General features: G+C 59.4%; 51 protein-coding genes, 1 pseudogene and 1 riboswitch (1 of these 53 running past the window's edge). Of the genes and pseudogenes, 26 read left to right on the top strand and 26 right to left on the bottom strand.

Annotated elements, in window-relative coordinates:
* Positions 1-527, top strand: the 3' portion of a protein-coding gene (locus AB5Y82_RS14475) for a transglycosylase domain-containing protein (protein ID WP_159144426.1). The gene continues 2557 nt to the left of window position 1, outside the view; 527 of the gene's 3084 nt are visible here — the last part of the coding sequence; the start codon falls outside the window, past its left edge; its stop codon occupies positions 525-527.
* 109 nt (positions 528-636) lie between these two features.
* On the opposite strand, the gene yidA is transcribed toward AB5Y82_RS14475, so the two are convergent.
* The 4 genes from yidA to AB5Y82_RS14455 form a co-directional block, all read right to left on the bottom strand.
* On the bottom strand, positions 637-1446 hold the full coding sequence (yidA, locus tag AB5Y82_RS14470) for a sugar-phosphatase (protein ID WP_159144425.1): 810 nt from the start codon (positions 1444-1446) through the stop codon (positions 637-639).
* 114 nt (positions 1447-1560) lie between these two features.
* Positions 1561-3228: a DUF342 domain-containing protein gene (locus AB5Y82_RS14465; protein WP_174218996.1), complete on the bottom strand. Its 1668-nt coding sequence runs from the start codon at positions 3226-3228 to the stop codon at positions 1561-1563.
* A 252-nt stretch (positions 3229-3480) separates the two neighbouring features.
* Positions 3481-4629 (bottom strand): competence/damage-inducible protein A, encoded by a 1149-nt coding sequence (locus AB5Y82_RS14460; RefSeq protein WP_368174155.1) that lies wholly within the window; start codon positions 4627-4629, stop codon positions 3481-3483.
* 53 nt (positions 4630-4682) lie between these two features.
* Entirely contained in the window at positions 4683-5921 is a 1239-nt protein-coding gene (locus AB5Y82_RS14455) for a DUF3391 domain-containing protein (protein ID WP_005336014.1), read from the bottom strand.
* A 144-nt stretch (positions 5922-6065) separates the two neighbouring features.
* Here AB5Y82_RS14455 and metA point away from each other — a divergent pair, with 144 nt between their 5' ends.
* Entirely contained in the window at positions 6066-7013 is a 948-nt protein-coding gene (gene metA / locus AB5Y82_RS14450; protein WP_005363203.1) for a homoserine O-succinyltransferase, read from the top strand.
* On the opposite strand, the gene AB5Y82_RS14445 is transcribed toward metA, so the two are convergent.
* Positions 7014-7532 (bottom strand): cyclin-dependent kinase inhibitor 3 family protein, encoded by a 519-nt coding sequence (locus AB5Y82_RS14445; RefSeq protein WP_323915086.1) that lies wholly within the window; start codon positions 7530-7532, stop codon positions 7014-7016.
* Positions 7533-7675: 143 nt separating this feature from the next.
* Here AB5Y82_RS14445 and AB5Y82_RS14440 point away from each other — a divergent pair, with 143 nt between their 5' ends.
* Positions 7676-8146: an Lrp/AsnC family transcriptional regulator gene (locus AB5Y82_RS14440; RefSeq protein WP_005336001.1), complete on the top strand. Its 471-nt coding sequence runs from the start codon at positions 7676-7678 to the stop codon at positions 8144-8146.
* Positions 8147-8236: 90 nt separating this feature from the next.
* Here AB5Y82_RS14440 and AB5Y82_RS14435 read toward each other — a convergent pair whose 3' ends face one another.
* Positions 8237-10201 carry an LTA synthase family protein gene (locus AB5Y82_RS14435; RefSeq protein WP_368174154.1) on the bottom strand — a complete coding sequence of 655 codons (1965 nt, stop codon included), beginning with the start codon at positions 10199-10201 and terminating at the stop codon, positions 8237-8239.
* 259 nt (positions 10202-10460) lie between these two features.
* Between AB5Y82_RS14435 and AB5Y82_RS14430 the strand changes: the two genes are divergently transcribed.
* A complete protein-coding gene (locus AB5Y82_RS14430; protein ID WP_005335997.1) occupies positions 10461-10718 on the top strand; it encodes a DUF2442 domain-containing protein in 258 nt (85 codons plus the stop codon).
* Here the strand turns inward: AB5Y82_RS14430 and AB5Y82_RS14425 are convergent.
* A complete protein-coding gene (locus AB5Y82_RS14425; protein WP_368174153.1) occupies positions 10715-10975 on the bottom strand; it encodes a hypothetical protein in 261 nt (86 codons plus the stop codon). The genes AB5Y82_RS14430 and AB5Y82_RS14425 overlap by 4 nt on opposite strands.
* Between AB5Y82_RS14425 and AB5Y82_RS14420 the strand changes: the two genes are divergently transcribed.
* Complete coding sequence (locus tag AB5Y82_RS14420) at positions 10964-12931, top strand: TonB-dependent copper receptor (RefSeq protein ID WP_368174152.1); 1968 nt, start codon at positions 10964-10966, stop codon at positions 12929-12931. The genes AB5Y82_RS14425 and AB5Y82_RS14420 overlap by 12 nt on opposite strands.
* Positions 12932-13040: 109 nt before the next feature.
* Positions 13041-14669 carry an alpha-amylase family protein gene (locus AB5Y82_RS14415; protein WP_159144417.1) on the top strand — a complete coding sequence of 543 codons (1629 nt, stop codon included), beginning with the start codon at positions 13041-13043 and terminating at the stop codon, positions 14667-14669.
* A gap of 84 nt (positions 14670-14753) precedes the next feature.
* On the opposite strand, the gene AB5Y82_RS14410 is transcribed toward AB5Y82_RS14415, so the two are convergent.
* Positions 14754-16193, bottom strand: a complete 1440-nt coding sequence (locus AB5Y82_RS14410) for a RimK family protein (RefSeq protein ID WP_159144416.1) — start codon at positions 16191-16193, stop codon at positions 14754-14756.
* Between the two features lie 186 nt (positions 16194-16379).
* On the opposite strand from AB5Y82_RS14410, the gene AB5Y82_RS14405 reads away from it, so the two are divergent.
* Genes AB5Y82_RS14405 through AB5Y82_RS14395 form a run of 3 tightly spaced genes read left to right on the top strand, consistent with a single transcriptional unit; the run spans position 16380 to position 17982 of the window.
* Positions 16380-16901, top strand: coding sequence for a GNAT family N-acetyltransferase (locus AB5Y82_RS14405; protein ID WP_159144415.1), 522 nt, complete (start codon positions 16380-16382; stop codon positions 16899-16901).
* 31 nt (positions 16902-16932) lie between these two features.
* Positions 16933-17178 carry a DUF3624 family protein gene (locus AB5Y82_RS14400; protein ID WP_040067114.1) on the top strand — a complete coding sequence of 82 codons (246 nt, stop codon included), beginning with the start codon at positions 16933-16935 and terminating at the stop codon, positions 17176-17178.
* A 57-nt stretch (positions 17179-17235) separates the two neighbouring features.
* A complete protein-coding gene (locus AB5Y82_RS14395; RefSeq protein WP_159144414.1) occupies positions 17236-17982 on the top strand; it encodes an SDR family oxidoreductase in 747 nt (248 codons plus the stop codon).
* Between the two features lie 60 nt (positions 17983-18042).
* On the opposite strand, the gene AB5Y82_RS14390 is transcribed toward AB5Y82_RS14395, so the two are convergent.
* Entirely contained in the window at positions 18043-19515 is a 1473-nt protein-coding gene (locus tag AB5Y82_RS14390; RefSeq protein WP_368174151.1) for a C69 family dipeptidase, read from the bottom strand.
* Positions 19516-19988: 473 nt separating this feature from the next.
* On the opposite strand from AB5Y82_RS14390, the gene AB5Y82_RS14385 reads away from it, so the two are divergent.
* Both AB5Y82_RS14385 and AB5Y82_RS14380 read left to right on the top strand, forming a co-directional pair.
* On the top strand, positions 19989-20444 hold the full coding sequence (locus AB5Y82_RS14385; protein WP_064341599.1) for a hypothetical protein: 456 nt from the start codon (positions 19989-19991) through the stop codon (positions 20442-20444).
* Positions 20445-20587: 143 nt separating this feature from the next.
* Positions 20588-21739, top strand: a complete 1152-nt coding sequence (locus AB5Y82_RS14380) for an iron-containing alcohol dehydrogenase (RefSeq protein WP_368174150.1) — start codon at positions 20588-20590, stop codon at positions 21737-21739.
* Between the two features lie 89 nt (positions 21740-21828).
* Here the strand turns inward: AB5Y82_RS14380 and AB5Y82_RS14375 are convergent, their stop codons facing one another.
* From AB5Y82_RS14375 to AB5Y82_RS14365, 3 genes are all read right to left on the bottom strand, one after another.
* Complete coding sequence (locus tag AB5Y82_RS14375; RefSeq protein ID WP_033115561.1) at positions 21829-22287, bottom strand: methylglyoxal synthase; 459 nt, start codon at positions 22285-22287, stop codon at positions 21829-21831.
* Between the two features lie 171 nt (positions 22288-22458).
* Positions 22459-22935, bottom strand: coding sequence for a bacterioferritin (gene bfr, locus AB5Y82_RS14370; protein ID WP_005354959.1), 477 nt, complete (start codon positions 22933-22935; stop codon positions 22459-22461).
* A gap of 144 nt (positions 22936-23079) precedes the next feature.
* The gene (locus tag AB5Y82_RS14365; RefSeq protein WP_111901511.1) at positions 23080-23286 is read right to left on the bottom strand and encodes a bacterioferritin-associated ferredoxin; all 207 of its coding nucleotides are present in this window, start codon (positions 23284-23286) and stop codon (positions 23080-23082) included.
* A gap of 136 nt (positions 23287-23422) precedes the next feature.
* On the opposite strand from AB5Y82_RS14365, the gene AB5Y82_RS14360 reads away from it, so the two are divergent.
* Both AB5Y82_RS14360 and AB5Y82_RS14355 read left to right on the top strand, forming a co-directional pair.
* Positions 23423-23734, top strand: a complete 312-nt coding sequence (locus AB5Y82_RS14360) for an HlyU family transcriptional regulator (RefSeq protein WP_005354958.1) — start codon at positions 23423-23425, stop codon at positions 23732-23734.
* Entirely contained in the window at positions 23731-25797 is a 2067-nt protein-coding gene (locus tag AB5Y82_RS14355) for a tRNA(Met) cytidine acetyltransferase TmcA (protein WP_368174149.1), read from the top strand. The genes AB5Y82_RS14360 and AB5Y82_RS14355 overlap by 4 nt, the downstream gene beginning before the upstream one ends.
* Here AB5Y82_RS14355 and AB5Y82_RS14350 read toward each other — a convergent pair.
* Positions 25784-26503, bottom strand: coding sequence for an SDR family NAD(P)-dependent oxidoreductase (locus tag AB5Y82_RS14350; protein WP_368174148.1), 720 nt, complete (start codon positions 26501-26503; stop codon positions 25784-25786). The genes AB5Y82_RS14355 and AB5Y82_RS14350 overlap by 14 nt on opposite strands.
* A gap of 203 nt (positions 26504-26706) precedes the next feature.
* Here AB5Y82_RS14350 and AB5Y82_RS14345 point away from each other — a divergent pair, with 203 nt between their 5' ends.
* The 3 genes from AB5Y82_RS14345 (at position 26707) to AB5Y82_RS14335 (ending at position 29009) form a co-directional block, all read left to right on the top strand.
* Entirely contained in the window at positions 26707-27723 is a 1017-nt protein-coding gene (locus tag AB5Y82_RS14345; protein ID WP_076493308.1) for a chemotaxis protein, read from the top strand.
* A 174-nt stretch (positions 27724-27897) separates the two neighbouring features.
* Positions 27898-28377, top strand: coding sequence for a tetratricopeptide repeat protein (locus tag AB5Y82_RS14340; RefSeq protein WP_227341878.1), 480 nt, complete (start codon positions 27898-27900; stop codon positions 28375-28377).
* A gap of 17 nt (positions 28378-28394) precedes the next feature.
* Positions 28395-29009, top strand: a complete 615-nt coding sequence (locus tag AB5Y82_RS14335; RefSeq protein WP_058059387.1) for a superoxide dismutase — start codon at positions 28395-28397, stop codon at positions 29007-29009.
* Between the two features lie 84 nt (positions 29010-29093).
* Here AB5Y82_RS14335 and AB5Y82_RS14330 read toward each other — a convergent pair whose 3' ends face one another.
* The 3 genes from AB5Y82_RS14330 to AB5Y82_RS14320 all read right to left on the bottom strand — a co-directional run bounded on the left by AB5Y82_RS14330 (position 29094) and on the right by AB5Y82_RS14320 (position 33774).
* The gene (locus tag AB5Y82_RS14330) at positions 29094-30038 is read right to left on the bottom strand and encodes a vancomycin high temperature exclusion protein (protein WP_368174147.1); all 945 of its coding nucleotides are present in this window, start codon (positions 30036-30038) and stop codon (positions 29094-29096) included.
* Between the two features lie 187 nt (positions 30039-30225).
* Positions 30226-32985, bottom strand: a complete 2760-nt coding sequence (locus AB5Y82_RS14325; RefSeq protein ID WP_368174146.1) for a collagenase — start codon at positions 32983-32985, stop codon at positions 30226-30228.
* Between the two features lie 471 nt (positions 32986-33456).
* On the bottom strand, positions 33457-33774 hold the full coding sequence (locus AB5Y82_RS14320) for a fimbrial protein (RefSeq protein WP_265773926.1): 318 nt from the start codon (positions 33772-33774) through the stop codon (positions 33457-33459).
* 91 nt (positions 33775-33865) lie between these two features.
* A riboswitch (cyclic di-GMP riboswitch) is annotated at positions 33866-33952 on the bottom strand.
* Between the two features lie 810 nt (positions 33953-34762).
* On the opposite strand from AB5Y82_RS14320, the gene AB5Y82_RS14315 reads away from it, so the two are divergent.
* From AB5Y82_RS14315 to AB5Y82_RS14290, 6 genes are all read left to right on the top strand, one after another.
* Entirely contained in the window at positions 34763-35305 is a 543-nt protein-coding gene (locus AB5Y82_RS14315; protein WP_026034942.1) for a fimbrial protein, read from the top strand.
* A gap of 99 nt (positions 35306-35404) precedes the next feature.
* Positions 35405-35794 (top strand): hypothetical protein, encoded by a 390-nt coding sequence (locus AB5Y82_RS14310; RefSeq protein ID WP_019445468.1) that lies wholly within the window; start codon positions 35405-35407, stop codon positions 35792-35794.
* 67 nt (positions 35795-35861) lie between these two features.
* Positions 35862-38396 (top strand): fimbria/pilus outer membrane usher protein, encoded by a 2535-nt coding sequence (locus AB5Y82_RS14305; protein WP_368174145.1) that lies wholly within the window; start codon positions 35862-35864, stop codon positions 38394-38396.
* 10 nt (positions 38397-38406) lie between these two features.
* A complete protein-coding gene (locus tag AB5Y82_RS14300; protein ID WP_368174144.1) occupies positions 38407-39138 on the top strand; it encodes a molecular chaperone in 732 nt (243 codons plus the stop codon).
* A gap of 5 nt (positions 39139-39143) precedes the next feature.
* Positions 39144-40172: a fimbrial protein gene (locus tag AB5Y82_RS14295; protein ID WP_159144405.1), complete on the top strand. Its 1029-nt coding sequence runs from the start codon at positions 39144-39146 to the stop codon at positions 40170-40172.
* An 11-nt stretch (positions 40173-40183) separates the two neighbouring features.
* A complete protein-coding gene (locus AB5Y82_RS14290) occupies positions 40184-40735 on the top strand; it encodes a fimbrial protein (RefSeq protein ID WP_108611975.1) in 552 nt (183 codons plus the stop codon).
* 2 nt (positions 40736-40737) lie between these two features.
* On the opposite strand, the gene AB5Y82_RS14285 is transcribed toward AB5Y82_RS14290, so the two are convergent.
* The 7 genes from AB5Y82_RS14285 to AB5Y82_RS14255 all read right to left on the bottom strand — a co-directional run bounded on the left by AB5Y82_RS14285 (position 40738) and on the right by AB5Y82_RS14255 (position 49439).
* Positions 40738-41973: a winged helix-turn-helix domain-containing protein gene (locus tag AB5Y82_RS14285; RefSeq protein ID WP_111901435.1), complete on the bottom strand. Its 1236-nt coding sequence runs from the start codon at positions 41971-41973 to the stop codon at positions 40738-40740.
* Positions 41974-42273: 300 nt separating this feature from the next.
* The gene (gene menE / locus AB5Y82_RS14280) at positions 42274-43677 is read right to left on the bottom strand and encodes an o-succinylbenzoate--CoA ligase (RefSeq protein ID WP_159144404.1); all 1404 of its coding nucleotides are present in this window, start codon (positions 43675-43677) and stop codon (positions 42274-42276) included.
* Positions 43670-44599, bottom strand: a complete 930-nt coding sequence (gene menC / locus AB5Y82_RS14275; RefSeq protein WP_106844043.1) for an o-succinylbenzoate synthase — start codon at positions 44597-44599, stop codon at positions 43670-43672. The genes menE and menC overlap by 8 nt, the downstream gene beginning before the upstream one ends.
* A complete protein-coding gene (gene menB / locus AB5Y82_RS14270) occupies positions 44599-45447 on the bottom strand; it encodes a 1,4-dihydroxy-2-naphthoyl-CoA synthase (RefSeq protein ID WP_197971580.1) in 849 nt (282 codons plus the stop codon). Before menB ends, menC begins: the two co-directional genes overlap by 1 nt.
* Positions 45448-45569: 122 nt before the next feature.
* A complete protein-coding gene (gene menH, locus AB5Y82_RS14265; protein ID WP_159144403.1) occupies positions 45570-46367 on the bottom strand; it encodes a 2-succinyl-6-hydroxy-2,4-cyclohexadiene-1-carboxylate synthase in 798 nt (265 codons plus the stop codon).
* Entirely contained in the window at positions 46327-48084 is a 1758-nt protein-coding gene (gene menD / locus AB5Y82_RS14260) for a 2-succinyl-5-enolpyruvyl-6-hydroxy-3-cyclohexene-1-carboxylic-acid synthase (protein ID WP_159144402.1), read from the bottom strand. Before menD ends, menH begins: the two co-directional genes overlap by 41 nt.
* Positions 48085-48116: 32 nt before the next feature.
* The gene (locus tag AB5Y82_RS14255) at positions 48117-49439 is read right to left on the bottom strand and encodes an isochorismate synthase MenF (RefSeq protein WP_159144401.1); all 1323 of its coding nucleotides are present in this window, start codon (positions 49437-49439) and stop codon (positions 48117-48119) included.
* 208 nt (positions 49440-49647) lie between these two features.
* On the opposite strand from AB5Y82_RS14255, the gene AB5Y82_RS14250 reads away from it, so the two are divergent.
* Entirely contained in the window at positions 49648-50553 is a 906-nt protein-coding gene (locus AB5Y82_RS14250) for a 1,4-dihydroxy-2-naphthoate polyprenyltransferase (protein ID WP_005363134.1), read from the top strand.
* A gap of 75 nt (positions 50554-50628) precedes the next feature.
* Here the strand turns inward: AB5Y82_RS14250 and AB5Y82_RS14245 are convergent, their stop codons facing one another.
* Entirely contained in the window at positions 50629-52023 is a 1395-nt protein-coding gene (locus tag AB5Y82_RS14245; RefSeq protein ID WP_368174143.1) for a PepSY-associated TM helix domain-containing protein, read from the bottom strand.
* A gap of 268 nt (positions 52024-52291) precedes the next feature.
* On the opposite strand from AB5Y82_RS14245, the gene AB5Y82_RS14240 reads away from it, so the two are divergent.
* Positions 52292-52699: a hypothetical protein gene (locus AB5Y82_RS14240; protein WP_204419693.1), complete on the top strand. Its 408-nt coding sequence runs from the start codon at positions 52292-52294 to the stop codon at positions 52697-52699.
* Between the two features lie 27 nt (positions 52700-52726).
* Here the strand turns inward: AB5Y82_RS14240 and AB5Y82_RS14235 are convergent, their stop codons facing one another.
* Together AB5Y82_RS14235 and dbpA are read right to left on the bottom strand one after the other, a co-directional pair.
* Positions 52727-53017 carry a YkgJ family cysteine cluster protein gene (locus tag AB5Y82_RS14235; protein WP_005335921.1) on the bottom strand — a complete coding sequence of 97 codons (291 nt, stop codon included), beginning with the start codon at positions 53015-53017 and terminating at the stop codon, positions 52727-52729.
* 89 nt (positions 53018-53106) lie between these two features.
* Entirely contained in the window at positions 53107-54486 is a 1380-nt protein-coding gene (gene dbpA, locus AB5Y82_RS14230) for an ATP-dependent RNA helicase DbpA (RefSeq protein ID WP_005335919.1), read from the bottom strand.
* A 544-nt stretch (positions 54487-55030) separates the two neighbouring features.
* On the opposite strand from dbpA, the gene AB5Y82_RS14225 reads away from it, so the two are divergent.
* A complete protein-coding gene (locus AB5Y82_RS14225; RefSeq protein ID WP_005363118.1) occupies positions 55031-56236 on the top strand; it encodes a NupC/NupG family nucleoside CNT transporter in 1206 nt (401 codons plus the stop codon).
* Positions 56237-56352: 116 nt separating this feature from the next.
* Positions 56353-56750, top strand: a pseudogene (locus AB5Y82_RS14220) (IS3 family transposase); the annotation flags it as partial.

Genomic DNA, 56750 nt, shown 5'->3' with positions numbered 1-56750 from the left:
CACTGGCCGAGCTGATGGGGATTATCCAGAATGGCGGTGTCCGCTCGCCAACTTTGCGTATCGAGCATCTCTCGTTCGCCAAGGGGACGCCCTTCGAGACCGAGTTTGAGCCGCAGCACACCGAGGGCACCCGGGTGATGCCGGCAGAGGTGGCGGCCGCCCTGCGCAGTGCGCTCTCCAAAGTCGTTGAAGGGGGCACGGCAAGACGTATCGCCGGTGCCTTTACCTTGCCGGACGGCACTGTGCTGCAGATGGGGGGCAAGACCGGGACCGGGGATAACCGGATTGAAACCGTGGGTCGTTATGGCAACGTGACCAGCTCGCTTGCGCGCAACCGCACCGCAACCTTCGTCTTCTATCTGGGTGAAGATCACTTCGGTACCCTGACCGCCTATGTACCGGGTAGCCAGTCTGACAAGTTCAGGTTCACCTCGGCGCTGCCGGTGCAGGTGCTCAAGGGGATGGCTCCTCTGCTGACGCCTTACCTGCAACCGGGCTCCCATACTCAGTGTCTGGCGAACCAGTGATGCGAGCGAATTACCGCTCATCACGCAGATAACTGACCAGAAAAAACGGGGAGGCTGACAGCCTCCCCGTTTTTATTTCCTCATCGGACGCAGCAGCGCTCGATTGCGATCAGGCATTCAGTACGAACTGCTCGATCACCTGAGCCACGCCATCTTCATCGTTGCGGGCAGTGGTGTGCTGGGCGAGCGCCTTGATCTCGTCGGTGGCATTGCCCATCGCCACACCGAGGCCAGCGTACTCGATCATGTGGCGATCGTTGCCCGCATCCCCGACGCAGATCACCTGAGCGGCGGTCAGGCCAAGGTGATCGGCCAGTGCGGCCACGCCGGTTCCCTTGTTGCTCTGCTTGTTCATGAACTCGAGGAAGAAGGGGGCACTTTGTACCACGGTATAGCGCTCATAGAGCTCTGCAGGCAGTCGCTCGATGGCGCGGGAGAGCTGGGGCGGCTCGTCGATCATCATCACCTTCATGATCTGCTCGTCGGCAGGCAGGGTGGCGAAGTCGATCAGATTGATCGGCATGCCGATCAGGCGAGATTCGTGCTCGGTGTAGGTGCTGACACGGGGACTGATGAGGCCCTGGGTCACCGAGAAACCGTGGACGTTCACCTCCAGCTCGTCAGCCAGTTTGGCGACGGCGCTGGCGTCACTGCCAGTCAGCAGCTGGCTGCGGATGATGCGCTGATCGGCCACCTGTTGCACCAGAGCACCGTTGTAGCAGATGACGTAGTCATGCTCTGTGGTGAGGCCGAGCTCTTCCAGATAGCGGCTCATCCCTTCCAGCGGGCGGCCGGAGGCCAGCACAACGGTTACCCCTTTGGCGCGCGCGGCGCTGATGGCGGCGTGGGTGCGGGGAGTAATCTGGCCCTGCGGGTTGAGCAGGGTGCCATCCATATCCAATGCGATCAGCTTGTACATCTCTCACTACCTGAGTCTGGGTGGCCCGCCCGGTGGGGCCAAGGAAGTGGCGAGTGTAGCGAAAATCGGCGGCGGGATCACGGTCGGCACAGAGAGCGGTCCGTGTAGGTTGAGCTATTTGTGCCCCTCGTAAGGGGTCATCTCCAGGGTTTCATCATGGATAGTCAGGCGGGTAGGGCCTCGGGTGATGGTAACCTTGCGTTTGAAGCTGGCCATCTCGACCTCGATGCCGGAGTAGAGGTGCTGGGTGGCAATGACCTCCATCTGAGCCATCAAGTTTCGCAGCTCCTCCTGGTTGGCGGTGAGCTGCTCATCGAGCTGGGCCAGTTCGGCCAGCTGATGGTCCCGGATCGGTTTGAGCTTGCGCAGGGTATCCGGATTGCGCTTGTCGCCGGGCAGTTGCAGCAACTTCATGACCAGCTCCTTGATTTTCTCCAGCTGGGCCTGACACGCCTGCTGGCGCAGCTTGAGCTGGTGTTCCTGCTCCTTGTGGGTGAAGTAGCCGCCAAGGATCTGCAGCCGGGTATGGTTGGCGGCCTCGGCCCCCAGGCTGGGGGCCATGATCAGGCGATTGGCAATGCTGGTGCCCCCCAGCAGAGTGCCTTTGCGCATGTTGCTATCGCCTACCTTGATATCTTGTCCGCTGCGGGAGTAGCAGTGGCTGAGCTGGCTCTGGATCTGGATATCCCCCCCCGCTTCCAGCTGGGCATACTGGGCGTAGCTGGCGTGGATTTCCCCTTGTGCATTGAGCTGGCAAAGGTACTCTCCCTGCTCGTTGCGGCGGCCAATGATGCCGTGGCGTACCGTGATGCTGCCCCCCGCCTCGATCCAGCCCCCTTCGATAAAGCCGCCAATCACGATGTCACCGCTGACCCGGATCTTCATGCCCGGGTTGACGTCGCCGCTGACGATTAAGCCCCCTTCAAAATCAATGTGACCGTGGCGGGCATCCACCTGTTTGACGCTGAGCACCTCGTCCACCTTCATGCCCGCTTTCTCCTGACAGGGCAGGCCAGCCCGACCGGCAATCAGCAGGTCGGGATCGTCGGGGGAGATAAAGGTGCCCTCGCCAGCACTCATCGGACTGTCTTTGCCATCCTTGGCTGGTAGGTCCTGACCGGTCACGGTAAAACCGGGTACCCCGACGGTGGCCGGATGACGGCGCATCAGCGGAGCGCCGGCCTTGACGGTGACGATGGAGCCGAGATCCCGCAGGTCGACCTTGCCATGCCCCAGCTCCTGCGGTTTGAGGATCCGTTCGGCCGGGGTCTCCACCAGCCGCTCATAGCGAGTGTCCTGACCATTGACGGCAGGCTGGCCGTTGGCAATCACCAGCTTGAGCTGACTGCCGGGGGCGGCCTCCTTAGCTGACTGGATGGCAGCGGTGAGCAGTTGCTCACTCACCCCCTGTTTGATTTCGCTGATGGCGATCGCCTCTTGCAGCTGTTCCAGCGTCACATACTTGCCACCCCAGTCGGCAGTGATCTGGGCGATGGCGCTCATGCGATCCTTCTCCACTATTACGGCGAGTCGGGCATCCTGACGCTTGCCGACAGGGATGGGGTTGGCGGGGACGGGGGCGGCAGGGTTGGTGAGCAGGGTATTAAGCAGGCTGATAGCCTGTTTGATCCCCTCGGGCAGCGGCTGATAGCGGCGACAGTTGGAAGCGAGCAGCAGAGCCTGCACATCCTGTTCCGTGACAGGTTTGGTGAGACCGGCGGCAATCCGCAGGCAGACCAGTTCCATATCGCTTGATAGCAGCAACCACTCTTTGCTTAACACCGCATCTCCTTGCTGGATGAGAACGGAACGATCGGCTCGCTCCTCTACTGTCATTTAATCTCTCAATGATTAATAAAGCGAGTCGCCAACCCTGAGAGTGGGCAGTATTCAGATATTTCCTCTGAATGGTCAATGAATTGAAGTCAAATCGGTGATGGCGGCCGGATAAATATGGGGGCTGTTTGGCAATGGCGTGAAAAGGTTGAGCACAGCGCCAGCGACATAAGGCCGCTGGCAGGGGGGAGGTGGTTATCAGCTGCGCTGGGCTGTTCTGGCCAGGGTGAGGTAATCGCCGAGCACCGGCTCACCCAGCATATGGCGGCGCAGCATGTCGAGGGCGGCAAAGGCGAGGATCTTGCGGCGGCTCTCCGGGTCTGGGTGGCTGACCTTGACCGTCTGACCGATGTGCATGCCATCGGCGCAGAGCAGCAGTGGCACCCCCTCTGCGCTCTCTCGCCCAATGGTCAGTTGCAGGCCCGTATCGGTTGTCGGCAGTTGTGCCAGCTCATCGGCCAGTTGTGTACTAAAGTTGGCCTTCAGCCGGGGATGGCCGTGACAAAGCGCCAGCAGGGTGCCGCCACTCTCTCCCTCCAGCAGAGCCAGCGGTTTGCCTTGCAGCAGCTCCAGGATCTGCTGCGCCGGTTCCGTATCTCCGCTGCCAACCAGCCAGGGGCGGATCGTATCCAGCAGTCGGCGCTCGGCACTCTCCATGTCAGCGGTACTGGCGCCGTGGCCGATCAGTTTCAGCTCGATAAGGGGCATGGAGGAGCGGTAACCCAGCTCGATGCCGGCTGGCCAGGGGTCGGCATCCAGCATATCGCTGAGCGCCGACTCCGAGACGCCGAAGGTGTAAAAGCGACGCAGCTCGGTATCGACTTGTGCCCCGGCCAGCTGTTTGAGGCGCGGCAGAATGTGCTCACGCACCATTTGTTTGAACTCGAACGGCACGCCCGGGGTGAAGAAGAGCTGACTCTGGCCACTTCGCACCACAAAGCCGCAGGCGGTGCCGACCGGGTTGTCGAGGATCTCGCACCCCTGTGGCAGCCAGGCCTGTTTGGCATTGCTTTGTGCCATGGGGCGGCCACGGCTGGCGTAGCGCGCTTCGATGGCAGCGAGCCAGTCGGGGAAGAGGGTGAGCGGTTGGTCAAAGGCCTCGGCTGCCGCCTGAGCGGTGAGGTCGTCGGCGGTGGGCCCGAGCCCGCCACACACCAGCACCACCTCGGCGCGGCTGGCACTCTCTTGCAGCACCGTTTTCAGGTCGGCGAGGTTGTCCCCTACCGTCAGGCGACGGCGCACCTGCCAGCCCTGCTCCAGCAGCAGAGCGCTGAGCCAGGCCGCGTTGGTATCCACCACCAGGCCCGTCACTATTTCGTCTCCGGTGCTGATGATCTCGATACGCATGGCTGGCTCCTTGGATTAAACGGGTGGCAACGGTTGGCCTCGGGCCAACACAATCAGGCTTTGTTGTGCTCGAAGTAGTAGCTGATCCGGGTACGCGGATTGAGGTACTCGAACACGGCGGGCGGCAGCCGTTTGGGGTGGATCACCTTGGCGATCGACAGTTCGGCTTGCTGCAGGTCGATGATGGCGGCTTCCTGACGGGGAATGCGCGGATCGTAGACCAGCACCGAGGGGTAGAGCAGGCGGGAAGCGTTGACCGACATTACCAGCCCCACCTGACCATTGGAGAGTTGCACCACGCTGCCGGGGGGATAAATCCCCATCAACCGGATCAGCATGCTGAGGTACTCCGGATTGAACTGCGCCTTGCGCTGCTTGTAGAGGCCGCTCAGGGCCGAGTAGGGCACCTTGGCCTGCATGTGGCAGAGGTTATCGTACTCGTTGATCAGCGACACCATCTGGGTCAGCGGATCGAGCTGGCCACCCTTGAGCCCTTCCGGCCCGCTGCCATCGAGATATTCGTGGTGATGGAGCACGATCCCCTTCGCCTCGGCCGGGAAATCCTTGGCCAGATTGAGCAGATCCAGCCCATAGCGCGGGTGCTGGGCCATCAGGTTCTGTTCCGGCTTGGTCAGCGGCTCGGTCTTGCGCAGGATCTGGCTCGGGATCTTCAGCTTGCCGATATCGTGGAACAGCGCCCCCATGCCGACCTGACGGATCTCGTCGGCCGTCATGCAGCACTCCTTGGCCAGCAGCATGCTGAGCACGCTCACATTGAGGGAGTGGAAGTAGAGGTTGTTGCCATCCTCGCTGTCGGAGACCAGATGAAGCACCATCTCGTCCACCGAGAGCAGTTGCTCGGTCATGGCGTTGACCAGCTCCTGCGCCTCGCCGATGGCATTGAGGGGGCGGGACTGGATCTTGCTCATCACGCTGCGCACCTGCGCCAGCGACTGCTGGAACTGTTTCTCGCACTGCTGCAGATTGCGGCGATAGAGTTGCAACTGCTCGATGCGGCGATCCTTCTCCTGCTGCATCTGGGCCTGGCGTTGGGCGGCGTCTGCGCTCTCTTGTTGCTGAGGCTGTACCTGATTGAGGGGCTTGGGCGGAACGTCGCTCTTGTCGGGAATGATGGTGACCAGTTTCAGGCCGAGACGGCGGATCAGCTCGATCTCTTCTTCACTTTTGATCTTGAAGCTGGAAAACAGGAACGGGTGTTCGCGCCACCCCAGTGGCAGGGATACATAGTTGCCGACTTGCAGTCGATCTACGGAAATCTTGATACCGGTCATTATCTTGGAAGCAGGAGACACACTGAGCCGTATGCTAGTCAAAGGCGGGGGTGAATACAAAAGGTATCTGATGACAGGGCAGGAGCTTTATTATAGGCTTCTGGATGTCCAGACATATTTACTGATGCAGTACAGGGAGTAAGCATGCCGATCAAGATCCCGGATCAGTTACCCGCCGCCGAAGTGCTGGGGCAGGAGAACATCTTCGTGATGACGGAATCCCGGGCCGTCACCCAGAACATCCGCCCGCTGCGGGTGCTCATCCTCAACCTGATGCCAAAGAAGATTGAGACCGAGATCCAGCTGATGCGGATGCTCTCCAACTCGCCGCTGCAGGTGGATGTGGATCTGCTGCGTATTGATGACAGGGAGTCAAAGAACACGCCGCAGGCCCATCTGGAGAACTTCTATCACGACTTCGAGCAGGTGCGTGGCAATAACTACGACGGCATGATCATCACAGGGGCGCCGCTCGGGCTGGTGGAGTTCGAAGAGGTGGTCTACTGGCCGCGCATCGTCGAGATCATCGAGTGGTCCCATCAGCATGTCACCTCCACCCTGTTCCTCTGCTGGGCGGTGCAGGCGGCGCTGAAAGCCTTGTATGGCATGGAGAAGCAGACCCACGGCGAGAAGCTCTCCGGGGTTTACCGCCACCATCGCCTCGATGAGCACGAGCCGTTGCTGCGCGGTTTCGATGACGAGTTCGTCGCCCCGCACTCCCGTTACGCGGCGTTTGATGGCGATCTGATCCGCGCCCAGACCGACTTGCAGATTTTTGCCGAGTCAGAAGAGGCGGGGGTCTATCTGGCTGCGACCAAGGATTGTCGTCAGGTGTTTGTCACCGGGCACCCGGAGTACGATGCCCTGACGCTGGACGGGGAGTATCAGCGGGATCTGGCGGCAGGGCTCGAACCGGCCATTCCGGTCAACTACTATCCGAATAACGATCCGGGCAAGACCCCGCGCGCCAGCTGGCGCAGCCACGGTCACCTGCTGTTTGCCAACTGGCTCAACTACTACGTCTATCAGCTCACCAGCTATCGGGTGGAGGATATCGGCAAGGTCTTTACCTACGACCAGGGGGGCAAGTAGTCAGTCGCCCTGCGCCAGCCGCTTGGCCAGCTGGTCGAGCCATTGGCGGTGGCAGGCCAGGGTAAACGCCTTGGGTCTGTGGGCCTTGATGGTGGCCATCGCCTCTTGCTGTGGCTGGCCGAGGGTCATCAGCAGCGCGGCAGCGACCAGACCGGTACGACCGCTGCCCCCTTTGCAGTGGATGACCAGATGTTTGCCATCCCCCAGCAGCTCGCGCAGCTGCGGCAGCGCCTGTTGCCAGGCCGCCTCGAAGTCGGTGTCGGGGGCCAGATCATCCTCGATGGGCAGATGGAACCAGCGCATCCCTTCGTGTTCGACCTGCTGGCCGAGCTGCGCCAGTTCGAGTCGGATCAACTCGGCGCTTGTCATCAGGGTCACCACCCCGTGGGCACCGGCCAACCGCAGTTGATCGAGCGCCAGGGTCAGCGGCACCTGCTGGGTGCCGGGGCAGGGGGTCAGCAGCAGCTGGCCGTCGACACGGGGAACCTCAAGGCTCCAGAAGGGGTGATACGGGTGCATGGCGGATCCTCGCGTGGTGGCCGCAGGGTTGCGGCCGGTGAATGGCGCCAAGGGTAGGCGGGGCAGGGGGGATGTCAATGGCCGTTGTGTTTGCCCCGGTTTACGGGCAGAGTCTAAAAAATTGAGCGGTTCAAGGAGTTAAGATGAGAAACCTGGATCAACTGGATTTGGATATCCTGGCCCATCTGTTTCGGGATGCTGGCATGACCAACAAGGATCTGGCCGCGCTGGTGGGCGTTGCCCCCTCCACCTGTCTGGAGCGGGTGCGCAAGCTGCAGCAGGATGGCGTGCTCAAGGGAGCGCACTGTGAAGTGGATTATCAGGCCCTCGGTGGCCACATTCAGGCCATGGTCTCCCTGCAACTGGCCCGCCACAGCCGTCAGATCATCGATGCTTTCCGCGATGCCATTCTGGCTCTGCCCGAAGTGATCAGTCTGTTCCACATGGGCGGCAAGGATGATTTTCTGGTGCACCTGTGTGTCTCCGATACCGAGCACCTGCGCAACTTCGTCTTTGATCACTTCACCTCCCGCGAGGAGGTGGTGCACCTCGAAACCTCGCTGGTGTTCGAGCACAAGTTCAGCCGCTCCCTTCCCTGCTTTCCCCAGCCATAGCGGCCAGTGGGCCGACAATATGGGGAGATGAAAAAACCGCCAGCTGGCGGTTTTTTCTATTCTGCTATGGGTTGAAGCAGCACGAGCGGCTCAATTGGCTGCGGTGCGTTCATCCTTGGCCGTCTGATAGAGACTCTTCTGATAGGCCATGCTGCCCCACAGGGCAAGACCAAGGGCATCCTCCTTCAAGGCGTCCGGCTGCGCCGCCAGGGTCAGCTTCTCGCTGGCATTGTCGTAGACATAGCCCTCTGCCGCCCGTTCCGGTTGCAGGATCACCACATCCTTGCCGCGCATCAGGGCGAAGTTCTTGTCGTACTGCATGATGGCGCGCCCCGGCCAGTCGGCGGGCATGCGGGTCAGATCCTTGCCGAGCATGGGGTAGTCGGCACTGATCCCCATCAGGGAGAGCAGGGTAGGCGCCATGTCGATCTGGCTGACGATACGCGAATCCTTTCTCGGCACTATGCCATCGCCCACGATAACCCCCGGAATATGGAAGCGGGGGATGGGCACCAGACTGGCGCCACCGACCCGGCTGTCGTGATCGGCGATGACCAGGAACAGGGTGTCCTTCCAGTATTCGGACTGTTTCGCCCTCTTGAAGAACTCGCCGATGGCGTAATCCGCGTACTTGGCCGCGTTGTTACGGGTCTGTTTGGGTTGCTCGAAGAGTTCGATGCGGTTGTCCGGGAATTCGAACGGATCGTGGTTGCTGGAGCTGAACACCAGACTGAAGAAGGGTTTACCCTCCTTGTGCAACGCCTTGAAGGTTTCGTCGGCCTTGGCCATCAGATCCTCGTCGGAAGCCCCCCATGACCCTTTGAACACCGGATTGTCGAAATCCTTCTGCTCGACGATGGTGGTGAAGCCATTGCCGAGGAAGAAGCTGCGCATGTTGTCGAAGTGACTCTCGCCGCCATAAATAAAGCTGGTGTCGTAACCCCGTTGTTTGAGCAGATCCGCGATGGTGAAGAAGTTGGTCTGGCTCTTGCCGAGTTTGACCACCGCCTGTGCCGGGGTTGGCGTGAAGCCGGTCAGTACTGCCTCGATACCACGCACCGAGCGGGTGCCGGTGGCGTAGAGCTGCTCGAAGGCCCAGCCCTGCTGCGACAGGGCATCGATGTTGGGGGTGAGCGGCAGGCCACCGAGGGAGCCGACAAACTGGGCACCCAGACTCTCCTGCAGCAGGATCACCAGATTCTTCGGTTTACCCTGGAAGCTCGCCTCGTTGAAGGTCTGGCTGGGCAGTAGTTCGGAGTTGAAATCACTGGCCGGACGGCCACTCTCCTTGCGCATGACCTCGAGCACCTTCTGCTCCGTCATCTCGCCGTAAAACTGGCCAGCATCCTCCTCGGCGCCCATCTGCTTGATGGCAAAGAAGAGGGAGTAGGCGGAGTTGACGGTGAGCGAGTTGACCAGCGGATCTTCGGCAAAGGCGACCATGGCCGGGTTCAGGGCGCGGTGGCCGAGACTGGAGCGGGCACCGAGAAAACCTATGGCCAGAATGAGCAGGGCGAAGGCCGGACGCAGATACCAGCGGGGGAAGCCGATGCCACGCACCAGACGGCCGCTCAACCACCAACCGCCGGTCAGCACGGCGCCACTGAAGAGTACAGCCAGCAGCAGTTCGGCTTTGCGGCCCGCCCACAGCATGGCGAATACCTCTTTCGGATAGATGAGGTACTCCACATAGAGGCGGTTGGGGCGTACGCCATACTCGGTGACAAACGAGGGGGTGGAGATCTCGAGGAACAGCATCAGCCAGAGTCCGACGGTCAGCCACACGCGCATCAGTTGCAGCCAGCCCCGGCCGATGGCATGTCGGCCTGCCAGCAGCAGAGTGAGCATGGCGGGGACACCCCAGACCCAGCAGAGGGTCGCAAAGTCGACCCGGATCCCTTGCAGCAGCATCTCCTGCCAACCGGCCACGGCATCCACCCGTTCCAGTTGCCAGAGACCGAGGGCGATTCGGCTGAAAGAGAGAGAAAAAAGCGCGAGCGCGCAGAAGACGGCGAAGGGCCAGAACGGGCCGAGTCGCTGTTTTAGATTTGTCATGTTTGTTCCTGAATGAGACTCTAAACGTCTGTCCACAGACGTTTTTTTAGTTGTTGTGAGGTTATGACAGATCGAATTGGTTAAGGTTGCATTCAAGTTTGTTAAAAGTCGGCATTAACACATTTATCATCTAAAAATGTGATGTCGCGCCACTAATGAGCACAGAATAATCTGCTGGGTAAAATGTGAGCCACAGCGTGTATGGATGGGGAGTTGGTGTTTATAATTGCCGCGAATTATCTCAATCGGAGCCGAAGGGATGCCGGTCTTTATCGATGTCGAGTATGTGCGGGGATGGCGCCTGTTTCTGGTGTTATCGGATGGCACCACGGGGGTGCTGGATCTGACCCCCTGGCGAACCCAGCCGCTGTTTGCAAAGCTGGAGAGCGAGCGTCACTGCGCCCGGGTCTTCATCAACCGTCACCACCAGCTGGAGTGGCCCGTCGGATGTACCTTGTCAGCCCATGAGGTCTATCACCTCATCTCTCCCATCGATGAGCGGGAAGCCTTCAGCTAATCCCCATTTTTTGTGAGCCAACGCCAGATTCCTGTTACTGGAATGTTTGCCCGTTTGCCTTTCTGAGCCAACTTGGGTAAAACCTGCGCAACATTTTGCCAACTTGCCTTCGCTTCATCTGACAGAGGCTTGCCGCTTTCGCGCCGCAGGCCTTTTTTGCGGCCAGATGGCAAACCTTTCCCCTGCTGAAAGGTTTGGTTGATTGAATGAAAATAACAAAACAAACAAATACATAAGGAAAATGTATGGCTTGTCATATGCGCACACCCCTTGCCCTGCTGGTTGGTGGGCTCGCCTGTCACGGCGCTGCCAGTCAGGAATCGGTTCAACAGCTGGATCCCATGGTGGTGGTGGCAACCCGCCCCGCCAGCACCCTGGAGGTGACACTGGATCCCAAGAAGCCCGGTTCCCCCATGCCCGCTGCCGACGGCGCCGGTTATCTGAAGAATATCACCGGCATGAGCATGGTGCGCAAAGGGGGGCTCGGTGGCGACCCCGTGCTGCGGGGGATGGGGATGTCCCGCCTCAACGTGCAGATGGATGGCGGCATGCTGGCCGGTGGGTGTGGCGGCCGCATGGATCCGCCCACGGCCTATGTGTTCCCCCAATCCTTTGACCGGATCCGGGTGCTGAAGGGGCCGCAATCCCTCGAGCAGGGTGCCACCCTGGCGGGAACCGTACTGTTCGAGCGGGACAGGCCCGAGTTCACCGCTCCGGGCCTCAAGGCCGATGCCTCGGCCCTCTTTGGCAGCTTTGGTCGCGATGACCAGATGGTGGATATGACGGCGGGTTCGACCGATGGCTATCTGCGCGGCCAGTTCACCCACTCCGACAGCGACGATTACCGCGATGGTCACGGTAACAAGGTGCGATCTTTCTATCGCCGCGAGAACGGCACCGCCCAGTTGGGCTGGACGCCGGGGGAGCACACCTGGCTGGAACTCACCGCCGAGCGCAGCAATGCCCGCGCCGCCTATGCGGATCGCACCATGGATGGCCCCATGTTTGATCGCGAATCCTTCGGGCTGAAGCTCAAGCAGGAGCAGATCACCACTCACTGGCAGCGCAGCGAGCTGACCCTGTGGGACAACTACATCGACCACATCATGGACAACTTCAGCCTGCGGCAAAACAGCGGCATGAGGATGCTCTCCAACCCGGATCGCCGCAATACCGGCGGGCGCTGGGCCAACGATATCGCCCTGCCTGCCGACTGGCTGCTGACCGCCGGGTTCGACAGCAATCGGGATCAGCACCGCAGTCGGAGTGGGGTCGACTATGCCGCCAAGGATCGTCAGCGCACCCTGCGTTTCGAGCAGCAGGGCGGCTTCGCCGAACTGGGTCGTCAGCAGGGGGCTCACAGCTACAAGGGCGGTTACCGTCAGGATAGGGTAGAGACCACCCGCTATGGCGCTGGTGAACAGACCCTCTACAGCGATACCTTGACCCTGAACAGCGGGTTTGGCCGCTACGAGTACCAGTGGTCGCCCCGCTGGTCCAGCTATCTGGCCTGGGGGCAGGCAGAGCGGGCGCCGGACTACTGGGAGCGCAGCAAGGACAGCACCCCGTTCACCCTCAACCCGGAGCGCAGCCGTCAGTGGGATGCGGGGCTGGCTTTGCGCAGCCGCGAGCTGGACCTGACCCTCTCCCTCTTTAGCGCCGACATCAAGGACTACCTGCTCTACAACAGCAAGTCGAACAAGGTGCGCAATATCGATGCCCAGACCCGGGGTGGCGAGCTGGAGGGGCGCTGGCAGTTTGCCGAGCAGTGGCGTCTCGATGGTGGTCTGGCGGTGGTCTATGGCGAAAACCAGATCGACAACAAGCCGCTGGCCCAGATGCCGCCGCTTGATGGCAAGCTGGCGTTGGGCTGGCAGCCGGACGAGGCGCTGAGCTTTACCTTGCTGGGGCGCGCGGTGGCGGCGCAGGATCGGGTGGACGTCGGTTCCGGCACGGTCGCGGGTCAGGATCAGGGGGAGACTCCGGGCTTCTTCACCATGAACCTGAGCGGCGCCTGGCAGTTTGCCAAAGGGTGGCAGCTTTCGGCCGGGGTGGACAACCTGTTCGACACCTTCTACTACGAGCACCTCTCCAAGTCGGTGCACGCCAGTCAGGCGGGGTTGGGCTATGAGCAGAGCGGCCGCATCCCCGAGCCGGGCCGTTCCTACTGGCTCTCGCTCAACTACCGTTTTGTCTCGGCAGGGGTGCTCTAACCAGTTGAGTCAGATAACGTTTTCAGTCACAGACACCGCTGTGTGAGCATCGCTATCATGGTGAAAAACAGGCGTATCAGACGCCTGCTCTCACAGCGGGAACATAACAATGAAACAGGGAACGTTACGCTATGGCGGCCTGCTCGGGGCCGCCCTGTTACTTGCGGCTTGCGGCGGCAGCGGTAGTTCAGGTGGGGAGAGTTCTCCCCCCGTCGTCAATCCGCCGGTCACCCACCCTCCGGTCGCCACGGCCAGTCGTGCCTGCTATGGCGACGATCAACCCGCCTGCAACCTGCGCATCTATCAGGTAATGGTGGAGTCGTTTGCCGATGGTGACGGCAGTGCCAACTATGGCGTCGGCTATGGCCCCTCCCAGCACAACGGCGATCTGCAGGGGATCATCGACAGTCTCGACCACATCAAGAGTCTCAACGTCAACGCCATCTGGCTTACCCCTGTGTTCGACTCCTGCGCTGGGCAAGGCGGCGATAACAAGCTCGATGCCACCGGCTACTTCGCCTGCGACTTTTTTACCGTTGATCCCAACTTTGGCAGCAATGCCAAGCTCAAACAGCTGGTGGACGGGGCGCACCAGCGCGGCCTCTATGTCTTCCTCGACGGGGTGTTTGGCCACGTCAACAAGGTGGGGGTGAGCAAGCCCTCGCCAGAGGGGCGTCTGCCAGCCCTCACCAGCGGCGGTGCGGGTTATCCCGGCCAGCTGGTGGATTACAGCAAGCCGGAGAGCCTCGCCTACTTCAAGGAGGTAGCCCGCTATTGGGTCGAACAGTACGGCATCGACGGCTGGCGCCTCGATCAGGCCTATCAGCTTGGGCTGGATGATTGGCGCGCCATTCGCAGCGAGGTGGAGCAGGCCAGCGCAGCGCGCAAGGCGGCAGGGCAGCAGTGGGGCACCCTTGGCTATATGGTGGGCGAGGTGTGGAAGGGGGCTGACGACATTCGCGCCCAGGCTTACGGCAGCAGCGACAATCCGGCACTTTCATCTGCGTTCGACTTCCCGCTACGCTACGGCATCGTGCAGGCGCTGGCGGTGGAGGAGTCCGGCAAGGGCGGGCAGGGGGCCAGCGTGCTCGACGCCAGCTGGAACAAGGTGGAGAACTACCCGAATCACGCCATGTCGAACCTGATGCTGGGCAACCATGATCTGGTGCGTTTTGGTGATCTGCTGGAGCGTGGCAATTTCAAGTCGACCGAGTACTGGCAGCGCCACAAGGCAGCCTTCAGCTTTATGGCGGCCCGCTCCGGCCCCATCACCTTCTACTATGGCGAGGAGTTTGGCGACGAGGTGCCGGGCTTTGCCGCCAAGGTTGGTGGTGACTGCGCAGCGCAGGGCTTGTGCGACGATCATGTGGCCCGCAGCGACGGCAAGGTGCCCGCTGTCACCGGTTTTGTGCCGGGTAGCGAACAGGCTGAGTTGAAAGAGTGGCTCGCCCAGCTGCTGGCGATGCGTGCTGCCCACCCCGCCCTCTATCAGGGAGAGCGAGTCAAACTGGTGGCCGATGGCAGCCTCTATGGTGACATCAAGCAGACGGCGAGCGAGCAAGTCGTCTACCTGCTCAACCTCTCCACCACGGCGCTCAGCTACAACCTGTCGGCGGGCAAGCTGCGCAGCGGCAGTGCGCTGGTGGATCTGCAAAGTGGCGAGAGTCTGGCTATCGGCGGCAGCAGCGTAACGGTGGAGATACCGCCCTTGAGCGGGCGTTTCCTGCGTCTGCAATAAGTCAGCCACAGCACGCTTTGATATGAGAGAGGGCCCCATCGTGGGGCCCTCTCTGTCATTGTGGGCGACAAAGTCATGGCGGGGTTATGCGGTGCTCTGGCCCCGGTTTTCCAGCCGCTGGCGGAAGGCGCGGGCCAGTCGCTCGTAGAGATCCTGCGCCTCCTTGTCTTCGATATCGCCGCGGATCCAGGGGTTGTCGACGATCTCCAGCAGCACGCAGTCACGCCCTTGCTGGCGCAAATCGAGCCCGTAGAGGCCATTACCGAGTTGATGCACGGCACGGCGGGCGGTCTGCAGTACCCGCTCCGGCACCTCGTTGAGCGGCAGCGCCTCGATGCGGCTCATGTCGAGGGGATGCTTGCGGCGGCGAATGCGGTTGCCGGGTTCGGGCCGGTAGCGGCGGCAGGCGAACAGCGGCGAGCCGTCGAGAAAGCCGATGCGCCAGTCAAACTCGGCGGGGATCCGGCTCTGCACCAGCAGCAGGGCGGAGCGGCCCAGCCCCTCGTCCAGCAGGCGGGCCAGCTGCTGCTCATCGCTGGCCATGGCGAGATCGCGCCCCTGCGCCCCGTCGGGTACCTTCACCATCAGCGGCAGGCCGAGCCGCTGCACCAGCTCGTCAACGTGGTGGCGGCCGCGACGGGTCACCACCATGGTTGGCGGCATGGGCACGCCGCTGCGCACCATCAGCTCGTAGAGATAGAGTTTGTTGCTGCAGGCGAGGATGGCGCGGGAGCTATCGATCACCGGCATCTTGAGCTGCTCGGCACGGTGGGCAAATTCGAAGGTGTAGTGGCCGACTGCGGTTTCGGCACGCAGCCAGAGGGTGTCGAACTCCGGCAGCCGCTCGATGGCCGACGGTGGCAGGATCTCGGCCCGGATGCCTTGGGCGGCGGCAGCCCGGATAAAGCGCTCCAGCGCCAGCCCATCACTGCTGGCACGGCCATCATCGGGGTCGACCAGAATGGCGAGCTGGTAGAGCGGCGCTGCCTGCTCCTCGTCGCCGGCCCCCACCAGCGCCTGGGCGTGGTGCAGCATCAACTCTTTCTCGCTTGGGCTCAGCGCCAGCGGTGACAGGCTCTGCTGCTGGCGCACCGACCAGCCGTGGCGACCGCGCTTGAGGGTCAGCTCCTGCAGCGGCAACTGGCTGAGGCCATAGTAGTATCGGGCCAGCCCCGCCAGCTCGCTCTGTTCACACTGGCCGAAGATGGCGCGCACCCGGATCCGATCCTCGCTCTGCTGGGCCAGCCACCCCTGCGCCTTGCGCCACAGCTTGGCCGGTGGCTGCTGGGGTTGCAGTCGGCTGATGGCCTGCAGACCCGGCAGGCAGTGGTGGCCGCGGGCCTGGGCCAGCAGCGAGCAGTAGTAGCCTGCGCTCAGGTGCTCCAGATTGCGACAGAGGTTGATGATGCGAGGTCGACCGCCGGTGGTCGGCACGCCATGTTGCAGATAGGTGCGGGCGGTCAGCAGATAATCGGCATGGCAAGGCCAGTCGCCCAGTTCTTCGACGATGACATAGGTACTCATATTTTCGGCTCCACAGATCAGACTGCCTGAACAGGCAGGATCCCCAGTGGGCTTCGATGCACCGACAAGCACGACAATGGCGCGAGGGGAAACAAGAGGTTACAGTGCCTAATATGACGCCTTGGTAACTTGTGATACAAGTCGCATTTTTGGTGCTGAGGATAAATAACCGAACAAGGACTCCCCGTGTTGACCGTACGTGCGGCCCGAACCGATGATCTGGGCGCCATCGTTAATCTGGAACGCTACTGTTTTCCTCCCGAAGTCGCCTTTGGCCGCAGCCGCTGGCACTATCTGCTGGCCCACGCCAAGGGGCGCACCCTGTTGCTGCTGGATGAGAAACATCAGCTGATGGGCTATCTCTGCCTGCTGGAGCACAGAGGCTGGGATCGGCTGGTCATTCAGGCGCTGGCCATCCGCTGGACGGTGCGTCGTCTGGGCTGGGCCCGCCGTCTGCTGGAGCAGGTGATCTGCGAGGGCAAGGCCGCGGGATGGGGGGCGATTCGCCTCGAAGTAGGGGATGCCAACGAAGAGGCGCTGGCGCTCTATCAGGGATTGGGATTTCGTCCCCAGCAGCGGCTGGCGGACTACTATGGCCGCGACCAGCATGCGCACCGGCTGGTACTGCCGCTGGTGAGCGACGAGGAGCGTGAGCGGCGCAGAGTGGCTCGCACTCAGGCTCGCAAGCCGTCTTCACGGGCCAACTGATCATGTTGAACGAGCAGAATCGAGGAGCAGGATGAGCTGCGACAACTGCCTTGCCACCGCCATCAGAGCCAAGCTGGGGCGCTGCCCGGTCTGTGCCATCCAGACCTTTGTCATCGGTCTGAGTGGCTGGCTGGTCTGGTGGTGGTGCGGCGCCGATACCTCGGTTAACGCCCTCACCGGCCTGCTGTTTGCGCTGGGTGGCTCGGGCTTGTTGCTGCTCCATCTGGTGGTATTTGTCTGGCGCAAGGCGACCGGACGTGAATTGAGCGATGAATAAATCAGATTGGTTTCAACAACATAAATAACAATATCGGTTGAGATAATGGAGGTTCAGATGATTGCAATGGTAACGGGCGCCTCGTCCGGTTTTGGTAAAGCCATCAGCCGCCAGCTGGTGCAGGCGGGCTACAAGGTGATCGGTACCGGTCGCCGTGCCGAACGGCTGGCTGCGCTGGCCGACGAGCTGGGCGAGCAGTTTCTGCCGCTGGCATTCGACGTGCAGGAAAAGGCGGCTACCCGCGCCGCCATCGCCGCTCTGCCAGCCGAGTGGAGTGAAGTGGATCTGCTGGTCAACAACGCCGGCCTGGCGCTGGGGCTGGAGCCGGCCCACAAGGCGGATCTGGAAGATTGGGAGCAGATGATCGCCACCAACATCAGCGGTCTGACCCTGCTCACCCGATTGCTGCTGCCGGGCATGGTGGCGCGCAATCGCGGCCACGTCATCAATATCGGCTCCATCGCGGGCACTTACCCCTATCCGGGCGGCAACGTCTACGGCGCCACCAAGGCATTCGTGAAGCAGTTCAGCCTCAACCTGCGCGCCGATCTGGCTGGCACCGCCATCCGCGTCACCAACGTGGAACCGGGCCTGTGCGGCGGCACCGAGTTCTCCAACGTGCGCTTCCACGGTGACGATGCCAAGGCGGCTTCCGTCTATCAGGGGGTGGAGGCTATCCAGCCGGAAGACATCGCCAATACCGTGCTCTGGGTGAGCCAGCAGCCGGCTCACGTCAACATCAACAGCATCGAGATCATGCCGGTGGCCCAGACCTTCGGCCCGCTCAATATCAGCCGTCGCTGATCGCTGCATTGGTTGAAACAAAGAGGCTCCCGTGGGAGCCTCTTTGCATTGGCGAGCCGTTCATAGGCTCATGATCTTCTTGAACTCCTCCGGCGAATACTCCTTCTCGCTGCTCTTGGTCAGATCCGTCATCAGCTTGTAGCGCAGGTCTTTGGCCATCTGATAGGTCTTCTCCAATTGGCCATAGGAGTAGTCGGCGGCCAGCCCGATGGCGGTGGCCTTGTCGCTGGCGTAGGCCTGCTTGAGGCTCTTGTCGAGCAGCGCCACCTCCTTGTAGAGCTTGCTGCTCTCCTTACTCCAGACGTTTCGCAGCAGCGGCTGGTATTTGTCCGGATCGGTGTTGGCCAGCGCGGTCAGGCTGCGGAACTGCCAGTAGGCGGAATCATCGGAGTAGCTGTCGCTGCCGGTGCGATAGGGCAGGGGATAGTTTTCCAGGGTGTTGTAGAGCGGCACCATCACAGATTCGGCCAGCACGCCATAGCTCTGCCAGATGAGCCCCTGCAGCTCTTTGGGCATCTCCTTGCGCAGCTGGATGACGTGGGATTCCAGCTGGCGATCGACGCGGATTGGCCGCTCCGCCTTGCCCGCGAGCGGCGTGCCGTCATAGGTGGCGCTCAGCACCCTGGCCACGTCCGGCACGGCGATGGGGGCATCCGGCTTCATAAACAGTGGATATTGCGCCTGCCGGGTCGCCTGTTTGTGGGAGGCAGTCAGCATGTTCTGGCCGAGCCACTCCCGATCCACGTTGTAGGGGTCGGCGATGACCCCGAACGCCTTGGCGAAGTTGAAATCGTTCGGGTCGGCGTTATCCAGCAGTTTGTGCTCGCGCACGAACTCCAGCAGCTTGGGCGAGTGCAGCACATCGGCGCTGTCGAGATTGACGCCGTGAATGCGCAGGCCGTTGGCCACCATGGCGTAGCTGTCGTCCGGCACCCGCACCGCGATCCAGTGGTGGCCGGAGCCAATTTCCATCAGCCAGGCTTCGTTCACATCCGCCAGATAGAGGCTGTTGCCCTCACCGGCACCATATTGCTCCACATAGCGGCCGAGCAGCTCGACCCCCTCTTTGGCCGTCTTGGCCTGCGGCAGGATCAGGGTGGGGATGATGGCTTCAATCACTCCTTTCTCGAGCAGCGGATCGGCTTTCTGGGCCTTGTCGTTGACCTCGGCACTGGTGGTGGCCGAGATGGCGACGTTGAACTCGTTGATGCCGCGCTCCTCATAATATTTGCCTGCCGGGTCGCTGGTGGTTGCATCCCAGTCGTGGATGGCGGAGTAGGCGAAAAATGCTTTGGGCATCGGCACTTCCAGCCCGTTGCCCAGTTTCCAGAGTTTGCCCTCGTTCTGCTGCGCGGGCCGGAATGCGAGGTACTTGTTCCAGTTGTTGACGCCAAAATCCTCGTTTCTGGCGATCATTACGCTGCCGTCCAAGCTGGCTCCCTTGCCGACAATAAGGCCGGTACAGGCGTCGGCACTGGTGCCAAGCAGGGTGAGCAGGGTGGTGGAGAGAAGACTCAAGGTGTGTTTTTTCATAGGTGTACCCGAAGGGTTGCGGTGAGTGAGAGTCAGACGAGGGGATGAGGTGTGGGGAGGCTGCAACTCCGAACTGGCAGCGGAGCGAGCACGGCAGATTGGTCTGCCTGTTATTGGTTTTTCGAACAGATCATCCATGACACGGCTGGCTGGTTGTGATGTGCGCCAAAATTGTATTCCTGAGTGGTTGTTTATTTTGTGATCGAGCTGCGGTTCCTGACTTTTCTCTGGCGTCGTGGTGCGCGGACGGCAAAATGTGCCAAAACAGCGTGAGCTGGCAGCAGATGAGTCATGATTCTGACGCCAGTTTGCGTGGGGAACGTGGTGAGACAAGCCATATCTCTGGATCTCGCACTATCTGACAAGTTGGCCTGTAACTTGCTGGTTTAATTGATAATGGTGGGGCCTGACGCCCCATGTGATCGGATCAGCCTGTGCCCATTGCCGCAGATGCGCACCGAATTGGAGCCCCCATGGATATCAAACCCTACAGCCAGCAGCTTGCCCAGAGCGCATCCAACAACCGCGCCCTCGCTACCCTCAACAGTGCCAGTAGCGGCGGTCAGGGTGGTGGCTGGGAGGAGATGGTCAGCCTCTCCACCCAGCGCATGACCGGCCAGGCCCAGCAGGTGCTGACCTACGAACATCTGGCCAAGAACAACAAGTTGCCACCGGCGCTGGATATGAGCTCCGACAAGGGGGGCGTGGTGCAGCAGCTGGTGGACAAGGCGCTGGGCTTCGATCGCAAGAAGTTCAACGAGATCGAAGAGAAGCTCAAGACCATCGCCGATAACAAGAAGCTGACGCCGGAAGAGCGGGCGGAGCAGAGCAAGCCGCTCAACGAGCAGCGAGAGGCGATGCTCAAGGAGGCGATGGATCGCCTGACCGGCAAGAAGAGCTCATCCACAGATAAGGCCAAAACCGCCTGATCCCGTCACTGTTGTGTGAGATACCCGGTCGGCACCGATGGGCCAGTGTCGACCGCCGATGGGCAAGCTTCTGCCACCTCTTTTGACCTCACCTCCCCACAGGCGCACAATGTCCGCGCATTGAGCCAGTCGAGGAGTCCGCCGTGTACAACTTCCAATATGCCAATCCGACCCGCATCTGTTTCGGCGAGGGGCAGATCGCCAGCCTGCCCGAACTGATCCCGCCCGGCAGCCGGCTGCTGGTGCTCTACGGCGGTGGCAGCATCAAGCAAAACGGCGTCTATGAGCAGCTGACCCGGGCGCTGGAAGGGGTGACGTGGCAGGAGTTTTCCGGCATCGGCGCCAACCCCAGATTCGAGCTGTTGATGGAGGCGGTGGCGCTGGTGAAGCGCGAGCGCATCGACTTCCTGCTGGCGGTCGGCGGTGGCTCGGTAGTCGATGGCACCAAGTTTGTTGCGGCGGCCGCCTGCTATGAGGGGGATGATCCCTGGGATATCTGCGGTAAACAGGCGAGCGTGCACAAGGCGCTGCCGATGGGCTGTGTGCTGACCCTGCCGGCGACCGGCTCCGAGAGCAATCCCACCTCGGTGGTGAGCCGGGGGGATGTGAAGATCTCCTTCAGAAGCTCGCTGGTGCAGCCGCAGTTTGCGGTGCTCGACCCGACCACCACCTACAGCCTGCCGCCGCGCCAGACCGGCAATGGAGTGGTGGATGCCTTCGTCCATATTGCCGAGCAGTACCTCACCTTTCCAGTGGGAGGCGAGGTACAGGATCGGCTGGCGGAAGGTTTGCTGCAGGTGCTGGTGGAGAACGGCCCCAGGGCGCTGGCGGAGCCGACCAACTATCAGGTACGGGCCAATCTGATGTGGGCCGCCAGTCTGGCGCTCAACGGGCTTATCGGTTGCGGGGTGCCGCAGGATTGGGCCTCTCACGCTATTGGCCATCAGTTGACGGCGCTCTATGGGCTGGATCACGGCCAGAGCTTGGCGGTGGTGCTCCCCTCACTGCTCCGTGAGCGGGCGAGCCAGAAGCAGGACAAGCTGGCCCAGTTTGCCGAGCGGGTGTGGCATTCGACCCGCGAGGACAAGGCCCTGCGCATCGAAGAGGCGATTATCCGCACCGAGCAGTTCTTCCAGAAGATGGGACTGGGTACCCGGCTGGCCGACTATGGCCTCAGCGAAAGTTGCATTCCGGCGGTCTGCTCCAACCTTAAGCGGGTGGGGCGCACCGCGCTCGGTGAGCAGCAGGATATCGACCCGGATCGGGTGGCGCGCATTCTCGCCCGGGCGCTATAAGCCAGCGTCGATTTGTTTCCCTGGCTGATGCATTTTCCCAATTAAAGAGGGCCGCTTGTTGCGGCCCTCTTGCATGACGGGTTAGCCGATCACTCGGTACGCGCCTTGAGGTAGCCGGCGTAGTCCGGGATCTGCACGCTGAACGCCTGTCGCATATGGGGGCTGTCCATGATGAAGTCGGCGGTCGCTTCGTTGGTGGCAACCGGGATGTTCCACACCGCAGCAAGTCGCAGCAGCGCCTTCACATCCGGGTCGTGCGGCACCGCATTGAGGGGATCCCAAAAGAAGATCAGCACATCGATCTTCCCTTCGGCAATCAGGGCGCCAAGCTGCTGGTCGCCACCCATGGGGCCGGAGAAGAGGCAGGTGATGGGCAGCTCGGCCTTTTTGCCGAGCATGGTGCCGGTGGTGCCGGTGGCATAGAGGTGGTGGAGCTTGAGCTCCTCCTTGCGGCGCATGACCCAGTTCAGCAGAGGGGTTTTCATGTTGTCGTGAGCGACCAGTGCCACCCGTTTGTGGGGCGCCATCTCGCGTGCAATCTGTTCCATGGAAATCGTCCGTAGCATTGTTATTGGAAGAGAGTCGTATCCTAATCGAAAGCCATGACAGATGCTGTGTCGGGCGTATTAACTGTGATCCTGTCGAAAAGTTTTCGGGTCATGGCTGCTCAAATGAAGAGACCCGCGCTGGCGGGTCTCTTTGCTTGCTGGCCTGCTGGCTCAGGAGCCGTGATGCAGTTGCGACTGCTGGTAGTTCTCCAGCCCGATGCGATCGATAAGATCGAGCTGGGTCTCCAGCCAGTCCACGTGCTCCTCCTCATCCTCCAGGATCTCCTGGAACAGGTCGCGGCTGATGTAGTCCTGCACCGACTCGGCGTAGGCGATGGCTACCTTGAGGTCGGGGATGGCATCCATCTCCAGCGAGAGGTCGCAGCGCAACATCTCTTCGACGGTCTCGCCGATGCGCAGCTTGCCCAGATCCTGCAAATTGGGCAGCCCTTCGAGAAACAGCACGCGCTTGACCAGTTCATCGGCGTGTTTCATCTCATCGATAGACTCGTGATACTCCTTGTGCCCGAGCGCCTTGAGGCCCCAGTCATCGTAGATGCGGGCGTGCAGGAAGTATTGGTTGATGGCAATCAGCTCATTGGCCAGCACCTTGTTGAGGTGGGCAATGATCTTGGGATCTCCTTTCATCGACAGTGCTCCTTGGTTCGTGCCTGAGGCTCCGATCGTTAGAGCTTAGTCCAGAAAAGTGACAACAAGAGGTCTGGCGAGCCAGCTCGCCTGAGAAAAGGGGTGACCCTGTTGGCGGGTCGCATCAGAAAAGAGGTGTCCGGATCACGCCACTTCGTAGTAGAGCACGGGTTGCTCCTGCTCCAGCTTGTCGAGCTCGGCGGCGATGATCTCCATGGTCATGCGCACGCACTTGCCACATTGGGCGCCCACCTCGAGCGACTGCTTGAGCTGGCGGAATTCGCTTTTACCTGACTGCACCGCTTTGCGGATCTGGGTATCTGTGATGCCGCGGCACAAACAGACGTACATGATGGTCACCTCTTGTGGAATGAGATGAAATCTAAATGAGAATGGTTCGTAGTGCAAATAACCATTGGTAATAAGATCCCCTGCTTGCCACTGTGCAACCCCTTGGGGACAATGCTGGCAACCAGAGGAGATCACCATGCTCAAGAAACTGTTCAGTGCCCTGTTCGGGGGCGAGCCGACCAAGGCGCCGGAAGTCACTCCCACCGAATATGCCGGCTATCTCATCTATCCGGAGCCCATGGCGGAAGGGGGTCAGTACCGATTGGCAGGGCGTATCACCAAGGAGCTGGACGGCGTGCTGCAAACCCACCGTTTCATCCGCTCCGATCTGTTTGCCAATCCGGCCGATGCCGAGCGTTTCATGGTGCAGAAGGCCCACACCTTTATCGATCAGATGGGAGATCGCATGTTCGAGCCCCGCAAACCGGCTGACAGCCAAGCTTCATGACATTGCAAGAGGTCACCCTGCTGCGCGAGGCGCTGGCCCGCGCCGGTGAGCGGCGCCTGATCTGGCTGGAGGGGGAGGAGGCTGAGTGCATTGCCCGCGCCCAATCCCTGCTCGGCGAGACCGTCTTCTGGCTGGGTGCCGGGCCCGAGTGCTATGCCCCTCAACCCGCTGCCAAGGCGCTGCAGCGGCTCGGTCAGGAGTGCGACACGCTGGTATTCAATGCATTCAGCGGCTTTCACCCCGATGCCTTCGGGGCGCTGGCAGGCACTCTATGCGCCGGTGGCTTGCTGTTGCTGCTGACGCCGCCAAGAGTAGAGTGGCCTGCATGGCCGGATCCTGACCGGATCCGGCTGGTGGCCCAGCCGGAAGAGGCGAGCCGGGCCGGCCACGGCTTTATCGCCCGACTGGTGCGGTTGCTGGAAGGTGATCCAGCCCTCTCTCTGGAGCCGCCGGTTTGCTCGCAGCCGTGGCAACCGCTTGGGCCCGAACGCAGACTGAGCTGCGATCAGGAACAGGCACTACCTGCTATCCACAAGGTGTTGCACGGTCATCGCCGCCGGCCGCTGGTGCTGAGTGCCGACCGCGGTCGTGGCAAGAGTGCGCTGCTGGGCCTGGCTGCCGCCGAGCTGCTGCGCCAGCAGCCCCGGCTGAACATAGTTGTTACGGCACCCTCGCAGGCAACGGTGGCGACCCTGTTTGCCCACGCCGCTTGCGGGCTAGATTCTACGCCGGAACAGCTGACCGGGCTGAGCTACTGTTCGCCGGATCGGCTGGTGCACGAGGCGATTAATCCCGATCTGCTGCTGGTGGATGAAGCGGCCGCCATTCCGACCCCGCTGCTCGAGGCCATACTGGCCCGCCACAGTCGCATCGTGTTTGCCACTACCGAGCACGGTTACGAGGGGACGGGGCGCGGTTTTCACCTGCGCTTCAAACGGGTGCTCGATAGCCAGACCCCGGAGTGGCAGGAGATCCGCCTCTCTGAACCCATTCGCTGGAGTGAGCGTGATCCGCTGGAGCCGCTGATTTTCCGTCTGCTCGGCCTCAATGCCGAAGTGGCAACTCCCTTGCCGCCGACCAGCCCGAGCTGGCGTCTGGTCAGTCAAGAGGCGCTGGCGAGCGACGAGGAGTTGCTCAACCAGCTGTTCGGCCTGTTGGTGCTGGCTCACTACCAGACTACGCCGAGCGATCTCAGGTCCCTGCTTGAGAGTCCGGATCTCGACATCCATCTGCTGGAGCAGGATGCGAGCCTGCTGGGAGTGGCGCTGGTGGCGCGGGAAGGGGAGATAGAGCCCGAGCTGGCCGAGGCGATCTGGGCCGGTCGCCGCCGTCCGCGCGGCCATCTGCTGCCCCAGTCGCTGCTGGCCCACGCCGGTTTCAAAACGGCGGGGGGGCGCAGCTACGCCCGGGTGATGCGTATCGCCATCCATCCCAAGCTGCACCGGCACGGACTGGGTTCGCTGTTGCTTGGCAGGCTTGAAGTGCATTATCGTCAGGTGGGGATCGATTACCTCGGTTCTGCCTTTTCGGCCAGCGCCGCCCTGCTCCCCTTCTGGCGCAAGGCAGGACTGACGGTGCTGCGCATTGGTCTGCAACGGGATGCCGCCAGCGGCTGCCACGCAGCCCTGCTGCTAAAGGCGCTGAAACCCGAACATGAGCCCGAGTTGGATCAGTGGCAGCAGCGTTTCATTCGCCAGTTGCCGACCCTGCTGGCAGGCGAGCTGAAAGGATTGGATCCCGAGTTGGTATGGCAATGCCTGCAAGGCAGCACCGTCACCGCGCCGGAGCTTGGCGCGTACGAGCGCGATGAGGTTGAGTGCTTTGCCCTGCATCACAAGCCGTTCGAACTGAGCCAGTCGAGCCTGCAGTTGTGGCTGGCGGGCAATCTGGTCCGGTTGGCCGAGCTCACCCCGGATGAGCGTTATCTGCTGATCGCCACCATCTGGCAATATGCCGACTGGGGAAGACTGGCTGCGATGTTGCAACTGGCGGGCAAGCCCGCCGTGATCAAGAGGTTGCGGGCGCTGCTGACGCGTCTCTTGAGTTCCTCTACCACTCGATAGGTTTGCCCTGCCAGTCGAGAAAGCTCAGCTCGCCATCCGGTTGCAGCCGGTTCATCAGGTTAATCAGATGGTCGGCTACCAGCTCGGGACTCTGCACATTTCCTGGCGGTACATTGGCGTGAAACGGGCGAGAGAGTTGGGTATCCACTGTGCCGGGATGGAAGGCTAGCAATTTGACGCCGGGGGCCCGCCGGGCCAGCTCGATGGCGGCACACTTGAGCAGCATGTTGAGGGCGGCCTTGGATGCGCGATAGCCATACCAGCCGCCTGCTCGGTTGTCGCCAATGCTGCCGACCCGGGCACTGAGAACGGCCAGAGTGCAAGGCTCGCGGCCAAACAGCGGTAACAGCTGGCTGATCCAGCACAGCGGCAGCAGGGCGTTGGTCTGGTAGAGACGGGTCATGGCATCCAGATTGAGTGCTTCGAGCCGCTTCTCCGGCTGAATTTCCCCCTGATGCAGGATGCCGTTGCAGATCACCACCCTGTGCGGTCTCGGTGCCAATTCCGCGATGCGGGCTACCGCAGCTGCCATCTGCTCATCGCTGTAATCACAACATAGCCAGTGCAGGGCTGGCGAAGAGGCTCCTGCTGGTGCGGGCTGACGGCTGATGGCAATCACTGGCCCGACACCAGCCGCCAACCAATGTGCTACCAGCGCCGCCCCGATCCCGCCAGAAGCGCCAATCACGACGATACCTTCACTCATCTCAGGCTCCTTGTGAGTGCATGATGGATTTCACCATCCGTCAATGTTGTCCTGATTGGCAGGTACGATCCCGCCAGCCTGCGGGATCAGGCGGTTAACGCTGCAATCTTGCCGAGATCCGAGCCGTTGGGTGAATTCCATTCCTATACTGAGGGAAAACCGCAGCGGAGTGCTGCCTGCGCAACCAGAGCATGAGAGTCACCATGATGGCTAAAGACGGGGAAGAGCGTAAATCCATTCTGACCGAGAGCGGCACCAACGAGCTTGAGATCATCGAGTTTCACCTCAAGAAGCAGCTACCGGACGGCCGTGAAAAAACCGCTTATTACGGGATCAACGTCGCCAAGGTACGCGAGGTGATCCGGGTGCCGGAGACCACTGATTACCCCAATGCCCAGCGCCATATGGTGGGGGTATTCTCCCTGCGGGATCGCCTCATTCCGCTGGTGGATCTGGCGGGGTGGCTCGGCATCAAAACCAACCCTGACCCCAGCCACAAGGTGGTGATCGTCACCGATTTCAACAAGATGGCCAACGGCTTTCTGATCGACAGTGTCAGCAGGATCCATCGGGTCTCCTGGGAGGATGTGGAGTCCCCCAGCCAGTTTCTGGAAGCGGGGGAGAACGACTGCGTGGTGGCCGTGGTCAGGCGCGATGGCAACCTCATCATGATCCTCGATTTCGAGAAGATCATCGCCGATATCAACCCCGAGCTCAGCATGGAGAAGTACGATGTCACTCAGGATCGCAAGGTGCTCATCGACGATCGCATGATGGCGCTGCGCCAGGGCAAAACCATTCTGGTGGTGGATGACTCGGCCTTTATCCGCAAGATGATCGAGACCACCCTGCGCACCGCTGGCTACAACGTGATCACGGCCAAGGATGGGGGCGAGGGGCTGGAGATGATGACGGATTTCGATCGTCTGGCCCAGGAGGAGAGAATGCCGGTGACCGGCTTCGTCAATGCGGTGATCACCGATGTGGAGATGCCGCGCATGGATGGCATGCACCTGCTCAAACGGCTGCGGGATACCCCCTCCTACAAGGAGATGCCCATCGTGATGTTCTCCTCGCTGATGAGTGACGACAACCGCCAGAAGGCGCTGCAACTGGGGGCGAACGATACCATCACCAAACCCGAGATTGGGCGAATGGTGGGGATGATGGATCATATGCTGCTGGGAATTGCCCCGCCTTCGCCAGCCAACAACATCTGACCTGCCGTTAACTTCCAATTAGCCGGTCGAATTCACTGACCGGTGCCTCAAGCGGCCACTCCTTGCCAAGGAGTGGCCGCGCTGTTTTGGCTGTTTGCTGCGATCCCGACGCCCCTTGTCTCCCGGATATGATTCATGTAATGATAATTATTATCATTTGTTGGTGTGAAGCATATGACAGCAACCTGGGTGAAGGGGTGGGTCGAGTCGACCGAAGGTGGCAGCAGCATGAGTCACTGGAAACAGCAGACTCGAGAGGGTAACCGGCTGTTTGACTGCGGCGAGTATCATCAGGCGTTGGCCCATTATCAGCAGGCGCTCTGGCTGGCTCGTCAGCAATTGGTGCAGTGGCATGACGCCGATGAGGCGGTGGCTGCGCTGGTTGTGGCTCACCACAATCTGGCGGATCTGCTGGTGGCCATGACTCTGTCCGATCGCGCCGCCGACCTGCTCTGCTATGTGCACGACTGCCTGCTGGCGACCTGTCACTCCCCCGCTTGCTCCTCTCGCCTGCGAGAGGCGGCTTTGCGCCATACCCGCACAACCCGTGCCGAGTTGCTGACGTTCGTACAGCGCCACGGCAGCCACGCCGGAATCATGCGTTCGCTCGGTCACTGCCTGTGTCAGAGCGAGCCCTCATCCCGGCTCCATTAATCCGAACAGAGGTCATCATGAGCCATACCCTGCCAGCCCTGAACTATGCCTACGACGCACTGGAACCCCATATCGATGCACTGACCATGGAGATCCACCACAGCCGTCATCACCAGACCTATATCAACAACCTCAACGCCGCGCTGGAAGGGGCGCCAGAGCTGGCCGCAATGCCGGTAGAGGCTCTGCTGCGCCGCTTCGATACTCTGCCTGCCACCTTGCAGGGGGCGGTCCGCAACCATGGCGGCGGCCATGCCAACCACTCCCTGTTCTGGCTGGTGATGAGCCCGCAGGGGGGCGGTGAGCCGGGTGGTGAGCTGGCTCTGGCCATCGAGCGGGAATTGGGGGGATTTGATGCCTTCAAGCAGGCTTTCACTCAGGCTGCCCTGAGCCGCTTTGGCAGCGGCTGGGCCTGGCTGGTGGTGGACAAGGCGGGAAGATTGCAGGTGGAGAGCAGTGCCAATCAGGATAGTCCCCTGATGCATGGACATACCCCAATCCTGGGGCTGGATGTGTGGGAGCACGCCTACTATCTCAAGTACCAGAACAAGCGTCCTGACTATATCGCAGCCTTCTATCAGGTGGTGGATTGGGCCGAAGTGGCCCGCCGCTATCAGGCGGCGCGAGGCTGACTTGGTCGCTGGGAATGGGTGTGCAGGCTCACCGCCACAACCTGCGCTGTAATAACAAGACCCGCCAGTTGGCGGGTCGTCTGTTTATGGTGCGGCTGTGCTGGCGCTGGCGGCTGAAGCCACCGGCAATGTGGGCAAGGCCGCGCTGGGCGTCTCGGCGGTGGTTTGTGCCACGGGTTTGGCGGGAGTGACCGGCTCAGTCGTTGCCGCAGCGGATACAGCAGGGTTGAGTTGTGCTGTCGCGGCCGAGGCAGATGGAGTAGCCGACTCGGTGGCAACCGCGGCAGAAACTGCCGCTGGCTTGGCCTCATCCACCGCCGATTTGGGCTGCTTTAGGCAGGGTTGCAGGCTGCCGATGGTACTCAGTGATTGGCAAGGCACAGGCAGACCGATGGGGACCGGTGCCCCGAGGAACTTGGGCCCCTTGTCCAGCACATAGAGGTCGAGCAGCCCCATCAGGCGGGCAAAGACTTCCCGCACCCGGGTGCGGATCCCCTGATAGGCGCTGGGATCCTCGGCATTGAAGCCGACCGCATCGATACCGAAATGGCGGGCGATGAAAATGGCCCGCTCGTTATGAAAGCCCTGGGAGACCACGGTAAAGCGCTCCTGGCCGAACACCTCCTTGGCACGAACCACTGAGTCGAGGGTGCGGAATCCGGCGAAATCCATATAGATGGCGGAGGCGGGGATGCCCGCCTTGATCAGGGCGCGGCGCATCTGGCGTGGCTCGTTGTACTGCACGGTGGCGTTGTCACCGGAGACGATGATGAAGTCCACCTTGGCATTGTTGTAGAGCTCGGCCGCCGCCTTGATACGGTATTTGAAGTAGTGGTTGGGGCCGCCACCGGAGAGATATTTGGAGGTCCCCAGCACCACCGCAACCCGGTTGTAGGGCACCTTGTCTACCTGATCGTAGGTGTAGTGACGGGCATCCGAGACGATCCACTCGCTGTAGCCCAGCAGCATGGCAATCAGGGCCAGCAGCAAAACGAGGCAGGCGAGGAGGATCTTGGCAAACTTCTTCATGCGCGGTGCGGTCAGGGTCTGAAGTTGGGAGTGGCTATCGGCATTCTATTACAACTCGGCCGCTGGCGTCAGGCTTGATAACGGGCGGGCACCTCATTCGGGCAGAGGTTGTCGCAGCAGAGGCCGGGAGAGCGGGAGGATAAAGCGAGGGGCTGCGGTGGCAGCCCCTCTGGTCGGTGAAGGTTTATCAGTGGGCGGAGTCATTGCCCTTGCAGGCGTCTGACTCCTTGTTTGCTTGCCACCAGGGCAGCAGATCCCGGGCGAGCCACGCCTGATAGGCGTCGCTGTCGTTGGCGATCAGGCGGTCCAGCTCCCCTTCGAAGTCGCTCATCGCCTGCTGTCGATCCGGATTGCGCAGCGCCTGTGCCAGCGCCAGCCAGCTGGCGCCGCGACCGGTATCGTTAAGGAAGCGGTGCACGGTATAGGACCAGGAGTAGACCATCTCGCCACCCTGCTCGTAGTCAAGGTGGAGGATAGCCGCCAGTGTCGGGCGCTGGTTGGCGGGGCGGTTTGCCACGTTATCCAGACCCCGGGCAAAGCACTGGCCGTGGGCGATGTACTCTGCAATCCCCTCGGCCCACCAGGTAGTGCGGTTGAGCGGATAGTGGCCGAAGCTGCCGTACTGGTTGAAGCGGCCGTCGAGATAGTGAACGTACTCGTGGCGCAGGTTCCACACCTGGAAGGCGGGGCGTTTCCACTCCGCCTCATAGGCGAAGAAGCGGGCCTGATTGCCGGGGCGAGCCGGATCCCCCTCGATATAGATGCCGCCATTGTCGGTGGATACGCCAAACAGCGCGCTGCCGTAGCGGCCCCAGTCGGCGGAGGAGTTGAAGATCACCAGCTCCAGCGCCTCGTTGTGATCATCGGCCACCGGTTGCCAGCCTGTCTCCATCTGCTGGTGGAAGCGCTGCTCTTCATCACCCAGCTCGCGGCAGATCCCTTCGGCCTGAGCCTGGGTCAGATCCTGAGCGCGCAGACGCAGGGTTGGCGAGCAGGTGTGCTCGAACGGCAGAATATCTTCCATGCGGATCGGGGTACAAAGCCCGGCGAACTCGCCACTGACACAGGCTTCGCTGGTGCGATCCGTGTAGGTGAGGTAGTAGCTGGAGAGGGTCAGGGATACCTCTTCCAGCATGGCGGCCGGATGTTGGCCACCCGGGATCAGCCCCTGCTGGCGCATGATGGCGATGACATCGCGATCCAGCTGTTGGCGATAGGCGATCGCCTTATCCGGGCTGGTGTGATGGAGGTAGCGCATCATCTGGTAGAGGCGGCTGTGGGCATCGAGGATGTTGTTGAAGATAAACAGATCCCGTGAGCCATCGCGCTGTTTCCAGAGGGCCAGCTCGCTCAGGCCCAGTTGCAGCAGGCTCTGGCGCAATGCCGCCTCCTGTTGCAGCACAGCTGCGCTGAAGTCAGCCTGCTGACCGTAAGAGGCGCTCTGATCGACCAGATTGAGCAGCTCGAACAGGCCATCGGCCCAGGGTTTGTGGCCATTGAGCTGCGCCGCATGTTGCACCGCATAGCCGAGCGCCTGGTTGAGCTGGGCCAGCATGGGGGCGGCACTCTGGCGGAAGGCGGCTTGGCCAAGTTGTCCCTGCGCCGCTACGCTCCAGGCTTCCAGCACTGTGCCAGCCTGATCCTGCGGTTCAGCACCCAGCAGCAATGGGTGGTTGAGCAGATCAATCATCACCCCGGCCAGAGCCCGGGCGGCCTGATCACTCTCTTTGCCAACGCCGCCGTGGTAGTTGTGGGCGCGCACATAGTAGAGCAGCTTGTCCATTGCCGGATGGGTCGGCTGGTTGGCCGCCAGCAGAGCACGCATGCCGCGCACCACCGCCATCAGCTTGGCGTCATCGTGGCCGTAATCCGCCTGCCAGGCAGGACTGTTCTGGCCACTCACGTCGGCCACCAGTTTGGCAGCATCGCTGTCGAGCAGATCCACATCGGGCTGCTCGGGCTCGGAGCAGAGACGACCATTGGCACGGCGGCACTCCAGCTGCTCCTCCTTGCTGGCCAGCACGATGGGGCGATTGAGCACCCGACTCTCCTGCCACGCTTTGCTCTCTGGCAGGGGCTGCCACTCGCCGCCAGCGACCGGGAATTGGTAGCCGCTATCTTGCAACGTTACCTGAACCTCGCTGCCAGCGGGGATCACCTGACGACAGATGCGATAGCGGATGGTGTTGCTCCCCTCCTTGCGCTCCTGCGGCTCATCACACTCCTGCTGAGGCGTGAGCTGATCCAGCTGCCACTGATAGCGGCGCCAGACGTGGATCTCGCTGACCTGAGCAGCAGCCTGACTGCCTGCCACCGGCTGCAGGCGGAAGAAGATCTGCTCCAACCGGCCATCCCGTTCACTCGGGGTCTCTTCAAGTACCTGCAACTGCTGCCAATCCTGCGGCTGATAGTGCCACTCCGACTCGGCGCAGCGGCCCTGCGCGTTGAGCTCGCAACGATCCAGCTCCCTTTCGCTCTGACCCAGAATGATGGCTTGCGGCAGCGGCAGGCGATCCTGCCGCTGGGCGGTCGGCGTGCCCGCCAGCTGCTCCCAGCGACCCTGCTTGAGGCCATAACCAAAGTCATAACTGCTGGCGGGAATGAGCTTGCCCGCCGGAATCCGAGCTTCACAGCGCACGAAGCGGATCTGCCAGCCCGCATCTACCTTGAGCTGCGGCTCGCCACACTGCTGTTCGGCTAGTGCAGCGAGATCGCTGCTCTGCCAGTCGAAGCGACGGTAGACCCTAAGCTGCTGGTAAGGAGCATTGCTGCTGCGCGCCTTGAGCTCGTAGGTGATCTCGGTGATGCGAGCGGCCAGTTGCCGGCTCGATTCGCCAGTCAGCTGATACTGTCGCCAGTCATTGGGGGAGTAGTTGGCTTGCGCCGAGGATGTAGCCAAAAGTAGGGGGCCTGCCAGCAGCAGCCACCCGGTACCTGAACGGTTCATTTTTATCCCTTTGTTCTTGTTTGTGTATTGTCTTGCGAGTAATCGCAAGGCAATTTACAGAGACTCAAAAGAATATCAATGATTTTTTTAAATAACATATAAATCAATGGTATAGCGTTGATTTATATGCTTGCTGTTTTTGAACTCCTGCTGCCGTAGTGAGGGCTCACACGAGACTTTATTGAAGAGGTTGTTAGTTGTGTAAAGTGCGTGTCAGATCTCATTTAATCAACACGAGACATGCAGCAAATGACCAGGAAAAGCGAGATGTCCCTATGGCTTAAGCCACATTATCTGGGCGGATGATGACTGGTGACTCAATCAGCAAAGCCAGCTATTTGTTCGTGAGGAGGCGGGATGAAAAGATATTGGCCGCCTGTATGGGTAGCACAGGCGACCTGATAAGAGTTGCTTTCAACACCACCTGCTCATCTGTTTCGCGCCAATTTCAGCGTCACTACAGATGAGTCATCAGAGATAGCTGACAGTCACGATCGCCATGTTGCTGGCATTGGTCACTTTGTAGCTGATAGTGCTGCTAATTGAGCTGATTTGACCGGCGTGCTGCAAGTGAGCCAAAGGCATGGTTTGCTTGTTCATGCCTGAATAGCAGGTCACGCTGCTGTCAGAAAAATCACATGGAGATTCATAGATAGTGCCAGTAAACGTCACTGAGCCATCAGCCGCAGAAGCTGTGGATGGCAACAAAGCGGTACCAAGCAGCAAGGAGGTGCATACAGAGAAAACTGTCTTGCGAACTAAACGGGAGGCGGTGTGTTGAGCTTTCATATCTATGTCCTTTTCGTCACAGGTGTTGTACGAAAAGGGCAACGCAATCAAAGAGTAATGCCATAAATCGGCAATAACATCACTCTTCTCAGATGGCAGCTCCGCTGTCTTAGGTATCAAAACCCTTAGACCGGTGGCTTTGCGTCCCGACCTTTCGATCGGTTTGCCCTTTACTCTATGTCTAGATGATAACACTCCACTTTGAGAAATCAATCGGCTTAAAAATCATGAGAGATGGATCACAGTTAGTCTGCATAATTAATAACGTATATTTATTTTTTATCTCAAATCTTGCCTGTGAATATTGCGAACAAGCCTCTATATTAGCGCGTCATATCTATGATTAATATGTAATGTAGTAGATGTATATTTATGTGTGGGCTGCCAATGACTTGATTACTTGATTACTTGATTACCTGATTACCTCTTTAGGGGGTTATTCATGAAGTGGTTGATAACTATTGTCAAAAATAGATAGGTTATCTTTGTTGTATCTTTGTTGTATTTTTGTTGGAGTTTTGTGTGCGACTTTAAATTCATAGTCTGACAATATTACAATAGATGTCCTTTATATGAACTTTATTTATTTCATGATCTCGCTTTATGTTTTGCTGTTGCCTTAACTCATTGTTTTTTATGTGTTTATAAAAAAATTTATACAAATCAAAATGTATTTGATGTGCATCAAACGAGTCGTTAATTTGTTCGTCAAGCAAAAGCGGAATGCGGCTTTCTGCACAGACGACAAGGACGTATGTAGTTGTGCAGTTGAGGTGTAGCGGGAACTACCCCTGATGCGGTGTGCTGCTTTTGCTTATTTAAATAAACCTGAAGAGGCACAGTTTATTATTGGCATGACTTCTCATCGGCTTAATGAGAGACGAGCGCCAACAGTTGCTGTGCAGTATATCGCGGCATCACTTAATATCGTGACTCCAGCATGATTGGAGTGATGCAGTACAACACACGTTAATGTAGGTATAAACGAATGAAAGCTAATAAGATTCTGGTTGCTATGGGTGTTGGTTCCATGCTGCTGTGCGGCTCCGCTTTTGCTGCTGGTGGTGCCGGTTCCGGTAAAGTCACTTTTAACGGTGAAATCATCAACGCTCCTTGCTCTGTAGCCCCTGAGTCTGTTGACCAGGTAGTTGAAATGGGCCAGATCAGCACCAAAGAGCTGGCCAACGGTGGTGAGTCCAACTCCAAGCCGTTCAGCATCAAGCTGCTGAACTGTGAAATCTCCGACGCCGAAGATGCTGTCAAGGTGACTTTCAGCGGTGCCAAAGACCCGGTAGATTCCAGCCTGCTGGTGATCGGTGGTGGTGACGCCGCTGGTGCCGGTATCAAGATGACCGCTCCGGGTGGTGCTCCGATCGTGCTGGGTACTCCGACTTCAGCCTTTACCCTGGTTAATGGTGATAACGAACTGCCGTTCAGCGCCGTGCTGAAAGGCTATGCAAAACAAGACACCAACCCGCTGAAAGCCGGTGCTTTCACTGCAGTGACCAACTTTACTCTCTCCTACGAGTAATAGAGTGCCTTAACGTGTGACAAGGGTTGTGGTGGTGCGAGCCACCACAACTTCACACATTCTGTTTCCTCACATCGAACCCTAATCATGAAAACTTCAATGATGGCGGCCATGGTGCTGCAGCTGGTGATGATGGCGGGATCAGTCCACGCCAACGAACTCACGGATGGACTAGCCGAATCGGGCTGTACGCTGAAGGTGCTGCGCAGCATTCCGCTGCAGGCTCAGCAACCGGGTACGTTGAAAATCAGCGGTTGTCAGGTTGACGGGGCGACGGTGGCATCACTGCCTTTTATTTCCATGTCCGTGCGTGGTGCCATGAGCGATGAGCTGGGCATTCTCAATAACGGCCAATATCACAAGGTATCCGGTGAGCGCTTTATTGTCTCGGATATCGTCAACAGTGATCTGGAATTCAATTTGGGGCTCATCAGCAGTCAGCTGTTTTTTCCGGACAGTACGACGCTGTTAGAACTCAATTATATGTAAGCAAACCAATTGCTTAGTGTAGATACCTCATTACGTGAGACCTTTATGCAATTCCTAGAGTGAAAATATGAGCGTTTCAACATCAGACTCTGTGAGAAAAAAACATTATTCAAAAATGGCTTTTATGCTATGCGTGCCCGGCCTGATGGCGGTGGCAAATCACGCATGGGCAGAAACGGAGTTTAATATTGATGCGCTCGATCTGGATGAGCGGACCAAGATCGACCTCTCCCAGTTTGCCGACGAAGGCTACATCCTGCCCGGCGACTACTACCTCGAGATCGAGGTCAACAAGAACAAGCTGCCCCTGCAGAAAATCCCTTTCTACGAGAGCGATACTGGCAAGGGAAAGGGTGGGGTAGCCTGCCTGCCGCAAGACGTGATCCCCAAGCTGGCGCTGACCGACGAGGCCATCGCCAAGATCGATACTTGGCACGATGGCCAGTGTGCCAACCTGCTGGCGCTGGACGGCGTAGTGATCTCGAACGATATCGGTAACGGCTTGCTGCGCATTGCCATCCCTCAGGCGTGGATGAAGTACAGCGATCCCAACTGGATTCCGCCCGAGCAATGGGATGAAGGGATCCCGGGGATGATGCTGGATTACAACATCAATGCCCAGGTCAACGAAGGCGATGGTTACTCCAATCACAACATCAGCAGCTATGGTACGCTGGGGTTCAACTACGGCGCCTGGCGTCTGCGGGGTGACTATCAGGCCAGCTCTTACTGGGGTGATAATGAGCGGACGTCGACCGAGCTGAACCGTATCTATGCCTATCGTCCGCTGCCGAACATGGCCGCCAAGCTGACAGTGGGTGAGCAGCAGCTCAATTCCCAGTTAATCGATGGGTTCCGCTATACCGGCGTCAACCTGGCCAATGACGAGCGCATGCTGCCGCCTAGTCTGCAGGGTTATGCGCCGGAAGTGAGCGGTATTGCCAAGACCAACGCCAAGGTCACCATCTCCCAGTCCGGCCGGATCATCTATGAAACCAACGTGCCGGCGGGCCCGTTTCGCATCCAGGGGCTGGACAGCTCGGTGCGCGGCCGCCTTGATGTGCGGGTAGAGGAGCAAGATGGCAGTGTCAATTCGTTCCAGGTAGACACGGCAACTGTTCCTTACCTGACACGCCCTGGCTATGTCCGATACAACCTGGCGGTTGGTGCACCTTCCGAACAGACGGATTCGGTGCACGATGTGCACGGCCCTGCCTTTGTGACCGGTGATTTCTCCTGGGGGGTGGCGAACTCCTGGTCACTATACGGCGGCAGCCTGATTGCGGGTGAATACAACTCCATGGGATTGGGTATTGGTCGTGATCTCTATGCCTTCGGTGCTGTTTCTGCCGACCTGACCCAGTCCATCGCCAAGTTGCCGGGCCTGTCGACCAAGATTGGCCAGTCGGTACGGGTGAACTACGCCAAGCAGTTTGATGAATACAACAGCTCGATCACCTTCGCGGGTTATCGCTTCTCCCAACATGACTTCATGACCATGTCGCAGTTCCTCAATAACAAGGATCGGTTGGAGAACAACACTACGACCTCGAGCGATGATTACAATACCTGGGGTGACAAGGAGCTCTACACCATTACCGCCAACAAGACCTTCTGGGCGGAGGATGCAGCCAAGGCGCTGACGGTTTATCTGGACTACACCCACAGAACCTACTGGGATCACGAGGCAGAGGATCGCTACGGCCTCACTATCAACAAGAACGTGAACATCGGCAGCTTCAAGGATGTCTCCGTCTATGTGTCGGCCTACAAGACCAAGACCGAGAACTACGAAGATGACAAGAGCGTCATGTTGACCCTCAGCGTGCCAATAGGGGACAGAAAGAGCGCGGGATACAGCGTACAGTCCTCCAACGGCAAGGTGACTCACCTGGCCACCTATCAGGACTACAGTCGACCGGATGATACCTATCAGTTGGGGGCGGGTGTGCAGAGCAACGGCCACGCCGTGGCGCGGGGTTACTATAACCACAACAGCGACATCGGTGCGGTCAGCCTCAATGCCTACAGCGTGCAGAGCGAATACACCTCGGTTGGTGCCAGCCTGCGTGGTGGTCTGACGGCGACCCAGCACGGTGCAGCCCTGCACCAGGCGACACGTCGTGGCGGTACCCGCATGATGGTGGATACCGACAATACCTCCGGCGTCTCTTTCAACAATGGCCGCGCCGTGACCAACCGCTTTGGCGTCGCGGTGATCAGCGACATGACCGACTATCGCAAGAGCGATACCCGGGTCGATGTGGATCAGCTGAGCGACGACATCGATGCGATGAACGCCATCAAGCAGGGGACCCTGACCGAGGGCGCAATTGGGTATAATGCCTTCGAAATTGCCGAAGGGTTCAAGCTGCTGGCCAGTGTCAGACTACCCGATGGCTCAGTGCCGCCGTTTGGTGCCACCGTCGTCAAGGATTCCGGCCGTGTGCTCTCGGTGGTGGATGAAGATGGCCTGGTCTATCTGACCGGGGTGAAACCGAATGAAGCGTTTGAACTCTCCTGGGGCGGGGCCCGCCAGTGCAAGATAGTGGCACCGCAACAAGTAACCGATCTGTCGATGAAGACTCTCACTTGCAAGTAATGGGATACCGATGAAAAAGCTGCTCTCTTATATCTGTCTGGCTGCGCTTGGCATGACCTCACTCAACGTCAGTGCCGCCATTGTGCTGGATCGTACTCGTGCCGTTTATCCGGGCGGCGCCAAGTCCATCAGCCTCAACATCAAGAACGAGAACCAGAAGCTGCCCTACTTGGCGCAGGCCTGGATTGAAGATGCCCAGGGCCAAAAGATCTCTTCTCCCTTCGTGGTGCTGCCGCCGGTACAGCGGGTGGATGCCAACCAGAAGTCCATCGTGCGCATTGCCAGCGTGCCGGCCATCGATAGCCTGCCCAAGGATCGCGAGTCCATCTACTACTTCAACTTGCGCGAGATCCCGCCCAAGAGCGAGAAGAGTAACGTGATGCAGATTGCCGTGCAGTCCAAGATCAAGCTGTTCTACCGCCCCGAGGCGATCCTGCCCGAGCGCGGTGCCATCTGGCAGGATCAGGTGCTGATCAGCAAACAGGGCAAGGCCCTCAAGGTCAACAATCCGACCCCTTACTACATCACCTACGTGGGCCTAGGTCATCCACAGGGCAAGGAGCGGATCACCATCAAGGGTTTCTCTGCCTTTATGGTTGCCCCCAAGTCAGAGCAGACGGTCACCATTCCGGAAACACTGGGAAATGAATTTGTGATCAGCTACGTCAATGACTACGGCGGATATATGGACATCAAATACCAGTGTGCAGGCAATGCCTGTAAAGCCGTGAAGAGCGAGTAAGGCCTATGCTACGTTCCATCTTCTGTTCAAGTCTTATGCTGTTGGCAGGAACGGCATTGGCAAATGGCTATGTGACGCCTAACCCAACCCATGATTACTATATATCGTTGGACAAGGCTGACATTCAAAACAGACCTGGTTTTACTACCAAGGCATTTGAGTGGAATTTGGGAGGGCAATACTCAGGTATCGTTACCTGCCCAGATAGAAGCATTCCGCAATCTCCAGTGTACTATAAAGCAACAATGACGGATGGCTTGCCTCAAGCTGGTGATGGTTTTGTAAAACTAAATGACTTTTTGGATATGAAAGTCGAAATTTGGATAGCCGGTTGGAAGAAAAAATTTGTTACAGCCCCATTTCCGAATGAAAGTAACGATTACCCAAATTACTCTTGTACTAAAGGGAAAGAGACAAGAATAAATAATTTCGAAAGCGGTAGTCGTGGAAAGGTAACTTTTCGCGTGAGAAAACAAATAATTAATGGTGTGCAAATTTCAGATCGTCAAGTGGTAGAAATGTATGGCCGTTTGGGGTCTACCACTACAGATTTTAATAATTTGCCAATGTCTCGAATTACGATTACATCTGCAATATTATATGTTCCTGAAGAGTGTGTGATTAATGGTGGGCAGACTATTGAAGTAGAGTTTGGTGATTTGCCAGGATCAGGATTGGATGGAAATAACTTTGAAAAGACGGTTCCTCTGACATTTCAATGCCGTGGTGGTGTTTTCGAAGGGGATGCTTTGAAGATCAATCTTGGTATTTCTGGAAAACCAACCTCTTTCAGTCAAGACTATCTGCGGACAACTCGGGATGGCTATCAAGGTGGAAATGTTATTTCCGATTTAGGGATAAAATTCAAACAGCTGGATGGTTCTCAGCTGAAATTGAATACCTTCTATCCGGTTTCCATGCAGGGAAATATCGGTGACTGGGGCTTTATCGCGGCACCGGTAACCCCAGCAGGTGCAGATATTCCGGCGGGCGATTTCTATGCGACTGCCACCATCGTTGCCGAGTTCCAGTGAGGATTTGTAATATGTTGCGGACATTGTGGATAGGTTTGGCGCTTTGCCCGATGCTGGCCGTGACGGCGGCTCCTCGTGCCAGCAATGACCTGGAATTGCTTGGCAATACGGTTCATCTCCATGGCAGGATCATCGATCAGCCATGTGTGGTTTCTCCTGAATCCCTTGATCAGGAGGTCGAGATGGGGGTAGTTGACGTGAAGGAACTCTATGCCAACGGAGTCGGACAGCTAGTGCCGTTCTTCATTCGTCTGACCAATTGCAAGCCGGGTATTTTCCGCATGGCCAAGGTGACCTTTACTGGCTCGCAGGATACCGAACTCAGCGGCGGATTGGCATTCACGGCCGGGATTGCCAAGGGGGCAGGCATCCGCCTGTATGACGTGGCTCAATCACCTCTGAATTTGGGTAGTGCCTCCCGCGGCTATCTGCTAGGTGGTGCGGCAGATAATGAGCTGCAATTTTTTGCCAGAGTCGAAGGACATCCTGCGGCATTGACCGCCAAGAACATCCAGCCTGGCGACTATTCTGCTGTCGCCAATTTCATCGTTGCTTATGAATAAACTCAGAAGTCGTTGCGCTGGATGACTTTTGTATTGCCATGGCTGGGCCAGGTGATGACGCCACCTAGATAACTGGAAAGGTAAATACCTCCGGGCAATTGAATGAACTTGGCTTTTTGTTTGGGGGGCGTTAGCGCCGCGACCAGAGTGGCGACCATAGCGTTATTGGTCAGCGCCTGCTGGTCAATGAAATTGACAATGGTATTTTTTATCTCGACCGAAATATCGCCATTATCCCGCTCCAGATCCCCAACAGAATCCAGATTGAACAGCGTCTTTCCCTGATTGTCAGTGGCTATCACAGTGGCCACTACTATTTCTCTGTTCATGGTCACAATATATTTACTCTTTCTGGTCATTTCTACCCAGTTGTCTGGTGCCTGACAATCTCTGTGATATCTGACAGTGGTTTCTTGATTATTGTAATAGTTGTTGGAAACATTATTTCCCTGCTGGTTCATGGTTGTGATAACGCATTGAACTTCTTCGGCCACCGGGTGACCGCTACGCAACAGGAAGATATTTTCGGATAATTTCCTGCTGCTATTGTTGATGGAAAAATAGCTGATGGCTTCTTTTCCAACCAGAATTGAAATCTGCTCATCAGCTTTACGTGAAACAGGTTTTATCAAGGGCGTCAGTGAATCTATTTTCACATTCAGTGCTTTTTCCGTCTCGCTGGTCATATAGAGAGAAATCTGACCTAAATTGATAGTGCGTAGTGTATTTGCTGTTGCATAGTTATAAATGACGAGGGCTAGTGAAGTCAGCGAGACCAGCAACAATGCAAACAGCAAAATACGCTTTGGGCTGAAATATCGGTCATATTTGCGGCGAGTATATTGCCGCCTGGCTTGAGGTGCAGGGGAAGGCGTCGGCGCATGAATTTCTTCCGCTGGTGCTGGTTCTTCACTTTCCCCTGCGAGCTCAATCGGAGCACAAAACATATAGCCAACCCGTGGAATGGTATCGATCGCATCCATTAAGCTGAAGGATTCCAGCTTTCTTCTCAACGAGAGTATCTGCCGGTTCAAATTGGTATCGGTATTGTCCTGATTTGGCCACAAGGCATCCTGCAGTTTGCTTCTTGGAATGACAGTGCCTGCCTCATCACACAGCATTTCGAGTAGCTCGGCTTCCTTGTTGCTGAGCTTGATGTCCTTGTCCCCTTTCGAGATTCGGAATATTGCAGCGGAGAAAAAGATATCCTCTGCAATTTTATAAATTCTGTTACTCATGTGTGACTCGTCTTACTGCCAAGGAGAGCATTTTACCACCACGCAGTCTTTGTTCAAATAATGATAAATCGTCAATTTCTTTTATTATCATATGGTTAGCTTTCCTACTAAATGCATGGTGGAGGGTATGGTACTACAGCCAATTAATTTGGTTCAAAAAATGTGCAAAAAAAGGCCGTTTATGTAATCGTTCTCACTTATTCAGACTGAGGAGGAGGATTTTGATACCACCAGCATTTTATTTTGAGCCATATGTGTATTTGGATGGCCCCGTGGCGTCACTTTTTGTCGCATGAATAATTATTGCGACCTAATGATATTCTGAAATTGTTTCCGCTGTGGCTTGAGATTACCGCCAAGATCGGGCCAGGGGAGCCAGTGGTCGGGCACCATAAAGCCGGGCAGGGTGCTGCGGATCCAGGCAGCCAGTTCGGAGTCGGGAACCGGCTCGCCGTGCCAGTCGATAAAGGCGGCGGGGCGTTGCCCCCACTCGTCGCTCGGTACCGGCACCACCAGCGCCTGGGCGACAGCGGGATGATCTACCAGTCGCTGCTCTATGGTTTCGGGCTGGATGTTTTCGCCACCCGAGATAAAGAGGTTATCGAGCCGTCCCTCTACCAGCAGCTCCCCTGCCGCAGTGAACCTCCCCTTGTCGCGAGTATGAAACCAGCCTTCGCCATCGAGGGGCAGTTCCAGCTCGCCATCTCGGTAGTAACCGGCAAACAGGGTGGCGCCGCGCACGCAGATCTCCTGCTCCCTGATACACACCTCCCGTCCCGGTAGCGGTTTGCCAACTACGCCTGCATCGCCGGGTAATGCAGTGCAGACCTGACTGCCCATCTCGGAGAGACCATAACTCACCTTGGGTTCGAGCCCCATGGAGCAGAGGCGACTCACCAGCGGTTGCGGAATGGCGGCGCCACCGAGCAGCAACTCGCGCAGGCGGGTGCGAGCGGGATCAAAACCCTCTGCCAGCAGGCGCCAGAGCTGGGTCGGCACCAAGGACAAGTGAGTGATGGGCTGGCACTCCAGCCGCTCCTTGAGGGGCCGTTCACGCTGATCCAGCACCAGCGTGGCGCCCGCCAGAAAGACCCGAAACAGGATGGCGTAGCCGCCGACATGGAACAACGGCAGGGAGAGCAGCCAGCCGGATTCCTCATCGAGGGGAATGAGGGTGGCAGAGCCGCGCGCCGAGGCAAGGTGGTTGCAGAGCCGATGCACCACCGCTTTCGGTGTGCCGCTGGATCCTGAGGTGAGGATCATGTTGTTGAGCTGGGTCGATGCCAGCGGCCATGTTTCCTCGCTTGCCGGCAGTTCGCGCGTGAAGTCGAGCTGCAGGGGCTGCCAGTTGCCTGCCGGGATCTCCCCTGCCGACCAGAAGGCATCGACATCGAGTTGCACCGCCAGCTCGCGCTGCTTTTCGAGAGGAAAGGCGGGGTTGAGCGGGCAGAACACCACGCCGCTGCGTACGCAGGCCCATGCCAGCAGCACATCTTCCAGCGCACCGCGCACCACTGCAGCCAGATGATCGCCACGGCGCACGTCGACTTGTTCCAGCTGTTGGCACAGGCTGTTGAGGCGGGCATCGAGCTGGCGGTAACTGAGGGGCGAGGCGGCGTGGATGGCAATGCGGTTCGGGGCTGTAATTGCCCGGTGGCGTACCGGGCAAGGTGTCTGTTCGGGTGAACGGGAGGGGTCAATCACGGTAATACAGTTGCTCCAGTCGGCTCAGATCCGGTTTGCCATCTTCCCCCAGCAGGTTGCCTGCCATCCAGCGGCGGGTATCCAGACCCGGCGCCTGTTCGGGAGCCCATTCGCCTGCCAGATGAAAGAGCTGGTTCAGGCCCAGATCCGATTCGAAGCAGGAGGAGATGATAACCTTGAGCCGCAGTTCGCGGGCGCGGGCGATCAGCGCTTCGCAGTTGGCGAGTGAACCGAGCAGGGTAGGCTTGAGCACCAGCGCGCGCAGTTGCGGGATCGGCTCCCACGGCTTGCCTTGTGCCAGCAGCTCGTCCAGCGCCACCGGCATGCCGGTGCGGTTGGCGACAAAGGCGATGTCGGCAAAGTCGGCGCAAGGGTCTTCCAGATACTCGATGCGATTCGGGTCGAGGTGGCCACAGAAGGTCCACGCCTCCTCGCGAGTCCAGCCTTGGTTGGCGTCTAGCACCAGCTTGAGGGAGGGGAGGCGATCGCACAGCAGGCGGATCAGCGCCAGCTCGTCACGCATCGGGTAGCGCGCCACCTTCAGCTTGGCCTTGCCTGGCGTGCGGTGCAGCCACTCTTTCCAGTTGCGCAGCAGCTCCTGGGGGGAGCCTTGAATGAGGGGATAGGGCTCCGGCAGCGGGTTGCGCTGCTCGGGCCATGTCCGGCGCGCGCAGTCGAGGCCAAATTGCACCGACGGCAGCACAGGGGTCGGGGTGTCGCCGGCGGCCAGGGCCGCCAGCGCGGCAAGGGCTTCTGCCTCTGCCTGTTGCAGGCTCTCTTTCGAGAAGCCGGGCAGGGGGGCGATTTCCCCCCAGCCGTCGTTGATGCGCACCAACAGCCCCTCTCGCGCCACCTCCACCTTGCCGTGAAAGGTCAGGGGCTGGGTAAAAGGCAGTTGATAGCGATACAGGGCGAGTGTCATCAGGGATTCCGCTTGTATTTGGAGAAGTCGGGGCGACGCTTTTCGTTGAAGGCGTTGCGGCCTTCCTGACCCTCTTCGGTCATGTAGAAGAGCATGGTGGCATTGCCCGCCAGCTCCTGCAAGCCCGCCTGACCATCACAGTCAGCGTTGAGGGCGGCTTTCAGGCAACGTAGCGCCATCGGGCTGTTTTGCAGCATTTCACGGCACCAGCGCACGGTTTCGCGCTCCAGTTCCGCCAGCGGCACGACAGTGTTGACCAGACCCATGTCGAGGGCTTGCTGGGCATCGTACATGCGGCAGAGGAACCAGATTTCGCGGGCCTTCTTCTGGCCGACAATGCGAGCCATGTAGGAAGCACCCCAACCGCCATCGAAGGAGCCCACTTTCGGGCCGGTCTGGCCAAACTGGGCGTTGTCGGCGGCGATGGTCAGGTCACACATCATGTGCAGCACGTGGCCGCCACCGACCGCGTAGCCCGCTACCATGGCAACCACTGGTTTCGGGCAGGTGCGGATGTCGCGCTGGAAGTCGAGCACGTTGAGGTGGTGAGTCCCCTCGTCATCCCGGTATCCACCGTAGTCGCCACGGATCTTCTGGTCGCCGCCGGCGCAGAAGGCTTTCTCGCCAAAACCGGTCAGGATGATGGTGCCGATCTGATCGTCATAACGGGCATCGGCCAGCGCCTGCAGCATCTCTTTGACGGTGCGGGGGCGGAAGGCGTTGCGCACCTGGGGACGGTTGATGGTGATCTTGGCAATGCCATCGTTGGACTTGTGATAGAGGATGTCCTCGTAACCGGCGGAGCAATCCTGCCACTCAACAGGAGCGTACAGTTCCGCTTCCGTCATTGCTTCAATCATGGTTTTTTCCTTCTGATCTGGGAGAGTGCAGTTGAGCACCGAGTTGAACACAGAGTTGAGCAATCCCGGCATGTTGAACAGGTGCGTACAGTTCAGCTTCCGTCATTGCTTCAATCATGACTCGTCTCTTCTTGTTGGTTGACCCACTCCGCGAGGAGTCGGGCAAAGTTATCAGGCTGATGGGCGTGCAGATTATGGCCGCCATCCAGCACCACGTGGTTGATTCTGCGATTTTGGTTCGCCAGCTGACAAGCCAGCTGATGGAATTTGTGATCCCGCTTACCACTCACATAAGTAACCGGCAGCTGGCTCGCCATGAGCCAAGGGGCGAGATCCGGCTGCTTGCCGAGCGAAGTAGCGCGTAGCATGGTGGCGATGCCCTGACCGTCGTTGCCAAGGCGGCGGGCGATCTGGCTGGCCCGGGCCGCATCATCGAGATCGGCAAACACCCCTTGCCGGTACCAATCTGACAGCACGTCAGCCAGGGGCTCACGCTCGAAGCGCTGCGCCCACTGTTCATCGTGCTGGATGCGGGCGGCCCGCTCATTGTCTGGTAGCCCCGGGTGGCAGTTCTCCAGCAGCAGCCCCCGCAGCCCGGCGGGCTCGCGGCTGGCGTGATAGAGGGCCAGTCGCCCACCCAGCGAGTAACCCGCCAGCAGATAGCATTCAATGTTGCGGCTGGCCAGCTCGGCGACCAGCCACTGGTGGCTCTGCTCAAAGTCGCTGACGTTGAGAGCGCTATGCTGGCCGTGGCCCGGCAGGTCGAGGGCGATGCAGTGGATGGCGGGCAGCCGGTCGATCACCGGTTGCCAGTCGCCGCAATCCCCCAGCAGGCCGTGCAGCAGCACCAGCGGCACATTGGCATCTTTATTTACCACGGATGGCGGCCCCCAGCGCCTTGAGATCATCGGCCACCTGCTCGCTCGGTACCCGGATCTCGATCAAGGTAACGCCATGTTTAAGGGCGGCGCGGTAATCGTGCTCGAACTCGGGCAGGGTGGTCGGTGCGCGATAGGCGAGGCCAAACATGGCGGCAGCATGTTCAAAGCTGAGGCCGTGGGGCAGCCGATAGTAGCTCTCCAGCAGCTCCCCATCTGTGGGCACCGGCAACATACGGAAAATGCTGCCGCCATCGTTGTTGAGCAGGAGCACCACCAGCGGTCGGCTCGCCTTGCTGAGCAGCGCGAGGCTGTTGAGATCGTGCAGGGCGCTGAGATCCCCAAGCAGCAGGGTGGTGGGCTCATCACTGTCCTGCTCGATTGATTGGGCAAAACCGTAGGCGGTGGCGATCAGACCATCGATGCCGGAGGCGCCGCGGTTGGTCATCACCCGGCTCGGCCCCTTGCCCGTTTCGCCGAGCATATCCATCAGTCGGGCTGGCATGCTGTTGCCGACAAACAGTTGCCCTTCGATAAGGGAATTGAGGCGATGGCAGACCCCAAGTTCGGAGAAGTGCTCGCAGGCAGCGGCGATCTGCTGGCTGGCGTTATGTTGCAGCTCGGCCAATGTGTGCCAAGGGGCTTGTGTGGTGACCGGATGGGCTGCAGCAAAGGCGCTGGCACTGCAGAGCAGCCGGTTGCGCAGCCGGTAGTCGGGATCCAGCCGCGCTGGTTGCGGATCCACCAGCCAGTAATCCTGCCATGAATGGTGCTTGATGAACTGGCCGAGCCGCTTGGAAACAAGCCGCGCGCCAAATTGCAGCAGCACCTCGGCGCGGCCCAGCTCGGCGACGAATTCAGAGTCGTTGAGCGCCATATCCATATGGATGAGGTTGCGGCTGTCGAAGCGGATCTGGCTCTGCAGATCCGCCAGCAGCGGCCAGCCGAGTTGCTCCGCCAGCGCGGCGGCGGCCTGTGCCTGATTCGGGTCGGTAATGCGGCCAGCTACAACGATGCCGCGCTGTTGCCGAAAGGTTTCCCACTCCGCCTGAGGTGGGCAGGTCGGCTCACTTTGCTGCCACGGGCTCCAGGGCTTCTGCGAGCCGAGCCAGTCACCGAGGGGGGCCAGATAGTCGGAGAAATCCTGATAGTGCTCGCCCGGGTAGAGGGGCTCGGGGTACATGCAGTTGAAGTGCACCACCCCGGGGGTGAGCACCTGCTTGGCCAAGGCTTGGTCCACCGAACTCAACACGAAGGCGGCCGGAATGGTCGGGGTGGGGCTCGGCAGGTTCTGCTGATAGACGGGGTAGCGGCCGAAGATCCCCTGCTGGTCGATCGCCTGATTGGCGCCGTTGTCGATAAGCTCGTGAGGGCGATCGGCGGAGAGAATAATCAGCGGCACGCCGGTGAGCTGTGCCTCTGCCACCGCGGGCCAGAGGTTGGCTACCGCGGTACCCGACGTCATGATCACAGCCACAGGCCGGTTGCTCCCCTTGGCCAGCCCGAGCGCCATAAAGCCGAGGCCGCGCTCGTCAAAGTGCAGGTGACGACGAAAGCCTTGATGGGCCGCGGCTGCCATGGTCAGCGGCGCAGAGCGGGAGCCGGGGGCCAGCGCGATGTCGCGCACCCCGAGGCGAAAGAGCTCCTCCAGCAAGAGGGAGGACCAGACGTGGTTGAAGGTGGCGTGCTGGCTCGAAAACGGGGGGCAGGCAAACTCTTCGCTGGCAGGCTCTTTACGGGTGGGCATAGGGGCTCTCGTAGCGTGAAAAGGGTGAATGACTATCCCAGCAGGGAGAGCACATTGGCGATCTTGTTGTCGAGCTCGGCCCACTCGGCGACAGGCTCGGAACCGGCGACAATGCCGGCACCGGCAAACAGGGTGACGCTGCCCGGCTGAATGCGGGCACTGCGAATAGCGACCGAGAACTCGGAGGTCTCCCGACTCAGCATGCCGCAGGCTCCGGCGTACCAGCCGCGATTATAGGGTTCGAACTCTCGGATAAAGGCGAGCGCCGCCTCGCGCGGGGCGCCGCCTACCGCTGGCGTCGGGTGGAGGGCATCGAGCAGCTGCCAGTCGCAGACGCCGGGCTTGAGCTCGGCTTCGATATCGCACTTGAGGTGTTGCAGCAGCCGCAGCTTGAGAATGCGCGGCTCGGTCAGGGTGGCGTCGTGGGCCAGCGGCGCCAGTCGGCTGAGAATGTCGGCATGTACCAGCCGGTTCTCCAGCCGGTTCTTGCTGTCGGCCAGCAGCTCGGCGGCCAGTTGGGCATCCACCTCTTCATCGCCGGAGCGGCGGATGGTGCCCGCCAGCGCCTCGGTAAAGAGGTGGCTCCCTTCCCGGCGGTAGAGCCGCTCGGGGGAGCAGGCGATAAAGGCCTGCTCGGGGGAGAATTGAAAACCGAAGTGGAAGCAGTCCTGAGCGTGGCGGGCCCACTGGTCGAGCATGGCCCAGGGATTGATATCTGCATCATGGTTCGGACTGGTCAGCACGCTCTCCCGCGACAGCACCACCTTGGGGGTGTGGGCCTGAAAATCAGGGGCGGTGACGCGTTCTACCAGCGTCTGCCACTGGGCGGGGCCGGGGCAATCCTGTCGCTGCCAGGGCTGTTTTTGCAGGGCGGGCAGCGGTGCTTCCGGGCACAGGGCATCAAGGGCGGCTTCGGCCGCCTGCAGTTCGGCCTCGAGATTGTTTTCATCCAGCCAGAGGTTGAGGCAGAGACTGACGCACTCGCCACGGCGCACCAGCTCGATGCGGGGCAGCACGAAACGGCAGGGGCCAAACCCTTGCCAGCCGGATTGGGCTGGATCGAACGCCAGCCCGCCATAGTAGCGAGGGCTGTCGTCATGATGCTGGTTGGCTGTGTTAGTGCACACCTGCTTGATGGCGTGCGGTTCGGTCAGTTCATGGATGGCGCCCAGCGCGACATACTCGGGACGAGCCTCTCCACGGGCCTGCCAGTAGATGCGGGGATAGAGGGTTTGCGCCGCGAGCCAGCCCAGAAAGGAGCGGATTTCGATCGCCACTCGCAACCGTACGAAGCCGCTGACGTTGCTGTGACGCAGGGCGTCCAGTTGTTGCTTGATATGGGTCTGAGCCAACATGGATTCTTGTCTGAGCCGGGTAGTAACGAGCGATCCGGTAGCTGGATGCCGTAGGTTTATGCCAAAGGGCGATGATTTCCTATATATTATCTGCCCATTCGTCCATGTAAATCGCCCGCGGGAGCTTCACTCTCCGGGGCCAAGTATACCCAAATCCGGTTCGATAACCCTTAACACGATCAATATCCGATTGTTTGGCCATCACAAAATGACAAATACCTTCTCTGTTTGGTTGCTGGCGGCGCGTTTGCGAACATTGCCGCTCGCCTGCTCTTCCATCCTGCTGGGCTCGGGGCTGGCTGCCAGTCGTGGCGCCTTCGATGGCACCATCATGGCGCTCTCCCTGCTGACCGCCATCCTGCTGCAGATCCTCTCCAATCTGGCCAACGATTACGGCGATGCGGTCTCCGGCGCCGACAACGGCGAGCGGATCGGCCCGCAGCGGGCGGTGGTCTCCGGCCTTATCACCAAAAAGCAGATGTGCGTGGCGATGGGGCTGACCGCGCTGGCGGCGGTGGCCAGTGGCCTGCTGCTGCTCGGCTGCGCCTTCGGTGGCCAGTGGCTGCAGATTTTGGCATTTGTGGTGCTGGGTGGCGCGGCCATCGTCGCGGCGGTGACCTACACCGTCGGTAAGACCCCTTACGGCTATCGCGGGTTTGGCGATATCTCGGTGTTCTTATTCTTCGGTCTGTTGGGGGTGCTCGGCTCCTACTACCTCTTCACCAAGACGCTGGAGTGGGATCTGCTGCTGCCTGCCACCGCCTGTGGCCTGCTGGCAACCGCCGTGCTCAATATCAACAATGTGCGCGATATCGAGACCGACGCCGCTAGCGGCAAGATCACCCTGGCGGTGCGCCTTGGCCGCAATCGCGCCATCGCCTATCACTGGGTACTGCTGGGGGCAGCGCTGCTGGCGACCATCGCCTTTATCCTGATCCAGCCCGCCAGTTTCTGGCCGTGGATCTTCCTGCCCGCCATGAAGCCTCTCAGCGATGCGGCCAAGACTCTTCGCGAAAGCTACGATGGCGAGGTGCTGACCGGTTCCCTCAAGAAGACCGCCATCAGCGCGTTTCTGTTCAGCCTGCTGCTCTCCATCGGGTTAGCGCTCTCCTGACCGCTGGTCGCAGCTCGCCAAGGCGAACAATGAAAAGGGCTCCCGAGATGGGAGCCCTTTTTGGTTTTGGCCGGTTTAGCTGGCGCGCGCCACCCTGAGAGGGCGGCGGGAGAAAATCAGGATATCCAGCAGCCAGATGACGACCATGGAGGCGCCGACCAGCGGGAAGGCGATCCCCAGCAGGATCAGCAGGGCGATGGCACCGCGCATCGGCGGCAATTTGGCGGGCAGTGGCGGCGCGGCGAGACGCCCCTGCGGACGGCGACACCACCAGATCCACAGACCACTCACAGCGCTGGCCAGCACCATCAGGCAGATAAGCAGCATGGCGAGCTGATGGGGCCAGCCGTAGAGCTTGCCCATGTGCAGCATGACGCCACTCTCTACCGTCTTGGCGACCGGGCCGTAATCCTGCCAGCGCACATCGGCCAGCACCTTGCCGCTGTATTGATCGATATGCAGGGTGGCGTCGTTGCGTGGATCGTCGGCAAACAGGGCAATGGTGTAGACGCCGGTGGCGCCGACCGGCGGGGTGATGCTGTAACCCGGTTGGACTCCCCGCTCATGGGCGATCTCGACCACCCGTTGCAGCGCAATGCGCTGGCTTGCCATCACCACTCCCTCATGCTCGCCGTGGTTCATGGCGCCGTGATCGTGCCCCTCATCGACCGGCTGCGAGCTGGGCATGGGGATGTTCTCCACCGCCCAGGGGACGGTCTGCTCATGGGCCTGATTCAGAGTGCGGGCCAGCGGCGCCGATTTGGGCACCTCGTTCCACATGGCGGCCGGGAAGCGGTTCCAGACTGCGGCAAACTGGTCACCCCAGAATCCGGTCCAGGTCATGCCGCTCAAGAGCAGCAGCAACAGGAAACCTGCGCCCCAGAAGCCGACCACGGCGTGCAGATCGCGCCACCAGAGGCGGCCACGCTGATTGACTCTGGGCCAGAGAATACCGCCCACGCCGGGCCCCTTGCGCGGCCACCAGAGATAGAGACCGCTCAGCAGCAGTACCAGCCCCCAGCCTGCGGCCAGTTCGATCAGCCGATCCCCCGTGGTGCCGAGCAGCAGGTCGGCGTGCAGGGAGCGAGCCACCGCTTGCAGATTCCACTTGTTATCCATGGTGCCGAGCAGGGCGCCGTTGGCGGGATCCATAAACAGGGTCAGTTCCTGTTCACCCCGATTGACGATGAACTGAGCGCTCAGGTCGGGAGCGGCAGGCGGCAGGTACTTACGCAGGCTGGCATCGGGCATGGTCATTATCGCCTTGGCCAGCAGCTGGTCGGCACTCAGGGTTTGGCTGGCGGTAGCGACCTTCATCAGCTCGGGGTACATCAGGTTGTCGAGCTGGGGTTTGAACAGATAGACGATCCCGGTCAGTGACAGCAGGATCAGGAAAGGGGCGACAAAGAGACCGGCGTAGAAGTGCCAGCGCCAGATCCGTTGGTAATGACTCGAGTCCCTGTTTTTCATTGCACATCCTTGTTGGGGGGGCAAACCTTTCGGCAGGTGGAATGTTTGTGGCGGCGCGGATAATAGCAGTAACGTTTCGTTAACTGCAATCACACATCTTGAGATCGGTTCGGTGCGGGATGTCGGTAACATGAGGTGCCGACGGTTTGCTGGATAGGATGAGCACGCTTTGGGAAAAGCCTGTTTGCTGCTGGACTTTTCCTTATAAATTATTACCTTGTGGTAACAATTTGCAGGCGATGGTGGTGGTAACGGAATGGGAGCAGTCATGCAGCCACATGGGCAATTCGACATGGAGCGCAGGGGCCAGATGCTGATCTGCCGCCCGAGTGGCCCCTTCAATCTGGCTGGTGCCATGGCCTATGAGGCGCGTTTTCGTCACGAACTGGCCGGATTGATGGATGGCCCCTGGGGGATTGTCGAGGTCGCGACCGAGTTTGAAGCAGCTGGGCCCGAGGTGCTGGCCCGTTTTCGTCGCCAGTTTGGCTGGTGTGCCGAGAGTGGCTGTCAGTTTCTGGCGGTGGTCTTCGTGGGGGGCTTCAAGCGCTATCTGGCGGATAACATCTTCATGGGGTTACCCTTTCGGGCAGTACGTTACTTCGAGCAAGAGGCAGCGGCCATCCAGTGGCTGGGAGAGCAGCTCAACATCGCGCCCTGTGAACCTGCGAGTGCTTGACCACCCCGCTCCCCGCGTGGACGGGCTTCACTCCAGCTTGATAAACCACTTGTCCCGCTCGTCAACGCAGTCGGGTTCACCCATTTCGAATTCACGGCAGATCAGCGGCCGCACCTCGTAGATACGGCACATCATGGTGTTGCGGTCGAGGGCGGCGCACCAGCCGTCGTCCAGCCGGCGCATGACCGGTATCTCGCCATCCCGTTCCAGTACATAACGGTCCGGCACGCCGGTATCGGTAAAGAGCATCACTTCGAGGCGGCAGCAGCAGGCTTCGCAGTTCTGGCAGCTCACATCGGTTTGGATTGCTTGGGTCATGGTGCCTTTCTTGCCGCATGGCGGCATCGGAGATATGAAACAGGCGCCTGTCAGGCGCCTGTGGTCTGGCTAACGGCTTGCAAAAAACCTTAGCCCAGTTTGCGGGCGCGGTAGCTGCGACCCTTGATCTTGCCTTCCTGCAACCGCTTGAGGGCGGCGCTCGCCACGCTGCGCTTCACGGCGACGTAGGAGTACTGCTCGGAGATCTGGATCTTGCCCACATCGGCGCCGGCAATGCCGCCTTCACCGGTCAGGGCGCCGAGAATGTCACCGGCCCGCACCTTGGTCTTGCGGCCTGCATCGATGGAGAGGGTCACCATCTGCGGGGCGATCGGCTTGATATCGCGGCCGATGCTGTCGAGATCACCCAGCGGCATCGGAGCCTGCTGGTACTCTTCGATAAAGTTGACGCGCTGGGCCTCGTTCGGCTGATAGAGACTCAGGGCCAGACCCTGCTGGCCGGCACGACCGGTACGGCCGATGCGGTGTACGTGCACTTCCGGATCATAGGTCAGCTCGTAGTTGATGACGGCGCCCAGCTCCTTGATGTCGAGGCCACGGGCCGCCACGTCGGTGGCCACCAGAATGGTGGCGCTGCCGTTGGCAAAACGCACCAGCACCTGATCCCGCTCGCGCTGTTCCAGATCGCCGTTCAGCGCCAGCGCCGAGAAGCCCTTGGCGGCCAGATGGTCGGCTACGTCGTTACAGGCGCGCTTGGTGTTGCAGAACACCACGCAGGAGCTGGGCTGGTAGTGACTCAGCAGCCAGGTGAGGGCGTCGAGGCGCTGACCAGCAGGCACTTCGTAGAGCTTCTGTTCGATGGCGCTTCCCTCGTGCAGGGACTCCACGCTCACCTCGACCGGATTGCGCTGCACGCCGCGGCTCATCTGGGCGATCCCTTCCGGATAGGTCGCGGAGAAGAGCAGGGTCTGGCGCTGTTGTGGGGCATAGCTGATGACCCGGTTGATATCTTCGCCAAAGCCCATGTCCAGCATGCGATCCGCTTCATCCAGCACCAGCGTCTTGAGGCCGGAGAGCTCCAGCGTGCCTTGCTCCAGATGTTTGAGAATGCGACCCGGAGTGCCGACGGCGATGTGGGCACCAAAGCTCAGGGTTGCGGACTGCGGTGCGGTCGGGGTGCCGCCGCACAGGGTCACCAGCTTGACGTTGGGCAGGGCGCGCGCCAGACGACGGATCTCCTGAGCCACCTGATCCGCCAGTTCGCGGGTTGGGCAGAGCACCAGCGCCTGCACTTCGAGGCGGTTGACGTTGAGCTTGGCCAGCAGGCCGAGGCCGAAGGCGGCGGTCTTGCCGCTGCCGGTTTTTGCCTTGGCGATCAGGTCTTTGCCATCGAGCACCAGGGGCAGGCTCTGGGCCTGGATCGGGGTCATCTGCAGGTAACCCAGGCTGGTGAGGTTCTCTTGCAGGGCGGGGGAGAGATTGAGGCTGCTAAATTCGCTGTTGTTCACAAAAGGACTCTATTTCGGAGAAAACGGGGATGCGCGAGCGCTAAGGCCGCGCATCATACCAGAATGTGGCACCGGATGTGGCGGATTTTTGAACGGCTGGTCACGAGGGGGCCATGAAAGGTTCATTTGTTGCCAAACCGATCGCGGGCGAGCACTGACAATGTAATAAGGACTATTTTTCAAACACACATCTAATTATTTATCGCGGATAAACGTTTTCTATTTTCAGTGTTTTAATATAATGACTGGAAAATATTCCACGAGTAGTTATTGCGCCATAGGGAATGTTGCGAAAATGCTGATGAAATATTTTCAAAGAACATAAAAACGGCGCCAACCTTACTCAATATAATGTTTTTAAAGGAATTTATATTTTCAATGTTGCGCGATTAATATCAGTTCATTGCACAATTAATTTAAAAACGTTTGTATTATCCTGCCTCCATAATATTGCGCGGGATTGTGATGGCTATCTGATTTTTAAATGTGCAAATGTCTATGATGGCGCCGGTCAAAAATTACAATTTACTCAGGTGCTACAGGTATGGAATACGTTCACTTTGTGCTCGGACTGGTGATGGTCCTCGCTCTCTCTCTGCTGGCTAACCGCCACAACTGGAAACAGATCAAGCTGCGTTATATCGGCCAACTGCTGGTGGTCGAACTGGCGCTGGCCTGGTTCATGCTGAACTCGGAAGTGGGTCTGGCGGTGGTGGGGGGCTTTGCCGCCGGCTTCACCAAGTTGATGGAGTTTGCCAAACAGGGTACCGACTTCGTGTTCGGTGGTCTGGTCAACGAAGGGGCCTTCTCCTTCTTCCTGATGGTGCTGATGCCCATCGTCTTCATCTCCGTGCTGATCGGTATTCTGCAGTACATCCGCCTGCTGCCGCTGGTGATCCGCGGTATCGGTACCGTGCTGGCCAAGATCAACGGCATGGGCAAGCTGGAGTCTTTCAACGCCATCAGCTCGATGATCGTCGGCCAATCCGAGAACTTCATCGCCCTCAAGAACATCCTGCCGCACCTGAACGAGAAGCAGATGTACACCCTGGCTGCGACGGCCATGTCTACCGTCTCCATGTCCATCGTCGGTGCCTACATGCAGCTGATCGAGCCGCGCTACGTGGTCGCCGCGCTGGTGCTCAACATGTTCAGTACCTTCGTGGTGCTCTCGCTGATCAACCCCTACGAGCCGGATAACTCCGTGACCGACATCAAGGCCATTGCCGAAGGTGACGAGCACCACACCCCGAAGAAAGAGAACTTCTTCGAGATGCTGGGCGAGTACATCATGGCCGGTTTCACCGTTGCCGTTATCGTGGGTGCCATGCTGGTGGGCTTTATCGCCCTGATTGCCCTGATCAACTACCTGTTCGAGATGGCATTTGGCGTGAACTTCCAGTTCGTCATGGGTTACCTCTTCTACCCGATCGCCTGGATCCTGGGTATCCCGAGTGGTGAAGCGCTGCAAGCGGGCTCCATCATGGCGACCAAGCTGGTAACCAACGAGTTCGTGGCGATGATGGATCTGGGTAAGGTGGCTGCCGAGCTCTCTCCGCGCACCGTTGGCATCCTCTCAATCTTCATGGTCTCCTTCGCCAACTTCAGCTCCATCGGCATCATCGCCGGTGCGGTAAAAGCGCTGAACGAAGAGAAGGGCAACATGGTTTCCCGCTTCGGTCTGAAGCTGGTCTACGGTTCTACCCTGGTCAGCCTACTCTCTGCTGTTATCGCAGGCATCATGATCTGATCCTCTGGCGGCACCCGCCACGGTTTGAGCCCCTGACCTCGTCAGGGGCTTTTTTGTTTCTGGTGTCCCGTCCTGAATATGGTTTACACCTTTCCCCCCAATAAATGGAGAACTCGATGGGACAAGGTGTGAAACGGACACAGCGCGATTACTCGCTGACTTTTAAACTGGCACTGGTCGAGCAGATTGAAAAAGGCGAGCTCACCTACAAACAGGCTCAGGTGCGTTATGGCATTCAGGGCCGTTCCACCGTTCTGGTATGGTTGCGTAAACATGGTCGGCAAGATTGGAGCCAGGGGGCTTCTGTACGTGCCGGCAGGAGCATCACCATGCCTGACCACGACAACCAGACGCCAGAACAGCGCATCAAGGAACTTGAGCAACAGCTGGCGCTGATGAGTCAGAAAGCCCAGTTCTTCGAGGCCGTCGTCGATGTACTGAAGAATGACTACGGCGTCTCCATCGTAAAAAAGCGACCCGGCAAGTCCTCTCGCAGCGGCAAGTCGAGAGGCTG

It is taken from the genome of Aeromonas sp. s13 (genome assembly GCF_040907905.1).
GTDB classification, from domain to species: domain Bacteria; phylum Pseudomonadota; class Gammaproteobacteria; order Enterobacterales; family Aeromonadaceae; genus Aeromonas; species Aeromonas veronii.
This window is presented reverse-complemented; position numbering and strand designations above follow the sequence as displayed.

Excerpts from the sequence above, each read along its gene's own strand:
- AB5Y82_RS14330 (WP_368174147.1), bottom strand. The coding sequence starts at position 30,038 with ATGAAGAAGTTTGCCAAGATCCTCCTCGCCTGCCTCGTTTTGCTGCTG.
- AB5Y82_RS14390 (WP_368174151.1), bottom strand. The coding sequence starts at position 19,515 with ATGAAAAAACACACCTTGAGTCTTCTCTCCACCACCCTGCTCACCCTG.
- AB5Y82_RS14430 (WP_005335997.1), top strand. The coding sequence starts at position 10,461 with ATGCCGGTCTTTATCGATGTCGAGTATGTGCGGGGATGGCGCCTGTTT.
- AB5Y82_RS14385 (WP_064341599.1), top strand. The coding sequence starts at position 19,989 with ATGGATATCAAACCCTACAGCCAGCAGCTTGCCCAGAGCGCATCCAAC.
- AB5Y82_RS14365 (WP_111901511.1), bottom strand. The coding sequence starts at position 23,286 with ATGTACGTCTGTTTGTGCCGCGGCATCACAGATACCCAGATCCGCAAA.
- AB5Y82_RS14290 (WP_108611975.1), top strand. The coding sequence starts at position 40,184 with ATGTTGCGGACATTGTGGATAGGTTTGGCGCTTTGCCCGATGCTGGCC.
- AB5Y82_RS14400 (WP_040067114.1), top strand. The coding sequence starts at position 16,933 with ATGAGCTGCGACAACTGCCTTGCCACCGCCATCAGAGCCAAGCTGGGG.
- AB5Y82_RS14360 (WP_005354958.1), top strand. The coding sequence starts at position 23,423 with ATGCTCAAGAAACTGTTCAGTGCCCTGTTCGGGGGCGAGCCGACCAAG.
- AB5Y82_RS14295 (WP_159144405.1), top strand. The coding sequence starts at position 39,144 with ATGCTACGTTCCATCTTCTGTTCAAGTCTTATGCTGTTGGCAGGAACG.
- AB5Y82_RS14350 (WP_368174148.1), bottom strand. The coding sequence starts at position 26,503 with ATGAGTGAAGGTATCGTCGTGATTGGCGCTTCTGGCGGGATCGGGGCG.
- yidA (WP_159144425.1), bottom strand. The coding sequence starts at position 1,446 with ATGTACAAGCTGATCGCATTGGATATGGATGGCACCCTGCTCAACCCG.
- menD (WP_159144402.1), bottom strand. The coding sequence starts at position 48,084 with ATGCCCACCCGTAAAGAGCCTGCCAGCGAAGAGTTTGCCTGCCCCCCG.
- menH (WP_159144403.1), bottom strand. The coding sequence starts at position 46,367 with ATGATCTCAAGGCGCTGGGGGCCGCCATCCGTGGTAAATAAAGATGCC.
- AB5Y82_RS14255 (WP_159144401.1), bottom strand. The coding sequence starts at position 49,439 with ATGTTGGCTCAGACCCATATCAAGCAACAACTGGACGCCCTGCGTCAC.
- AB5Y82_RS14355 (WP_368174149.1), top strand. The coding sequence starts at position 23,731 with ATGACATTGCAAGAGGTCACCCTGCTGCGCGAGGCGCTGGCCCGCGCC.
- AB5Y82_RS14245 (WP_368174143.1), bottom strand. The coding sequence starts at position 52,023 with ATGAAAAACAGGGACTCGAGTCATTACCAACGGATCTGGCGCTGGCAC.
- AB5Y82_RS14410 (WP_159144416.1), bottom strand. The coding sequence starts at position 16,193 with ATGAGTACCTATGTCATCGTCGAAGAACTGGGCGACTGGCCTTGCCAT.
- AB5Y82_RS14285 (WP_111901435.1), bottom strand. The coding sequence starts at position 41,973 with ATGAGTAACAGAATTTATAAAATTGCAGAGGATATCTTTTTCTCCGCT.
- AB5Y82_RS14300 (WP_368174144.1), top strand. The coding sequence starts at position 38,407 with ATGAAAAAGCTGCTCTCTTATATCTGTCTGGCTGCGCTTGGCATGACC.
- AB5Y82_RS14460 (WP_368174155.1), bottom strand. The coding sequence starts at position 4,629 with ATGCGTATCGAGATCATCAGCACCGGAGACGAAATAGTGACGGGCCTG.
- AB5Y82_RS14335 (WP_058059387.1), top strand. The coding sequence starts at position 28,395 with ATGAGCCATACCCTGCCAGCCCTGAACTATGCCTACGACGCACTGGAA.
- AB5Y82_RS14440 (WP_005336001.1), top strand. The coding sequence starts at position 7,676 with ATGAGAAACCTGGATCAACTGGATTTGGATATCCTGGCCCATCTGTTT.
- AB5Y82_RS14340 (WP_227341878.1), top strand. The coding sequence starts at position 27,898 with ATGACAGCAACCTGGGTGAAGGGGTGGGTCGAGTCGACCGAAGGTGGC.
- AB5Y82_RS14305 (WP_368174145.1), top strand. The coding sequence starts at position 35,862 with ATGAGCGTTTCAACATCAGACTCTGTGAGAAAAAAACATTATTCAAAA.
- AB5Y82_RS14235 (WP_005335921.1), bottom strand. The coding sequence starts at position 53,017 with ATGACCCAAGCAATCCAAACCGATGTGAGCTGCCAGAACTGCGAAGCC.
- AB5Y82_RS14375 (WP_033115561.1), bottom strand. The coding sequence starts at position 22,287 with ATGGAACAGATTGCACGCGAGATGGCGCCCCACAAACGGGTGGCACTG.
- AB5Y82_RS14435 (WP_368174154.1), bottom strand. The coding sequence starts at position 10,201 with ATGACAAATCTAAAACAGCGACTCGGCCCGTTCTGGCCCTTCGCCGTC.
- AB5Y82_RS14315 (WP_026034942.1), top strand. The coding sequence starts at position 34,763 with ATGAAAGCTAATAAGATTCTGGTTGCTATGGGTGTTGGTTCCATGCTG.
- menB (WP_197971580.1), bottom strand. The coding sequence starts at position 45,447 with ATGACGGAAGCGGAACTGTACGCTCCTGTTGAGTGGCAGGATTGCTCC.
- AB5Y82_RS14420 (WP_368174152.1), top strand. The coding sequence starts at position 10,964 with ATGGCTTGTCATATGCGCACACCCCTTGCCCTGCTGGTTGGTGGGCTC.
- AB5Y82_RS14455 (WP_005336014.1), bottom strand. The coding sequence starts at position 5,921 with ATGACCGGTATCAAGATTTCCGTAGATCGACTGCAAGTCGGCAACTAT.
- bfr (WP_005354959.1), bottom strand. The coding sequence starts at position 22,935 with ATGAAAGGAGATCCCAAGATCATTGCCCACCTCAACAAGGTGCTGGCC.
- AB5Y82_RS14250 (WP_005363134.1), top strand. The coding sequence starts at position 49,648 with ATGACAAATACCTTCTCTGTTTGGTTGCTGGCGGCGCGTTTGCGAACA.
- AB5Y82_RS14320 (WP_265773926.1), bottom strand. The coding sequence starts at position 33,774 with ATGAAAGCTCAACACACCGCCTCCCGTTTAGTTCGCAAGACAGTTTTC.
- AB5Y82_RS14310 (WP_019445468.1), top strand. The coding sequence starts at position 35,405 with ATGATGGCGGCCATGGTGCTGCAGCTGGTGATGATGGCGGGATCAGTC.
- menC (WP_106844043.1), bottom strand. The coding sequence starts at position 44,599 with ATGACACTCGCCCTGTATCGCTATCAACTGCCTTTTACCCAGCCCCTG.
- AB5Y82_RS14225 (WP_005363118.1), top strand. The coding sequence starts at position 55,031 with ATGGAATACGTTCACTTTGTGCTCGGACTGGTGATGGTCCTCGCTCTC.
- AB5Y82_RS14395 (WP_159144414.1), top strand. The coding sequence starts at position 17,236 with ATGATTGCAATGGTAACGGGCGCCTCGTCCGGTTTTGGTAAAGCCATC.
- AB5Y82_RS14345 (WP_076493308.1), top strand. The coding sequence starts at position 26,707 with ATGATGGCTAAAGACGGGGAAGAGCGTAAATCCATTCTGACCGAGAGC.
- AB5Y82_RS14240 (WP_204419693.1), top strand. The coding sequence starts at position 52,292 with ATGCAGCCACATGGGCAATTCGACATGGAGCGCAGGGGCCAGATGCTG.
- AB5Y82_RS14445 (WP_323915086.1), bottom strand. The coding sequence starts at position 7,532 with ATGCACCCGTATCACCCCTTCTGGAGCCTTGAGGTTCCCCGTGTCGAC.
- AB5Y82_RS14325 (WP_368174146.1), bottom strand. The coding sequence starts at position 32,985 with ATGAACCGTTCAGGTACCGGGTGGCTGCTGCTGGCAGGCCCCCTACTT.
- AB5Y82_RS14415 (WP_159144417.1), top strand. The coding sequence starts at position 13,041 with ATGAAACAGGGAACGTTACGCTATGGCGGCCTGCTCGGGGCCGCCCTG.
- metA (WP_005363203.1), top strand. The coding sequence starts at position 6,066 with ATGCCGATCAAGATCCCGGATCAGTTACCCGCCGCCGAAGTGCTGGGG.
- AB5Y82_RS14425 (WP_368174153.1), bottom strand. The coding sequence starts at position 10,975 with ATGACAAGCCATACATTTTCCTTATGTATTTGTTTGTTTTGTTATTTT.